This is a genomic window from uncultured Polaribacter sp. (genome assembly GCF_947497125.1).
Lineage (GTDB): Bacteria > Bacteroidota > Bacteroidia > Flavobacteriales > Flavobacteriaceae > Polaribacter.
This window is the reverse complement of the sequence record NZ_CANMFI010000003.1, coordinates 115,344-173,014: the sequence shown is the minus strand read 5'-3', so window position 1 is coordinate 173,014 and position 57,671 is coordinate 115,344. Positions and strand designations below refer to the sequence as shown.

Annotated in this window: 54 protein-coding genes, 1 tRNA gene and 1 other RNA gene (2 of these 56 cut by a window edge); 19 read left to right on the top strand and 37 right to left on the bottom strand. The window is 30.3% G+C overall.

Going from position 1 to position 57,671, the window contains the following annotated elements; all coding sequences use genetic code 11:
* On the top strand, positions 1-326 hold the 3' portion of the coding sequence (locus tag Q0678_RS06115; RefSeq protein WP_299055375.1) for a hypothetical protein. 232 nt of this gene lie to the left of the window's left edge; 326 of the gene's 558 nt are visible here — the last part of the coding sequence; its start codon lies off the left edge, out of view; it ends in the stop codon at positions 324-326.
* 8 nt (positions 327-334) lie between these two features.
* On the opposite strand, the gene Q0678_RS06110 is transcribed toward Q0678_RS06115, so the two are convergent.
* Positions 335-556, bottom strand: coding sequence for a DUF3820 family protein (locus Q0678_RS06110; RefSeq protein ID WP_299055373.1), 222 nt, complete (start codon positions 554-556; stop codon positions 335-337).
* Complete coding sequence (locus Q0678_RS06105; protein WP_299055370.1) at positions 556-1,761, bottom strand: NAD(P)-dependent oxidoreductase; 1,206 nt, start codon at positions 1,759-1,761, stop codon at positions 556-558. The genes Q0678_RS06110 and Q0678_RS06105 overlap by 1 nt, the downstream gene beginning before the upstream one ends.
* Before the next feature lie 183 nt (positions 1,762-1,944).
* On the opposite strand from Q0678_RS06105, the gene ssrA reads away from it, so the two are divergent.
* Positions 1,945-2,338, top strand: a transfer-messenger RNA (tmRNA) gene (gene ssrA / locus Q0678_RS06100).
* 116 nt (positions 2,339-2,454) lie between these two features.
* On the opposite strand, the gene Q0678_RS06095 is transcribed toward ssrA, so the two are convergent.
* From Q0678_RS06095 to Q0678_RS06080, 4 genes are all read right to left on the bottom strand, one after another.
* Complete coding sequence (locus tag Q0678_RS06095) at positions 2,455-3,033, bottom strand: hypothetical protein (protein ID WP_299055367.1); 579 nt, start codon at positions 3,031-3,033, stop codon at positions 2,455-2,457.
* A gap of 70 nt (positions 3,034-3,103) precedes the next feature.
* On the bottom strand, positions 3,104-3,808 hold the full coding sequence (locus tag Q0678_RS06090) for an ion transporter (protein WP_299055364.1): 705 nt from the start codon (positions 3,806-3,808) through the stop codon (positions 3,104-3,106).
* A gap of 56 nt (positions 3,809-3,864) precedes the next feature.
* A complete protein-coding gene (locus Q0678_RS06085) occupies positions 3,865-4,968 on the bottom strand; it encodes a trypsin-like peptidase domain-containing protein (protein ID WP_299055361.1) in 1,104 nt (367 codons plus the stop codon).
* A gap of 334 nt (positions 4,969-5,302) precedes the next feature.
* On the bottom strand, positions 5,303-5,554 hold the full coding sequence (locus tag Q0678_RS06080) for a hypothetical protein (RefSeq protein ID WP_299055358.1): 252 nt from the start codon (positions 5,552-5,554) through the stop codon (positions 5,303-5,305).
* Positions 5,555-5,929: 375 nt separating this feature from the next.
* Between Q0678_RS06080 and Q0678_RS06075 the strand changes: the two genes are divergently transcribed.
* A complete protein-coding gene (locus tag Q0678_RS06075; RefSeq protein ID WP_299055355.1) occupies positions 5,930-6,625 on the top strand; it encodes a DUF4468 domain-containing protein in 696 nt (231 codons plus the stop codon).
* Between the two features lie 56 nt (positions 6,626-6,681).
* Here the strand turns inward: Q0678_RS06075 and Q0678_RS06070 are convergent, their stop codons facing one another.
* The 6 genes from Q0678_RS06070 to Q0678_RS06045 all read right to left on the bottom strand — a co-directional run bounded on the left by Q0678_RS06070 (position 6,682) and on the right by Q0678_RS06045 (position 11,459).
* Positions 6,682-7,026 carry a Lin1244/Lin1753 domain-containing protein gene (locus Q0678_RS06070; RefSeq protein WP_299055353.1) on the bottom strand — a complete coding sequence of 115 codons (345 nt, stop codon included), beginning with the start codon at positions 7,024-7,026 and terminating at the stop codon, positions 6,682-6,684.
* Positions 7,019-7,285 (bottom strand): hypothetical protein, encoded by a 267-nt coding sequence (locus tag Q0678_RS06065; protein ID WP_299055350.1) that lies wholly within the window; start codon positions 7,283-7,285, stop codon positions 7,019-7,021. The genes Q0678_RS06070 and Q0678_RS06065 overlap by 8 nt, the downstream gene beginning before the upstream one ends.
* Positions 7,286-7,287: 2 nt before the next feature.
* The gene (locus tag Q0678_RS06060) at positions 7,288-7,572 is read right to left on the bottom strand and encodes a helix-turn-helix domain-containing protein (RefSeq protein WP_299055347.1); all 285 of its coding nucleotides are present in this window, start codon (positions 7,570-7,572) and stop codon (positions 7,288-7,290) included.
* A gap of 404 nt (positions 7,573-7,976) precedes the next feature.
* Positions 7,977-9,311, bottom strand: coding sequence for a phage integrase SAM-like domain-containing protein (locus tag Q0678_RS06055; protein WP_299055346.1), 1,335 nt, complete (start codon positions 9,309-9,311; stop codon positions 7,977-7,979).
* Between the two features lie 619 nt (positions 9,312-9,930).
* Positions 9,931-11,190 (bottom strand): type II toxin-antitoxin system HipA family toxin, encoded by a 1,260-nt coding sequence (locus Q0678_RS06050; protein ID WP_299055344.1) that lies wholly within the window; start codon positions 11,188-11,190, stop codon positions 9,931-9,933.
* A 5-nt stretch (positions 11,191-11,195) separates the two neighbouring features.
* Complete coding sequence (locus Q0678_RS06045) at positions 11,196-11,459, bottom strand: helix-turn-helix transcriptional regulator (RefSeq protein WP_299055342.1); 264 nt, start codon at positions 11,457-11,459, stop codon at positions 11,196-11,198.
* Between the two features lie 497 nt (positions 11,460-11,956).
* Between Q0678_RS06045 and Q0678_RS06040 the strand changes: the two genes are divergently transcribed.
* Positions 11,957-13,234 carry a hypothetical protein gene (locus tag Q0678_RS06040; RefSeq protein WP_299055340.1) on the top strand — a complete coding sequence of 426 codons (1,278 nt, stop codon included), beginning with the start codon at positions 11,957-11,959 and terminating at the stop codon, positions 13,232-13,234.
* A gap of 104 nt (positions 13,235-13,338) precedes the next feature.
* Here Q0678_RS06040 and Q0678_RS06035 read toward each other — a convergent pair whose 3' ends face one another.
* Genes Q0678_RS06035 through Q0678_RS06020 form a run of 4 tightly spaced genes read right to left on the bottom strand, consistent with a single transcriptional unit; the run spans position 13,339 to position 16,708 of the window.
* Complete coding sequence (locus Q0678_RS06035) at positions 13,339-14,157, bottom strand: 2OG-Fe(II) oxygenase (RefSeq protein WP_299055338.1); 819 nt, start codon at positions 14,155-14,157, stop codon at positions 13,339-13,341.
* The gene (locus tag Q0678_RS06030) at positions 14,150-14,872 is read right to left on the bottom strand and encodes a glycosyltransferase (RefSeq protein ID WP_299055808.1); all 723 of its coding nucleotides are present in this window, start codon (positions 14,870-14,872) and stop codon (positions 14,150-14,152) included. The genes Q0678_RS06035 and Q0678_RS06030 overlap by 8 nt, the downstream gene beginning before the upstream one ends.
* A 30-nt stretch (positions 14,873-14,902) precedes the next feature.
* On the bottom strand, positions 14,903-16,003 hold the full coding sequence (locus Q0678_RS06025) for a glycosyltransferase (protein WP_299055336.1): 1,101 nt from the start codon (positions 16,001-16,003) through the stop codon (positions 14,903-14,905).
* An 18-nt stretch (positions 16,004-16,021) separates the two neighbouring features.
* Positions 16,022-16,708, bottom strand: coding sequence for a cell division ATP-binding protein FtsE (locus Q0678_RS06020; RefSeq protein ID WP_299055334.1), 687 nt, complete (start codon positions 16,706-16,708; stop codon positions 16,022-16,024).
* A 159-nt stretch (positions 16,709-16,867) separates the two neighbouring features.
* Here Q0678_RS06020 and Q0678_RS06015 point away from each other — a divergent pair, with 159 nt between their 5' ends.
* The 4 genes from Q0678_RS06015 (at position 16,868) to Q0678_RS06000 (ending at position 23,767) form a co-directional block, all read left to right on the top strand.
* Entirely contained in the window at positions 16,868-19,936 is a 3,069-nt protein-coding gene (locus Q0678_RS06015) for a tetratricopeptide repeat protein (protein WP_299055332.1), read from the top strand.
* Positions 19,929-21,695 (top strand): hypothetical protein, encoded by a 1,767-nt coding sequence (locus tag Q0678_RS06010; RefSeq protein ID WP_299055329.1) that lies wholly within the window; start codon positions 19,929-19,931, stop codon positions 21,693-21,695. The genes Q0678_RS06015 and Q0678_RS06010 overlap by 8 nt, the downstream gene beginning before the upstream one ends.
* 64 nt (positions 21,696-21,759) lie before the next feature.
* Positions 21,760-23,193, top strand: coding sequence for a M20/M25/M40 family metallo-hydrolase (locus Q0678_RS06005; protein ID WP_299055327.1), 1,434 nt, complete (start codon positions 21,760-21,762; stop codon positions 23,191-23,193).
* A gap of 124 nt (positions 23,194-23,317) precedes the next feature.
* Positions 23,318-23,767, top strand: coding sequence for an FKBP-type peptidyl-prolyl cis-trans isomerase (locus Q0678_RS06000; protein WP_299055324.1), 450 nt, complete (start codon positions 23,318-23,320; stop codon positions 23,765-23,767).
* Positions 23,768-23,828: 61 nt separating this feature from the next.
* Here Q0678_RS06000 and trpA read toward each other — a convergent pair whose 3' ends face one another.
* The 15 genes from trpA to Q0678_RS05925 all read right to left on the bottom strand — a co-directional run bounded on the left by trpA (position 23,829) and on the right by Q0678_RS05925 (position 37,838).
* Positions 23,829-24,596: a tryptophan synthase subunit alpha gene (gene trpA, locus Q0678_RS05995; protein WP_299055322.1), complete on the bottom strand. Its 768-nt coding sequence runs from the start codon at positions 24,594-24,596 to the stop codon at positions 23,829-23,831.
* Between the two features lie 3 nt (positions 24,597-24,599).
* The gene (locus Q0678_RS05990; protein WP_367181496.1) at positions 24,600-25,391 is read right to left on the bottom strand and encodes a DUF3050 domain-containing protein; all 792 of its coding nucleotides are present in this window, start codon (positions 25,389-25,391) and stop codon (positions 24,600-24,602) included.
* Positions 25,372-26,571, bottom strand: coding sequence for a tryptophan synthase subunit beta (trpB, locus tag Q0678_RS05985; RefSeq protein WP_299055319.1), 1,200 nt, complete (start codon positions 26,569-26,571; stop codon positions 25,372-25,374). The genes Q0678_RS05990 and trpB overlap by 20 nt, the downstream gene beginning before the upstream one ends.
* Positions 26,572-26,648: 77 nt before the next feature.
* Complete coding sequence (locus tag Q0678_RS05980) at positions 26,649-27,344, bottom strand: phosphoribosylanthranilate isomerase (RefSeq protein WP_299055317.1); 696 nt, start codon at positions 27,342-27,344, stop codon at positions 26,649-26,651.
* A gap of 91 nt (positions 27,345-27,435) precedes the next feature.
* Entirely contained in the window at positions 27,436-28,224 is a 789-nt protein-coding gene (gene trpC / locus Q0678_RS05975; protein WP_299055315.1) for an indole-3-glycerol phosphate synthase TrpC, read from the bottom strand.
* Positions 28,225-28,253: 29 nt separating this feature from the next.
* Positions 28,254-28,613: a four helix bundle protein gene (locus Q0678_RS05970; RefSeq protein WP_299055313.1), complete on the bottom strand. Its 360-nt coding sequence runs from the start codon at positions 28,611-28,613 to the stop codon at positions 28,254-28,256.
* Between the two features lie 26 nt (positions 28,614-28,639).
* A complete protein-coding gene (locus tag Q0678_RS05965; protein WP_299055310.1) occupies positions 28,640-28,810 on the bottom strand; it encodes a hypothetical protein in 171 nt (56 codons plus the stop codon).
* A 52-nt stretch (positions 28,811-28,862) separates the two neighbouring features.
* Positions 28,863-29,855, bottom strand: coding sequence for an anthranilate phosphoribosyltransferase (gene trpD / locus Q0678_RS05960; protein ID WP_299055307.1), 993 nt, complete (start codon positions 29,853-29,855; stop codon positions 28,863-28,865).
* A gap of 80 nt (positions 29,856-29,935) precedes the next feature.
* On the bottom strand, positions 29,936-30,514 hold the full coding sequence (locus Q0678_RS05955; RefSeq protein ID WP_299055304.1) for an aminodeoxychorismate/anthranilate synthase component II: 579 nt from the start codon (positions 30,512-30,514) through the stop codon (positions 29,936-29,938).
* A gap of 72 nt (positions 30,515-30,586) precedes the next feature.
* The gene (locus Q0678_RS05950) at positions 30,587-31,978 is read right to left on the bottom strand and encodes an anthranilate synthase component I family protein (protein WP_299055301.1); all 1,392 of its coding nucleotides are present in this window, start codon (positions 31,976-31,978) and stop codon (positions 30,587-30,589) included.
* Between the two features lie 211 nt (positions 31,979-32,189).
* Positions 32,190-32,495, bottom strand: a complete 306-nt coding sequence (locus tag Q0678_RS05945; protein WP_299055297.1) for a type II toxin-antitoxin system RelE/ParE family toxin — start codon at positions 32,493-32,495, stop codon at positions 32,190-32,192.
* A gap of 1 nt (position 32,496) precedes the next feature.
* Positions 32,497-32,748 carry a hypothetical protein gene (locus Q0678_RS05940; RefSeq protein WP_299055294.1) on the bottom strand — a complete coding sequence of 84 codons (252 nt, stop codon included), beginning with the start codon at positions 32,746-32,748 and terminating at the stop codon, positions 32,497-32,499.
* Between the two features lie 27 nt (positions 32,749-32,775).
* Positions 32,776-36,117, bottom strand: a complete 3,342-nt coding sequence (gatB/aspS, locus tag Q0678_RS05935) for a bifunctional amidotransferase subunit GatB/aspartate--tRNA ligase AspS (protein ID WP_299055291.1) — start codon at positions 36,115-36,117, stop codon at positions 32,776-32,778.
* Positions 36,117-37,514, bottom strand: a complete 1,398-nt coding sequence (locus Q0678_RS05930) for an amidase family protein (RefSeq protein ID WP_299055288.1) — start codon at positions 37,512-37,514, stop codon at positions 36,117-36,119. Before Q0678_RS05930 ends, gatB/aspS begins: the two co-directional genes overlap by 1 nt.
* Before the next feature lie 57 nt (positions 37,515-37,571).
* A complete protein-coding gene (locus Q0678_RS05925) occupies positions 37,572-37,838 on the bottom strand; it encodes a hypothetical protein (RefSeq protein WP_299055285.1) in 267 nt (88 codons plus the stop codon).
* 619 nt (positions 37,839-38,457) lie between these two features.
* Between Q0678_RS05925 and gyrB the strand changes: the two genes are divergently transcribed.
* The 5 genes from gyrB to obgE all read left to right on the top strand — a co-directional run bounded on the left by gyrB (position 38,458) and on the right by obgE (position 47,251).
* A complete protein-coding gene (gene gyrB / locus Q0678_RS05920) occupies positions 38,458-40,395 on the top strand; it encodes a DNA topoisomerase (ATP-hydrolyzing) subunit B (RefSeq protein WP_299055282.1) in 1,938 nt (645 codons plus the stop codon).
* A gap of 228 nt (positions 40,396-40,623) precedes the next feature.
* On the top strand, positions 40,624-41,550 hold the full coding sequence (mdh, locus tag Q0678_RS05915; protein ID WP_299055280.1) for a malate dehydrogenase: 927 nt from the start codon (positions 40,624-40,626) through the stop codon (positions 41,548-41,550).
* A 244-nt stretch (positions 41,551-41,794) separates the two neighbouring features.
* Positions 41,795-44,770, top strand: coding sequence for a protein translocase subunit SecDF (gene secDF / locus Q0678_RS05910; RefSeq protein ID WP_299055277.1), 2,976 nt, complete (start codon positions 41,795-41,797; stop codon positions 44,768-44,770).
* Between the two features lie 285 nt (positions 44,771-45,055).
* Positions 45,056-46,174, top strand: a complete 1,119-nt coding sequence (locus Q0678_RS05905; RefSeq protein ID WP_299055274.1) for an adenylate kinase — start codon at positions 45,056-45,058, stop codon at positions 46,172-46,174.
* A gap of 87 nt (positions 46,175-46,261) precedes the next feature.
* Complete coding sequence (obgE, locus tag Q0678_RS05900) at positions 46,262-47,251, top strand: GTPase ObgE (protein ID WP_299055271.1); 990 nt, start codon at positions 46,262-46,264, stop codon at positions 47,249-47,251.
* 119 nt (positions 47,252-47,370) lie between these two features.
* Here obgE and Q0678_RS05895 read toward each other — a convergent pair whose 3' ends face one another.
* The 3 genes from Q0678_RS05895 to Q0678_RS05885 form a co-directional block, all read right to left on the bottom strand.
* Entirely contained in the window at positions 47,371-47,742 is a 372-nt protein-coding gene (locus tag Q0678_RS05895) for a hypothetical protein (RefSeq protein WP_299055268.1), read from the bottom strand.
* Between the two features lie 257 nt (positions 47,743-47,999).
* The gene (locus tag Q0678_RS05890) at positions 48,000-49,565 is read right to left on the bottom strand and encodes a M56 family metallopeptidase (protein WP_299055267.1); all 1,566 of its coding nucleotides are present in this window, start codon (positions 49,563-49,565) and stop codon (positions 48,000-48,002) included.
* Between the two features lie 132 nt (positions 49,566-49,697).
* Complete coding sequence (locus Q0678_RS05885) at positions 49,698-50,060, bottom strand: BlaI/MecI/CopY family transcriptional regulator (RefSeq protein ID WP_299055264.1); 363 nt, start codon at positions 50,058-50,060, stop codon at positions 49,698-49,700.
* Positions 50,061-50,195: 135 nt separating this feature from the next.
* Between Q0678_RS05885 and Q0678_RS05880 the strand changes: the two genes are divergently transcribed.
* Positions 50,196-50,696: a DUF456 domain-containing protein gene (locus Q0678_RS05880; protein WP_299055261.1), complete on the top strand. Its 501-nt coding sequence runs from the start codon at positions 50,196-50,198 to the stop codon at positions 50,694-50,696.
* A gap of 63 nt (positions 50,697-50,759) precedes the next feature.
* Here the strand turns inward: Q0678_RS05880 and rpsT are convergent, their stop codons facing one another.
* The 3 genes from rpsT to proS form a co-directional block, all read right to left on the bottom strand.
* Positions 50,760-51,011, bottom strand: a complete 252-nt coding sequence (gene rpsT / locus Q0678_RS05875; protein WP_036826727.1) for a 30S ribosomal protein S20 — start codon at positions 51,009-51,011, stop codon at positions 50,760-50,762.
* A 36-nt stretch (positions 51,012-51,047) separates the two neighbouring features.
* Positions 51,048-51,119, bottom strand: a tRNA-Glu gene (locus tag Q0678_RS05870).
* A 95-nt stretch (positions 51,120-51,214) separates the two neighbouring features.
* Entirely contained in the window at positions 51,215-52,693 is a 1,479-nt protein-coding gene (proS, locus tag Q0678_RS05865) for a proline--tRNA ligase (RefSeq protein WP_299055253.1), read from the bottom strand.
* Between the two features lie 155 nt (positions 52,694-52,848).
* Between proS and Q0678_RS05860 the strand changes: the two genes are divergently transcribed.
* The 5 genes from Q0678_RS05860 to Q0678_RS05840 all read left to right on the top strand — a co-directional run.
* Positions 52,849-54,039: a hypothetical protein gene (locus Q0678_RS05860; protein ID WP_299055252.1), complete on the top strand. Its 1,191-nt coding sequence runs from the start codon at positions 52,849-52,851 to the stop codon at positions 54,037-54,039.
* Between the two features lie 25 nt (positions 54,040-54,064).
* Positions 54,065-55,444, top strand: a complete 1,380-nt coding sequence (locus Q0678_RS05855; protein WP_299055249.1) for a hemin receptor — start codon at positions 54,065-54,067, stop codon at positions 55,442-55,444.
* Between the two features lie 131 nt (positions 55,445-55,575).
* A complete protein-coding gene (locus Q0678_RS05850) occupies positions 55,576-56,481 on the top strand; it encodes a NifU family protein (RefSeq protein ID WP_299055246.1) in 906 nt (301 codons plus the stop codon).
* Positions 56,482-56,518: 37 nt separating this feature from the next.
* Positions 56,519-57,247 carry a bifunctional demethylmenaquinone methyltransferase/2-methoxy-6-polyprenyl-1,4-benzoquinol methylase UbiE gene (ubiE, locus tag Q0678_RS05845; RefSeq protein WP_299055245.1) on the top strand — a complete coding sequence of 243 codons (729 nt, stop codon included), beginning with the start codon at positions 56,519-56,521 and terminating at the stop codon, positions 57,245-57,247.
* Positions 57,247-57,671, top strand: the 5' portion of a protein-coding gene (locus Q0678_RS05840) for a porin family protein (RefSeq protein WP_299055243.1). 280 nt of this gene lie beyond the right edge of the window; 425 of the gene's 705 nt are visible here — the first part of the coding sequence; its start codon is at positions 57,247-57,249; its stop codon lies beyond the right edge, outside the window. Before ubiE ends, Q0678_RS05840 begins: the two co-directional genes overlap by 1 nt.

Sequence of the window (57,671 nt, the reverse complement as noted above, 5' to 3'; positions counted from 1 at the left end):
CCGCCAAAAAAATAAATCTAAAACTTTGGAACCCTGACACAAAAAAAGCAGTCCTTAAATATAGTACTACTTTTATTTTTGGTTTTGTCGTCTTAATTTCGCTAACAAAAATGGGATTTATAAAATATATAACTCCTGCTTTTTTAATTTTCTACAGTATTTTGACACTTCTTTTTACAGGTAAAAAAGAAACAAACAAACTTCTATTAATGGCTTTAGGATTGTTTTTGGCGCTAATTTGTTTTTTAATTCCGTCTTACTGGTCTGCAGCAATCTCTATCTTAGCAATAGCTCATATTACCTATGGAGTTGTAACTAGAAAATAAAATTATACTTAAAACTTTTTTCTAATTTCTCTTACAATATCTTCTAAACCATTTAACTGAAGTTCATAAACCAGTTGCATTTGCTTGCCTAACTTACCCGTTGGAAAGCCTTTGTTTTTATACCAAACAATATAATGTTCTGGTAAATCTATTAAAAAAGAACCTTTGTATTTACCAAAAGGCATTTTCATCTTAGCTACATCGATTAAAAATTGTCTATCGTTTATCATTATTCTAAACCGTCTACAAAATCTTGTAAATAAGAAAAACGCGGAGTAAGTTGTCCGTTTTCTGTCATTTTAGCTCTTTCTAAAACGCCATCTTTATCATTATTAAAAAAAGCAGGAATTACATGTTGTAAAAACAATTCTCCAAAACCTTCACTCGCATCTTTAGGCAATTCGCATGGTAAATTATCTACAGACATTACAACAATGGCTTTGTTTTCTTTAAAATGCACCTCTTTTTCTGTTATTGGGTTGTACCCATAAATAGGATCTGCAATGGTAGATGCTTTTATCGTTGAAGCCACAGGGCCATCTACATCACAAGAAATATCGGCTACAAATTGTATATTAAAGTTTTTTGATTTTGCATCTTGTCTCGTAAATAAATAAGGTGCTCCGTTACCATAAAAATGACCAGCTATAAAAAAATCTGTAACCTTTGCAAAACGCATAAAATTAGAGTCATATTTCTCTGGGTGATTATAAAAATCAAAATTATCTATCACTTTACCATCAATGCGTTTATTATAATCTAAAACGTCTGCCAAACAATAAACAGGCTCTGTAAAAGATTGGGTTAAATATTGATCAATATCAACTTGTTTAATTTGCATTGCATCTAACATTTCTTTGGCGCCATAAGCTACTTTACCGTTACCTGTTAGTAATATTTTTATGTTTGATAGCGTAATGTTTTTTAATTCTTTAATTAATTGCTGTTGATTTTCTAATGTTTCTGCTTTGGGCAAGGCAAAGGTTTCTGTTTTTAAACCAATTGCTCTAAAACCATTGTAAGCACCTACAATACCTGCATAACGACCAAAACCAATTAAACGTTCTCCGTTTTCTTTTACAATTGTTTCATGATCATATAATTCTATGTTTTTAGCCAAAATGGCTTGTAATAACTTACGGTTATAAGGCTGTTTTTTTATAGTATGACTAAAGAAAAAATATTTTTTATTCGGAATTAAAGCATCAATTGGCACTTCTTTTACTCCTATTAAAACATCAGAATCAGAAATATTAGAAACTACTTGCAAACCACTTTCTTTATATGAATTATCATTAAAAACTCTAATGTTAGAACTTTCTACTTTAATGTCTGCTTGTGGAAATTGAGTTTTAAATTCTACTAATTTTTCTGGAGAAAAAACAACTCTTCTGTCTGGCGGATTTTTACGTTCTTTTATAATGGCAAATTTCATAATTGTTGGTGCTTAATTATTTGTTCGAAGATATTAGAATTTATAATGATAAGCAACTGTATTTTTTATACTTTTGCGCTGCGTTAAGGATTGCAACGACATCCTTTTTAACTTTTTTGTTAAAAAGATATAGTGAAAATCCTGACCATCTTTTTTGATTGGTAACGCCCAAATTGTTAAAATGGGGACGACTGGTTTTGACAGCAAGGACAGTGAATTTGTAAGCATACCGAGTTATGAAATAACACTCGTTAAACCTAATTTCAACTTTTTAAACGGCGAAGATAACTACGCTTTAGCTGCTTAATCCGAATTATAGTAGGATTGGCCTAGTCACGCAAGGCGTGAAAGCTTTATGTCCACGAAAAGCCTTGATTTACGGCGTTTCACTTTTGGGCATCGTAAAAGTAAATATAGAAAACCTGCTACTTCGACGGGTTTTTGAAACTTAAGAAGTTAAGCTAAAAACAGATTGTTCTTAATCAGTTTTTTGTCGAAAATTAAGAAAGAACTAAGTATGTAGAAAGCCTATTGGCTGCTTGTTTGGACCCGAGTTCGATTCTCGGCGTCTCCACTTTAAAAAACCTCAACTAACTTATTGACAGGTAGTTGGGGTTTTATTTAGTCAACTATTAGTCAACGAATCTTTAAAAGTTTAATTAGTTAATTTCTTTTTAACCATTTTTACTTAAGTTAATCTTGTGCATTTTTATAAGCTTCAGTCCACTTATGCAAGTTATCTTTAACTACCTTGTAAACATCCCAAAGCTTTTTTTTCTTGCCACTAAAAAGTCCTGTTGGTCTCTCAGGCAAAACAAAACCCTCATCTAATTCAATAAAAAACTCAAATATACTATCATCTAGCTCATCAACTTTTTTTGCTAAATCTTCTTTCCCTAATTGCTTTAACGCATCTATTATCTTAAATAATTGTTTTCTAGCATCTATAAAAGATTTCATTAATTCTAAAGTCTCGTTTACGTCTACTACATTATCAGACTGAGCTTCATCCACTAAGTCAAAAAAAGCCTTGTAAATATTCTGAGCAACATTAAAGGTCGCAGTAGGCCCTTTAATCTCCCAAGTTTTACATATTTTTTCTAACTTATTTTTATAATTTCTTCCTCCTGTTCCAGCTCCCAAACCTCCTACAACTCTTATAGGTGTTGAGTGTGAATTACCCATTAATCCATTCGAAATTGATTTACCATAGTTTCTACCAACTTCTCTTACTATCGACCTTACAAATACGTTTCCTAAATTATTACTCATATTTTTTCCTATTTTTTGCTTTTGTATATTTAGAATTATAATCTAATTTAAGTTTTTTAAATAAAAAAAATTAATCCTCTAATTCTCTTGCTTTAGATAGTGCTGTGCCAACTAGTCCAGCTGGAACAGCTACAATACCTATTCCAATAATAAGTACAAAAAAAGTAAATATTTTACCCCCTAAAGTAATTGGATAAACATCTCCATAACCTACAGTTGTTAAAGTAACAATAGACCACCAAGCACTATGAAAAATAGATTTAAAAACCTCTGGCTGAGCTTCATTTTCGAAAGAATAAATACCTGCTGACACTATAAAAAGCATAATTAATATTACAATAAAAAACAACACCAATTCCTCTTTAACTATTTTAAAAGCTACATTGAATCTATTAAGAGCTTTACTGTATCTAATTAATTTAAGTGCTCTAAATATTCTAAAAATTCTAAAAGCTCTTAAAAAACGCAAGTCTAAGAATCTATTTAAATAAAAAGGAAGGATTGCTAGAATATCTATAATTCCATAAAAGCTAAAGATGTAGCTTACTGGCTTTTTTGTGACTAAAACTCTTAATAGGTATTCAATCGAAAAAATTACAATACTTATAAATTCAAACTTCTCTAAGACTAACCTAAACTCCTCAGATATGTTTGGCAATGTCTCTAATGAAAAAGAAATTAAAGATAAAATTATTATAAGTTGAATGAAATAATCAAAATACTTTCCTTTTTTAGTAGTATTATCTTCTACTATTGCTCTAAGTTTCTTCTTCATTTTTTGATTTCAATTAACTCAATTACAAGAATATCTAAGTATTAGATTTACGTTGATTACTTAACTTTAACTAAAACAACATATTTAGATATTTCTTTAATCTGTTCTGTAAGAGGTAAAGATTTAAGTTTTGTGCCAGAGGGCAAATCAATGCGTTTTGGAAGAACATCTAATAGATTTGAAACGTAACTTGTTTTAATAGAATAAGCAACATTATCAGCTATATCTTTCCTTATTCCAGAGGAGTTAATCCCTATTAAATTAGCTTGTTCGTCAAATAATGGACCTCCACTATTTCCTCCTTGAATTGGAGCTGTAATTTGATATGTAGTAATGTTCCCATCAAATCCAGATTTAGAACTAATCATCCCATCAGTTACTTTAATTTCTTTACCCATAATTGATAAAGCCATTGGATAACCAAAAGCATACACTTTTGTTCCTACATCACTACCTCTGAATTTAAAATTATAAGGAGGTTGACTTACCCCATCAAAATTCATATCAAAAATCTTAAGAACCGCTAAATCATTTGCCTTATCTACTTGAACAACTTCAGCATTAAATTTATGCAATTCATCGTCTAACATAAATTCAACCTCAATTTTTTCTGCATCTTTAATCACGTGATGATTGGTAATTATGTGTCCAGATTTTGATATAATTACACCAGAACCATTTCCAGCCCATTCATTCCCATTAAGTTTCTTTTTTGGAATCTTTTTCTTTTTAAAATTTGGATTATATTTATAATTGTATGAGGTTAAACCAGAAATAGATTTCTTTATTGCTGAAGATAATAAACCACAACTTTTACCGTTACGGACTAATTTCACTCTCCCATCATAATCTAATAAATTTGCTGTTATGAAATAACACATATTATTTTCTTCCTCTGCAACTAGATATAAGGCAAGATTAGGGTTATCAATTAAATCTTGAGGGAAAGAATCATAATTTTTTAATGGTTTTTTTGTATTAACTACAGTATAACCAGCCTTTTTTAGATTTTTAACAAAAAAACGCCTCATTTCTCCAGAATGTTTTCCAATAATCTCATCTACAACAATGTATTTGTAAGAATCTATTTCTATATTTCGCACAGACTGTCCCCAAGAAAAAAAAGGAATAATTAATAGAACAAGTAGTAAATTTTTCATTTTTAATAGCTAGTTTTTAAACACAAATATAATTATTAAATTCAATTAAGATACCTATCCAATAGTGAAATAAACCCACTTAACCTCAATGAATTAAAAAAATATTAGTGATAATTTAATTTTTAACTTCTCTAAAACTTTTTAAGAATAAGCTCGGTAATTGGACTACGTTGTTTGGAAGTAAAAACATCAAAATGTTTATAATTACATAGTTGAAGTTTTTCTGATATGTTACTAAGCTGATAATCGGTATAATAGGAAATTATCTTATTATTAGTTTTCTTTTGAAATCTAAAGAATCAATAAATAAATCATTTTAACAATTGTTTTACGATTATTTGACATCTATTAAATCCTTGGCCTTTTCATAGTATGTTCCGATAGCTATATTAGCAATAGCGACACCTCCAACTCCTTGTGAACTCAATAAACCACCCAATAACTGTATCATTGTGTCATTCTGTTGAAGTTCGAGTAGTTTAAAATTTTCAGAATTTACGGCATTTACAACACCTCCCTTTTCTTTTATAAATTTTTCTGCTTCTTTTCTTTTAATTTCCTCTGGTGAGTCTGAAAAAAATCCCATAGTTATTTGTTTTTAAATTATTAATTGTTAAAAATAACAAACATTTACCAAAACTAATAGTAAATAATTGGGATTTTATAAAACTAAAATCATTATCCAAATTACAATACCAACTATAGAGAACCAAAAAAAGTATTGAGCAATCTTTATAGAACTTCTCTTTTTTTTCTTATTTCTTTTTATTTATTTTTATTTCATATTCTTTTATCTGTTCTTATCTCTTTTTATTTGTTTTTATTTCATATTCTTTTCTTTATTATTATTTCTTTTTATTTGTTATTATTTATTCTTATTTGTTCTAATCTTATAGCATTGCGAACGTAATGCGAATGCACTTAAAAAAAATATTATTTATATTTGAATAAAGAAAACACTATGAAAAAATTTCTAATTCTATCTATCTTCTTTTTATCTATCCAGCAAGTTTCAAGTCAAAACTTTTTAGATGAGTTGAATAAAATTAAAGATTCTATTTTAAATTTAGACATTAAAGAAAGGTCGATGACGGCAACAGTAGACGCAATTGGTAAAAGTAAATCTGAAATATTTTCAATAATCAATAAATGGGTTTCAATAAATTACAACTCTGCAAATGATGTAATTCAGATGAATGATAAGGAATCTGGAATAATGATAGTTAAGGGATTAAGTACTGTAAGTTTTATTAACCCAACAAGAGCAATTTACCCAAAAACTAAAGCAATACCAATAGAAAGTAAAATGTTGTTAAATCATCTTCTTGAAATAAAAGTAAAAGACAATAAATATCGATTAATTTACACTATTTCTAGTATAGCAGACAACACTCCTAAAAACACAATGTATACAAATCCAAACACTTTTAGTTGTATTAATTTCAAAGGTGTAACAGAGGAATCAATAGGCAAATTCAATTATTATTGGAAAGAGTATTTTAAAAAGTCAATGATGAGTAAAAAGAGACAAGTGAAATACCTTGCACTCAGCAAACCAACTTTCGATGAAATTAATATTAAAATAGCATTATCATTTGTTTCTAATTTCAATTCAATAACAAAAATGGTAAATGAAAGTTCTAACGATGATTGGTAAATTAAAAAAAGGAGTAACAACTAAGCTACTCCTTTCAAAACCTATTAGATTAAATCCTAATTACCATAACGTCTATTTGCACTTGCTCTAGCTTTCTCAGACTTCTCAGTTATCTCTTTAATAGACTCTAGAACTCTTTTATTAGACAATACCTCATCTTGTATAGTAAACAAATCAAAGTCGTTTAAAACCGAATTAATCACATCCTTGTCATAACTAATAGCAAAAGAAATAAAGTCTAAATCATATTCTAATTTACCATTATTTTGATAAAGTAATTCAATTACTTTAAAAAATATACCATAGCCTACAACTGGATGTTTAAAATCTAACTTCTGCATCTTGTGGTCATTACAAGTATAAAAATCGTGCTTAAACCAATGCTTCATAACCTTATTCATCAAAACTAAATTTTAATTGGTTTTTCATTGGGTTTAAATTAGGATTAGTAGACAGATACCAAGCTTTAAAACCAGTTTCTTTGCATTTTTGATGACATACCTCATACAAGTAACCGTTATTTTCTAGCTCTCTTTTATGTCTAGTAATACATTTCTGTTTAATATTCAAAGTTTGCTCTAACATACTTGCTGTTGCAATGTTTGTTAAAAGGTATTCATACATTCTTTGAATCTGAGATTTATCTTTTAATCTGCTCATATTTAATTAGATTTAAGTTTAACAATTGCATTCTCTACTTCATTCATTTTGAAGTAGACCCTATTTCCAATTTGATGAGGTTTTAATATTCCTCTTTTGCTCCAGTTATGAACTGAGCTGAGGTCTATTTTAAGCATCTCTGAGACTTCTTTTCTTGTAAGATACTCGTTTGGTTGTTTTGGCTGTAAATGTTTCTTAACAGCTTCTAATTCGGTTTTTAAAACTTGTCCGAACAAGGTTTTTAAGTCGTCTATTGTAAGACCAACTAAATTAAAGTTATTGCCCATCGATTAGTAATTTTGATGGTTAATATTACAAGCTAAAAATAAAGTTTATCTAAAATATTTTAAAGAAAGCTAATTGTCATTTTTCTATTAGGAATAATTTAATTAGTTTTGTTTAGCGGATTTAAACTTACAGGTAAAAAATCCTTTTCAAAATATATTAGAGCTACTTTATTGTAGCTTTTTTTTTGCGTAATACAATTTATTGCTATTGTATTAGTGCCATATCCAAAGATTGCAAAAAAAGGGATGAATTAAAAACTCTACTTATTCACAAAACCTAGTAATTTATTCACAAAAACTATATTTTAAATTACTGATTATCAATTAGTTAATTTTTAAAGAGCTGATTATCAGACACTTGAAGAGGGGTGTAAAATGATTAAATAAAGTCAATTAGCGGTAAATTAATTAGCTTTCTTTATGATTTTGAAGTCTGTCTTTTGTTGATTGGAATTCTTTTTCTTTTTACCTAGCTTTTGCCATATTTTAGCAAGTTTAACACTATAATCAATCGGTTCTTTACCTATGTAAGTTAGAAACATTTGCTCTGTCTTATGAGCTGTAATATTCATTAAAATTGGAGTTGGGTAAAGTTCTGTTGCATAATGGTTGGAGGCAAAAGAACGTCTGCAGATATGAGATGATACCAGTTCGTGTTTTGGGTACTCTCCAGCTAAATACCTTTTCTTAACCTCATCAAACTTATTACCTTTTACTATTGTATCTATTTTGGCTAGTTTACAAAGTTGTTTAAGGTATCTATTAAATAATGCTTTACTACTTTCTAAGTTGTTAGTAAAGACTGGAGGAAATTCTCCATCTCTTTTGTCTAAAATAGTCTTTACTTCAAAATGAATAGGTATCTGAACAAGTTGTTTTGTTTTTTGTTGTGTAAGTACTATAAAGTCAAAATCTTGAATATGCTGAATAAACCCTCTATTCATTCTTAATAAGTCAGAAACTCTTTGCCCAGTAAAACACCCAATGATTAACCAATCTCTTGCTATCTTGTGATTTTCATTTACAAACTCTGTATTTTTAATTTGCTCAAGCTCATTAAGAGATAAAATTACTTTTGGAGCTTCAATTGAAAAACCTAAAAATGATTTAAGTTGGCTATTTACTTTGTGACCATTCTTTTCAGCATCCAAACAAATACTTTTAACAAACTTAAGATAACGACCAATTGTATTATCACTTAATTTATCAACTTCTTTTAAATAGTTAATTAAATCGATTCTAAAGCTGAGGTTTACATCTGTTATTTTTGTCTTTTGTTTTTTGTAATTATCGAAAGCAATCAACTTATTTACTATTGTTTGATATTTTTTTTTAGTAGCATCAGTAACACCTATTTTCTTAGTTTTACTATTAGATTTATACTCAAGATTATCTAAAAACTTTTTACCATAATCTACCAAGTAATCAAGTTCTTCAATTTCTGATTTATTAAAATGTAAGTTTATTATTGACTTTAGCCAATTACCATCAATATTCTCTCCATTTGTTTCGGAAATATTTACTTGGTCAAGTACAAAAGAATTTAATCCTCTCAATTGAGACGCTAAGTTTTTATTCTCTGCTGTTGTTTGTTTTGGATAACCTTTGTCACTCCAATTAATAGGTTTAATACTTAATGAAGTTTTTCTTTTAAACACTTTACCTCTACCTAATGAAAGTCTTAAATAGATAGGGGCATTATTTGACTTACTTTGTAAAATGTATTTTATAGTTGCCATAGATAGTTATTGAATAAATCAAATTTAATCAAATAAAAGAATCTAGTCAACATTTAGTCAACATTTAGTTAACTTATTTAAAACTGATTCAATTCAGTTCAACAAACAAAAACCTTATAATATAATGGTATTTATTGAATTAATTAAAGTTATTGATGTTTTAAAGGGAATAGTAAAAATACAAAATAGAAGTGTTATACTCTCGGCGTCTCCACTAATAAACCCTTATAAACCTAGTGTTTGTAAGGGTTTTTTATTTGTGTTGATAATTACACTCCACTTTTAGTTTCCAACAATTACCTGCTAAAACCATTTGTGAAGTAAGAAAAGTAAAACGGCTGATTTTACTAAGAAAATGAAAACTTTAGTGGCTAACTATAATGATAGAAGTGTAAATGATATTTCATAAAGTGAAGTTTATCAAGACATATTTACTGAAGCTATGAGTTATAAAAAATATTGGAAATAAATATAACTACCTATAAAAAATAAATTAATTGGCTGCTTTTTTCAGAAAGCATTTTACCAACCTTACCTGCTTCAGCTATGCAAAATTCTCACTAAGTCGTTATACTTCTTTATCTCAAATCTTTGCTTGTTTCATTTCGTTAAGTTGGTTTTACAAAAGTTTAATCTCTTTTTCAATTGAAGTAATTATATGCGTTTGTATATTTAGCTCTTTTGCAATCTTCATCCATCTAGGAATAAGTGCTTGCACCTCTCCTATTACACCTTTAGGGTTTTTGATAGAAAATGTATCAGCAATTACTAATAAGTCTTTTAGTTTAATTCCTGATCGCTTACCGTTAATAGAGAGTGCTCTTGCTATTGTTTTAAAAGTTAACAAAGGATTTAAAGCAAAAGTTACATCGTACGCAGGACATAAATTCCAACTATTACTTTCTTTGTGATATATAAAACTATGATTTTTTAAATGATCATCTACATTTCTAAAAATTAGATTAAACACCATACGTTTAAATAATTGTTGTAAATCTTTATGCGGAACACCTAAACTTAAAGCTACTTTAAACACATTCTCATAAGAAGACTTTTCTGGCTGACTTTTAAAATCCCAACCTGTTAAACCAGTTACTGTAAGTACGTGTTGTTTTTCTCCATTTTGCCTATCATATCTTAATGTTGCAAAATGTTTATCATCTATTAATTTAGAAGGCATCATATCTATACCTGCTTCTTTAGCTAGCAAGTAATATACGTATTCTACTTTTTCCTTATTATAACCGTCAGTATCATCAATATGTAATTTTACCAAATAATGATTATAGTGCTCACTAATCTCTCTATCTCCAGCAATTATTTCTCCTGTTTCTTTATGCTCAGAAACTAAAATTTTAGGTCTTGCTCCACCTGCAGATGTTCCAATTTTGAAAACGTTTAATAATGCTAATTCGCTTAAATTTTCTCCTTTAGTATCTTTTTTAAGCTTTAGTACTTTTTCTAAAATAGTAATCACTTCATCTATATTAACTTTAGATGTATTGGGTAATTCTTTTATGGGTTTATATTCTAACGCACCCATTCCACGATCTGCAACATAAGCTAATTGCTCTAGTGGAGTTACTTTTGTTATACCTCTTGCAGTTAACCATTCTTGAAATATAATATTACCAAACGTATCTGGTAAAGAATCTGCTATCATTGGTGGTAATCCTTGAAAAGTATCAATTTGAAATTCTGAAAATACCTGTGCTGGTTTTATTCTTTTAAAAACAAAAGGGAATAAATTTGAAAATTGATTGGAATCTAAAAAATCAGGATTGTATTGAAAAAAAGATTTTCCTTGATCTAAATCAACTCCTAATTTACCGATCTCTACACCAAATGCAACGATATCTATTATCTTTTCTCTAGCCATAGTTATTAGTATAATGAAATATTATTTTCGTCTTCAATTGTTTTATCAATTCCTTTTTTTAAGGACTTTAATAAGTCAAAGTGATTCGCTATTTTTAAAACAGTATCTAGTGTTGCGTTCTTACCATTTTCAAACTTTTGAATAGTATACCTAGACAAACCAATAGCTTCACTAAGATCTTCTTGAGACATATTATAACCTTGTCTTTTACTTTTACAAAGCACTCCTAATTTTAACTTCACCTCCTTAATTGTAACAAAATCAATCATAAGTTGTTTATTATAATACACAAATATAATAAAAATTATATAAATGTTTATTATAGTAAACAAAATTGATTGAAATTGATAAGTAAAAATAAGTATGAGAAAAGAATTAAAAAATGCGTAAGACTTATTTACAACCTTACCTCCTTCAACTACGCAAAATTATCACTAAGTCGTTACACTTTGGCATCTCAAAACTTTACTTGTTTCATTTTGTTATATCTTACTATATAAAAACTTATTTGCAAGACATAAAAAAATCCACCAAACCCTAATAAAATAGTACTTGTGAGGGTTTATTATTTGCGTTGATAGACAAAACGGTAATTTTTATTTTGAATTAGGAATAAGCTATAAATTGCATTCTATATTTTACCAATACTTTAGGTTTCTAGATAAGATTACTTGTATTTTAACTAAAAAGGCTTAATTTAGAAGAACATTATTTTTTGATATTAAAATAGGTATGTTACTTTAAAACTCCCTTCAAAAACATTCAAATGCTAAATGAAAACTCGCAACTTTTAATTGATCTTCAAAAAAAATCTAAAATAACTATTAATAAAGTAAGTGATCTTAAATATTTAAAAGAAGAAATAGCAGCTGCTACCAATAAAGATATTTCATTTAATACATTAAGGAGGCTTTTTGGTTTTTTACCAAACACTAAACCTTCTCAAAAAACACTCAACACCCTTTCTAACTATTTAAATTTCAACAATTATTCTAGTTATTTAAACAACAAAGAGGTATTTGATGAATGGTATATTTACATGAAAGTATTACGCTTACAACTAAATGACCATGTTTTAAATTTAGAAGACATGCATTTTATAAATACAGCTTTAAAAAACAACAATAATATTATTGCCGTCTCTAACTATGTATATTATTTAATTGATGAAAAGAAAATAACTTCATTACACATTTTCTTTCAAAACTTTAATTACAAGAAAATAAAGGTTGGAAATTTATTAAAATTTGCAATCATATGTTCTTATGGGTTTTATAAATTGTCTGAAAAAAATATTTTAGAGATATATAAAGAGTTAATTATTTATGATAGCTTTAGAATAACGATTCCTTTTTACTTTATTGATTATAGAAATCTAAATGGCTACTATATTCAAGTAATAAAATTGATAAAAAAAGTAACTAAAAGTAACTCTGATATTTTATTTTGTGAGTTGATGGAGTTTTATCAAAAATATTACTCTAATAAAGAATACAAACATATTGAAATAAAACTTCCTAAAGTTAACCATGAATTACACCCCGTTCTTAGAGGTAGATTTTATGGATATAAAATACTATTTACTGACAAACTTGATGATTCTTTAAAAAATGAAATTTTAGAAGCTGTTAAAAAGACCAAACCAGCCATTTTGTTAATTGAAATATTTCCATCTTTAGTAGTCAAAGAAGAATTCGAGTTTTTAAATGAATTATTAGAAAATTTTTACGAAGAAATATTTGATACCGATCGTTGGAGCTCTAAAAGCACAGATGCAAATTTTTTAATAGGTATGGCAAATGTTCATATTTACAAAGGGAATTTAAAGGCCGCAAAAAGCAGTTTAGAATTAGTAGAATTAGACAAAATAGAACTGGCTTACACAGATTACATTGCCCTTTTCTATTACCTAACAAAAGTAAGACTCTGTTTTTCTAAAAATGATAAAGACAAATTACAAGAAAGCTATTCTTGTTTGTTAGAATTAGAAAAAAACATGGGCTTTAAAAAATTTAGTGCTGTCTCTAAAAAGTACCTGAAATAAAATTTTATCCTCTATTTAAAAACTTACACAAAACAATAATTAAAAAAGATTTCATTTATTAAAATAAATGCATTCACCTTTTGTTTCAAATTAGCTCTCAATAGCTATTTTTTATATTGGTGAGGGTTTTCTCTAACTCCCTTTTTAAAAAACTTTCGCAAACCAGATCTTACTGTATTATCTACTTGCAACATAAAATCTTTTATCTTTTCTTCTGGCCTACCTCTAAAAGTGGTAACATGAAAAGTATCTGAAGCCAACAAAGGAGTATCAGAAAAATAATAGTTAGAAATACAACAACGAACATCCTCCTTTAAAACTTTACTAACAGAATGCCAAGATTTTTGATGCGTTGTCATTACAACCAATCTGTTAAATTTACTAATTATTGATATGGGATTATTTTTTAAACCTTTAGGCCAAATCTCTAAATTACCACCATGCGTATTTTGCCAATTAGGGGTAACATAATACAGTAAATTTAAAACACGCCATCTATTACGGTCTTTATCATGTGAATTATCTAAATGTGGATTCAGAAAATTATTCTTACCCATTAAAGAAAGTCCTCCTGCATATAAATTTTCATCAGCAAAAACAGCTTCTAGATTACAAATTTCAGCAACTAAATCAATAACTTTTTTATCTTGAAAAGCATAAATAACCTCCTCTAATAAAGCATTATAATGGTTCATTTGAAATGCGGTAAACTTATATTCTCTTAAACTTTTTCTTTTAATGGTATTGCCTATGGATGGAAATGTTTTATAAATTTCTAAAACAAATTCATCTGGCAACAGATTGTCAATAACAAAAAAACCAACTTCATTTTTAGTTTCAGAAAATTGCTTTTTAAGGTCCTCTTTTCGGGACAATAACTTTTCTACTATTAATGTTGCAATTTCTTTTCTTGATTTAACCATTCAAAATTTTTCTTAAAGAAAATTTAATAAAAACTAAAATATAAAAAAAAGGATACATAACCGTATTGGTCAATGCTGTTTTTAAGACAACTTCTTCTTTGTAAGTAGCTAAATCTCCTTTTTTAGAAATACCATCAGAATTACATTTTGCTATTAAGAAATCAATTATTAAACATTTATAGTCATTTTTAAACAACAAAAGATGAAACCAATAATCTGAAAAAATTGGATATTTAAGACTGTATTTTGTATTGGTAAAAAGTTCCTTTTTGTAAAAAGTACCCTGGTGATGAAGTCCGTTTCGTAACCAAATAGAAAAATTCCAGATAGGTTTTTTAACCACTTTAGTTTTGTTATAAATAAAAGGACTTGTCTCTCCTTGATAAATTACTTTACCAGAAATTAAAGAACTTTTTGTGGTAGCTACTTTCGAAAAAACACTCTCTAAAACATACGGATTTTCTAAAAGATCTCCACTTCCTAAAAAATACAACCATTCACCTTGAGATTTTAAGATACCTTTATTCATTGCATCATAAATACCTTTATCTTTTTCTGAAATAAAATAAAATGGCGCTACTAATGATTTTAAATACGTTTGTGTTTCTAAATTAGACCCGCCATCTATTACCCAAACTTCAAAATTAGTAAAAATTTGATTTTGAATACTTTGTATTGTTTCTTTTAACCCGTTAAGGTTATTAAAAACAGGAATAATGATGGTTAGTTTAGTATTGATAATTTTTTATTTAAAATATGTATCTAATTTATTTGCCTCTTTTTCCCAACATAAAACATCTTTTGCTATTTTTTGATGTTCTTTGATTTCTTTTGTGAGAATTTTATTTTCTAAAACTTCATTAATTTTTTCTGCAATTTTTTCTGGTGAATAATTCTCTATTGTTACACCAACTTTATACTGGTTTATTATTGATGTAATTTCGGGTAAATTACCTGCTATTATTGGAATTTCAGCATGTATAAAATCGAACAACTTATTGGGCAATGAATACGTAAAACTAAGACCTAATGGCTCTTCTAGAACCATTCCTAAAGTTGCTTTTTTAGTGTAATTAACCAAAAGATCTCTATCTATTCTTCCTAAAAAATGAACTCTTTCACTCATTTTTTCTTTAATTACAAATTCTTTTAATTCATTTTCTACCTTACCATAACCAATGATCACTAAATCTAAATTACCAATAAAATTCAATGCTTTAATCATCGGTTTAATTCCTCTACCAGGATTTAAAACGCCTTGATATAAAATAGTTCTATTTTTTGTAGGAAAGCGAACCTCTTTAAATTGAAAAGGGACGTTTTTTAATGGTACATTTCTAATGACGGCCATTTTGTTTTGATACTTTTTATCATAGAAATCTGCTATTGATTTGCTAACGGTAAAAGACTTACTTATTTTGGGAAGAAAAAAACTTTCTGCTTTACGCCAAAAGTTTTGCACAAATTTTCTTCCTTGTAATTCAGGTCCTTCAGAAAAAAGCTCATGACTATCATACACCAAGTCTATATTTTTAATTTTACTTGCAAAAAAACAAGCTGGCAAAGTATCTAAATCGTTAGATAAGATGTAGCTATACTTTTTAAATAAAATGAAAAAAAATAAACGAATGTTATACTCTGCGTAGAATAAAAAATTATGATTAAAAAAATGTTTTTTTAAAATAATGCTATAGGGTCTTTTTACAGATATTGTATTTGGTAAAACTCTACCGTAAACGATAACAAGAAAACCTTTTTCAATAAGGTAACTACAAACTTTGTGCACCCTATAATCTGTAGACACATCATTTGTTACAGCTACAAAAATTTTCTTTTTTCGTTTCAATAATAATTCATTTAAAAACTAAGAGGTCGCTTTCTGTGTTACTTCAAAAAGTGCACCACCCTCGCATTTTAAGGTTCTTTGTTTAAACTTAACAATTAACTGATAATCATGTGTGGCCATCAATATGGTTTTACCACTTTTATGAATTTCGTTTAAAAGCTCCATCACTTCTAAAGATGTCTTCGGATCTAAATTTCCGGTAGGTTCATCTGCCAAAATTAGCTCTGGATCGTTTAGTAAAGCACGTGCAATTGCTATTCTTTGTTGCTCGCCACCAGAAAGTTCATAGGTTTTTTTAAAGTATTTAGACTTCATTCCTACTTTGTCTAAAACCTCATTAATTTTTTCTTTCATCTTGGCTTTGTCTTTCCAACCAGTTGCCTTTAAAACAAATTCTAAATTTTCAGAAACGGTTCTATCACTCAACAACTTAAAATCTTGAAAAACAATCCCTATTTTTCTTCTTAAAAAAGGAATTTCTTTTTCTTTCAATTTTTTTAAATCAAAAGAAACAATGCTTCCGTTTCCTTTTTGCAGTTTTAAATCGCCATAAAGCGTTTTCATTAAGCTACTTTTACCACTACCTGTTTTTCCTATTAAATAGTAAAACTCTCCTTTTTCTATTGATAAATTAACATCTGATAATACTAAACTATCTCTTTGATAAATAGCTGCTTTGTCCAAATGTAAAACCATATTACTCATACAAAAACTTATTTTTACAAACTTAAAAATTTCTTACGCTTTTTATACTATGAATTGTAAACAATTGTTACTTTTGATAAAAAACGGTCTTATTTTTAGTTCCCCTTCAAACAAATTAAAAAAATATTCGTTATTTATTAAAATAACCAACTCACTTGTATGAAGTTTAATTTTTTAAAAAAATATTTAACTGCTTTTATACTTATAATAAGTACCTCGTTTTGTATTGCTCAGCAAACGACTTCTAGCTTAACTAATCATTTTAGCGAAGCTTTAAACTTGTACAATAACAAGGCATATTCTGCAGCACAGAAAATTTTTACTGCTCTAGAAAAAAGCTCAAATAGCAATACCCAACTTCAAGAAAACATCTCCTATTATAATGCCTTGTGCGCTATTCATACAAAAGATATTAATGCTGATAAAATAGTAGTAAACTTTATTCAAAATAACCCGAATAGCTCAAAAAACAACAGACTTATTTATACGATAGCTAACTATTATTTTGGTAATAAAAAGCCAGCATATGCATTAAAATGGTATTTAAAAATTGATAAAGAAACAATAGAAAAAGAATTTATAAAAGAAATAAACTTTAAGATGGGCTATGCATATTTAGCTACTAAAAATTATGTTTTAGCAAAGAATCATTTTCTTGTTTTAATAAATGATCCTAAATACGGAAATGATGCTCGATATTACTACGGATTTATTGCCTACAAACTAGAAGATTATGGCATTGCCGCTTCTACGCTAAAAGAAATTGAAGATAGTGAAACGTATAAAGCAGAAATTTCTTATTATCTGTTAGATATTAGTTTTAAAGCAGGCAAATTTAAACACTGCATCACTGTTGGTAAAGAATTAATTAAAACCGTTCAAGAAAAAGATAAATCTGAAATTTATAAAATTATTGGCGAAAGCTATTTCAATTTAGAAAAATATGGTGACGCAATACCGTATCTAAAGAAGTATACTGGTAAAAATGAGAAATGGAATAATGTAGATTTTTATCAATTAGGATATGCTTATTACAAACAAAATGATTTTAAAAACGCTATAAATTACTTTAATAAAATTATAGATGAACAAAATTTTGTTGCTCAAAACGCCTACTATCATTTAGGGGAATGCTATCTTAAATTAGAGCAAAAATCTGCTGCATTAAATGCTTTTAAAACAGCCTCTGAAATGAGTTTTAGGCCTCAAATTAAAGAAGATGCTGCTCTTAACTACGCAAAACTTAGCTATGAAATTGGCAATCCTTTTAAAAGCGTACCGGTGGTTCTTAAAGACTATTTAAAAACCTATCCAAAATCTACAGCTTATGATGAGATAAATAAACTGATAATTGCCTCATACATTCATCAACAGAAATACCAAGAAGCAATTGATTTTTTATCAAAAAAACCAAAACAAAATAAAGAAGCTATTTTAGAAATTTCTTTATACAAAGCCTTTGATTTATTTAATGCTAAAAAACTAATTGAAGCCAACAATTTATTTGCAAAAAGTAAATTAGCAATTAATGATACTATTGCATTACAGGCATCTTACTGGGAAGCTGAAACCTATTATAGATTAAATGACTATAAAGAATCATTAAATAAATACATTTCTTTAAGTAAATTAATACCAAAAAATGCTGCAACTAATTATAATAACATCCAATATGCAATTGGTTATAATTACTTTCAATTAAAACAATATAAAAACTCCATAGAGGCCTTTAATCTATTTTTAAAAGCACCAAATACTGAAATAAACTTACAAGAAGATGCTAAAATAAGAATAGGAGATAGTTATTTTGCTACTAGAGAATACAACAATGCTTTAAAGCTATATAAAGAGATTGTAGATAAAGGAGATTTAAATGTTGATTATGCCCAATTTCAAGTAGCTATGAGTTATGGTTTTTTAAATGAAAATGATTTAAAAATAAAAACGCTAACAAACTTAATAACTCAAAACAAAAACTCAAATTTATTAGATGACGCACTGTATAACTTAGCGATAACTTATACAAAAACCAAACAACAAGATAAAGCCCACAAAGCATATAATCAACTAATAGAAGAGCATTCTAAAAGTGTTTTTATACCTAAAGCACTAGTTAGACAAGGTCTTTTATATTATAATGATAATAAAAATGAAGAGGCTTTACAAAGGTTTAAAACAATTACTAGTAAATTTCCTAATGCGCCAGAAGCTTTTGAAGCTGTTGCCAATGCAAGAAATATTTATATTGAAAAGGGAGACTTAAACGAATATATTAGTTGGACATCTAATTTGAAATTTATTAACATTACCAATACCGATATAGACAATACTAGTTTTAAAATTGCTGAAAAAAAATATGTAAAAGCTAATAATAACAAAGAGGCTACCAACAGTATTTTAAAATATTTAATAGACTTTCCGAAAGGAATTCATAAAATAAAAGCAAATTATTATTTGGCGGATTTATATTACAAACAAGGTGAAATAGATAAATCAATTCAATTTTATGAAATTATTTTAGAGCAAGAACAAAACGAATATAGCGAAGAATCTCTTAGTAAAATTTCTGAAATATATTTAGGCAAAAATGATTACAACAATGCAATTCATTACTTAGACCGACTTGAACAAGAAGCCTATGAAATAGAAAATATTTTATTCGCGCAAAGCAATTTGATGAATGGGTATTTTAAAACAGAGGCTTTTGAATTAGCAATTGAATACGCAAAAAAGATACTTCTAAAAGATAAAATAAGTCAGAAATTAGAAAACGATGCAAAAATTATAATTGCAAAAGCTGCTATTGAAATAAAAGATGATGATACAGCTAAAAAATATTATAGCGAACTAGAAAAAAGTGCTACTGGAGTATTAAAGGCAGAAGCACTCTATTATAGCGCTTACTTTAAAAATAAAAATAGCAACTATGAAGAATCTAATAAAATAATCCAACAATTAATTGCCGACTACTCTTCTTATAAAAATTGGGCTATTAAAAGTTATATTATAATGGGTAAAAATTACAATGGCTTAAAAGACCCTTATCAAGCAACTTTTATTTTTGAAAACATTATTAAGAATTTTAAAGAATTTGAAGAAATAATTAAAGAAGCAGAAAACGAATTGGCAAAAATTAAAAAAGAAGAAGCAAAAAGAAATAACTCTGTAATGCCAACATCAGAAGAAAACATAAATAAAGACAACCTTAAAAACGATAAAAATGATTAAAAAGAAAGGTCTATTTATAGTATTGTTTTTTATTTTAAAGAATTTAAGTGCTCAAAAACAAGAACCAATAAAAGATACTGTAAAAACAGAAGTTGTAACAGTAATAACTAAGTACAATCCTAAAATTGCTGATGTAAAAAAAATTACCAAAGCACCTAAATTAGAAGTACTAGAAAGTACTAAAAGAAAAAAATTAAAATACACCATTTTTTCTGCTCCAGTGGCTTCTACTTTTATACCTAAAAGTGGTACTTTAAAAGGAATTAATGTGGGTATTAAAGAGCGTATTTACAAAAATTACTTGGCACTTGGTTATGGCAATTACAATAGCCCTTATTTAGAAACTTACCTGTCTAATAGTAACCGTTTTAAAAATGAATTTGGCGTAAACATAAAATATACAGCCTCTTATGATAACATAAAAAATTCTGAATTAAATAGTGATTTCTCTAATCTTAAAACCACTGTATTCTACAAACAACATGAACGCTATTTTGATTGGATAACTAGTATAAATTTTGATAAAAACAATTACAACTGGCATGGTTTACAAAACAATAACTATTCTAAAGAAATAATAAATAATATTACTGAAAACCAATATTACAATGCTATTAATTTATTTGGGCAACTAAAATTTAAAGACTCTTATATTGATTATACAAACATAAGTGCTACACATTTTTCTGATCGGTACAACAGTGCAGAATATCATATAAAATTTGATTCTAAAATAGATTTCCCTTTAGATTTTATTAGCAATAGTTTAAACAATTTATCAGTAAAAAATAGTGTAGAATATTTGAATGGAAACTTTAAAAACAATTATTTAAATTTAAATTCGATAGATTACGCAACCTTTACATTAAGCATAAACCCAAGCTATTTATTAGAACTTAAAAATTTAAAAATTAAAACTGGCTTTAAAGTTTTAGTGGCTATGGATGATGAAAAAAATGCAACAACAACCTATTTGGTGCCAGACGTTACTTTTAAAACAAATTTAATCGACAAATACGTCTCTATTTACGGAAGTATTTATGGGAATTTACATACAAACAAGTACCATCATTTTTCTTTAGACAACCCTTTTATTTCACCAACTCTTTTAATTACCCAAACATTCGAAAAGATAAATACAAACCTAGGGCTACAAGGAAAAATAAACGATAAAATTGATTTTAATTTTAAAGCAACTTATAAGATAGAAGAAGACAAACCACTTTTTATAAAAAACATATCAAAAGACATGGGTAACAATCAAGATTTTATGGGTAATTCTTTAAGAGGATACGAATACGGAAACTCTTTTAAAGTGGTTTACGACAATGTAAATACAACCTCTTTTCTGTTTGAATTAGAATACAATTACTCTAAAAGCTTATCATTTCAATCAAAAGCAAACTATGCAATTTACAAGTTAGAAAATGAAGTAGAAGCATGGAATTTACCTACCTTAGAAACCAATACATCGATAAGGTATAAAAATAAAAAATGGTTTTTAGACACGAATATCATGTTCGTTAGTAATCGAAAAGATCTAAATTACAACAATCCATTTCCTTCAAACACAAAAACAATTAAAACTATAGATGCTTTTTTAAACGCTAGCATTAATGGCGGTTATCATTTTAATGATAAATTTTCTTCGTTTATAAAATTAAATAATTTATTAAATAGTAATTATCAGCAATTTGCTAACTTTAATACTCAAGGTTTTCAAGCTTTAGCGGGTATCACGTATAAATTTGATTTTTAAAAATTAAGCAACTAAAATAAATACTCGTTTTAAATTTATAACTTTACAAAAAACATCAGCATTTATGTACAAGCAACTCATATTACTTTCTCTTATAATTGTAGGATACTCTTGTAATTTAAAACAAGAAAAAGCGATAAATAAAACAACACAACCCTTAGAAGAAAAAATTGATTCTGCTAATATTAAAACTTTCTTTAACACAGCACTAACAACTGGCAAATCTTACGAATGGCTTAGAGATTTAACTCAAAATATTGGCGGTAGATTATCTGGCTCTCCAGAAGCTGCAAAGGCAGTTGTTTGGGGAAAAAATTTAATGAACGAAGTTGGTCTAGATTCAGTTTGGTTGCAACCAGTGATGGTTCCCCATTGGGTTAGAGGTCAAAAAGAAATTGCAAATTACACGATAAATGGTGTCAAAAAAAATGTACCAATTTGTGCACTAGGATTTTCTGTTGCAACGCCAAACACCGGTATAACTGCTCCTGTAATTGAAGTAAAAAGTATCGAAGAAGCAAAAGCTTTAGGAACTAAATTAAAAGGTAAAATTGTATTTTTCAACAGACCTTTTGATGATGCTTTAATAAATACTTTTAAAGCCTATGGTGGCTGTGTAGACCAAAGAGTACAAGGCGCAGCTGTTTGTGCTCCTTTTGGCGCAAAAGGTGTAATTGTACGCTCTATGACAAATTCTATAGACGATTACCCTCATACCGGAACAATGTCTTACGGAAACCTTCCTTTGGAACAACAAATTCCTGGTGCTGCAATTAGTAGCAGAGCTGCAAATATTTTAAGCAACGATTTGAAAGAAAACCCTAATTTAAAATTCTTTTTCAAACAGAACTGCAAAACATTGCCAGACGCACCCTCTTATAATGTAGTTGGCGAAATTAAAGGTACAGAAACACCTGAAAATATTTTTGTTGTTGGTGGTCATTTAGATTCTTGGGATTTGGGTGAAGGCGCACATGATGATGGTGCCGGAATTGTACAATCTTTAGAAGTGGCGTATTTATTTAAGAAGAATAACATCAAACCAAAAAACACAATTAGAATTGTCTTTTTTATGAATGAAGAAAACGGAACAAGAGGTGCAAAAAAATATGCTGAATTAGCAAAAATAAACAACGAAAATCATATTGGTGGCTTAGAGTCAGATGCTGGCGGGCATACACCCAGAGGCTTCTCTATTGATGCAAATACAGCAAACACAAAACTTTTAAAGAGTTGGAAAAAACTATTAGCTCCTTATGGTTTACACGATATAGATAAAGGTGGATCTGGTGCAGATATAAGCCCTTTAAAAGCAGAACAAGTAACTTTAGTTGGTTACAGGCCAGACTCTCAACGCTATTTTGATTATCACCACACAAGTATAGATACTTTTGATAAAGTAAATAAAAGAGAACTAGAATTAGGAAGTGCTTCTATGGCAAGTATTGTCTATTTAATGGACAAATATTTATACACCAATACTGTAATTAAGCCATAACTAAAATACTTTATTCAAACTACTTCTATACTATATAATAGAACATAAAAGGAGTTATTTTTTATATAAACCTGCAAAATAGAAGCTATTTATTTTATATTCGCTGAAAATAAAAAACCCAACAATGAAACCATATTTCTATTTACTTTTATCTATTTTATTATTTTCTTCTTGTGTTAAAAGTGATGCAAACTTTGAGCCTCAAACAGATGTAGACATCTTAAACTATATTGAAGAAAATAACTTAGACGCTACAAAAACTAGTTCTGGCCTATACTACGTAATTAACCAACAAGGCACAGGTGAAAGACCTACAAGTACCTCTAATGTAACTGTGGCCTATAAAGGGTACTTTTTAGATGGCAATACTTTTGACCAAAGTAACGCAAACGGTATCTCTTTTGGATTAAACCAAGTGATTGCTGGCTGGACAGAGGGTATCACGTATTTTAAAAAGGGTGGCGAAGGTATTTTACTAATCCCATACCAGTTAGGCTACGGGATAAATGGTAGAGGATCTATACCTGGTGGAGCTGCATTAATCTTTGATATCAAACTAATTGATGTAAACTAATTGATGTAAACTAATAAAAAAGGCAAAACCTATAAAGTTTTGCCTTTTTTATTGAAGAGCTTTAAGAGCGTATTGGCTTTATAAATTCAGCTATTTTGGCGATGCCATTTTTCCCTATATCTTTTATAAAAGCAGATCCAATGATTGCTCCATTTGCATAAGTACATGCAGTATTAAAAGTCTCTTTATCAGAAATACCGAACCCAATTATTAATTTACTTTTTAGATTCATATTTTTTATTCGCTCAAAATAGGCCAATTGTGCAGATGATATTTCACCTTTTGCTCCAGTAATAGAAGAAGAAGCAACTACATAAATAAAAGATTCTGTATATAAATCTATCTTTCTAATTCGTTCTTCTTCTGTGTTTGGTGTAATTAAAAACACATTGGTAAGACCATATTTATCAAATAATTGTTTGTAATGATTTTCGAACTCTACCATAGGTAAATCTGGCAAAATAAGTGTATCAATACCACATTCAACTACTTTTTTACAAAATTTATCTTCACCATATTTTAGCATTTGATTTAAATACCCCATTAAAACCAAAGGTGTTTTATTGGTTTCTTTAATGGTCATTAATTGATCGAAAACAATGTCTAAGTTAATACCGTTTTCTAATGCTTTCTGGCTACTTTCTTGAATTGTGGGACCGTCTGCTAATGGATCTGAATACGGCAAGCCGACTTCTATAAAATCTACCCCATTATTTTCTAATGCAGAAATAACTTTCGTAGTATCATCTAATTTAGGATATCCACACGTAAAATATATAGATAATAATTGCTGTTCTTTCTTCTTAAATAATTCTAAAACTGAATTCATAGATTATGCTTCTTGTAATTGATGTACTACTATTTGTTGTTCAATAGCGTTCCATAATTGAATTCTAACTTCTAATGCTTTTTTTGCAACGGTTAAGACATCTACCCATTTACTAGAATCATCTTTACACAATTCGGCAATCATTTCTAATGATAATGGTCCGTGTTCGTCTCCATCTAATTCAATATGCCTATTTAAATAATAAATAAAATTATCAAATTTTTTGTTTGTATTGTTTGATGTTTCATCAACAATTTTGATAAACATATCTGGTATTACGTCTTCTCTTCCAAAAGTAAAAGCCGCAGCTATTTTATGCGCTTCGTTAGTAGCAATTATATCAAAGGTAAAACGTAAAAAATCTTTTACCTCTTCTGAGATAGACAACAACTCTAACTCGGTTTCTAATGCACTTCCATTTGCAATATTTTTAATGAAATTTTCTATCATTAAAGTATCACAATTCATTTCTAACATTGCGCTTAAGTACATTTCAAAATGGCTTTTTACATCGCCATTGTTATCAATATCACTTTCTTCTGCTACAGTAATTTCATTTATAAAACGAGCTAACTTTGCATTTTTTACAGGTACCCAGGGCAAAGAAACACAAGTTAAATTTACTTGTAATGCTTTTAGTAAAGACATAAAATCCCACACAGCATACACATGCAATTCCATAAATAACTTTATATCATTTGTAGATGTTAATTTTTGATATAAAGCATGATTTTTTAGTTGTTCTCTTAAAGGCAATAACTCTTCTATAATTTCTTTAATCTCTTTTCTCATCATCTTCTAAATGTGTAATATACGTTTCTAAATCCTTATCTCCTCTACCCGACAAATTTACAACAACTACTTGATTTTCTCTAAATTTTATCTTAGATAAAACAGCCAAAGCATGTGCCGTTTCTAAAGCCGGAATAATCCCTTCTATTTTAGTCAACTCATAAGCTGCGTCTAATGCTTCTTTATCTGTTGCATTCATAAACGTTGCTCGTCCACTTTCATATAAAAAAGCATGTAAAGGTCCAACTCCTGGGTAATCTAAACCTGCAGAAATGGAATAAGGTTCAACAATTTGACCGTATTCATCTTGCATTAAAATGGTTTTAGAACCATGAATAATACCCACTTCTCCTAGTTGAGACGTTGCTGCGCTTTCTCCTGAATTAACCCCTAAACCAGCTGCTTCAACAGCAATTAATTCTACGGATTCGTCTTCTAAATAATGATAAAAGGCACCTGCAGCATTAGAACCACCGCCAACACAAGCAATAATTGTATCCGGATTTTCTTTCCCAGTTTTTTCTTTCAGCTGCCATTTCATCTCTTCAGAAATAATGGCTTGTAGCCTTGCTACCATATCTGGATGTGGAGCTGGCCCAACCACAGAACCAATTAAATAAAAAGTGTCTGGGTGCTGAATCCAATATCGTATCGCTTCATTAGTAGCATCTTTTAAGGTTTTAGAACCAGAAGTTGCTGCCACTATTTTTGCGCCTAACATTTTCATTCTGGCAACATTTGGTGCTTGACGCACAATGTCTTTTTCGCCCATAAAAACAGTACACTCTATACCCATTAATGCACAAACGGTAGCTGTTGCAACACCATGTTGACCTGCACCCGTTTCTGCTATAATTTTTGTTTTCCCTAGTTTTTTAGCGATTAAAATCTGACCGATGGTATTATTAACTTTATGTGCACCTGTATGACACAAATCTTCTCTTTTTAAATAAATATGTGCCCCATATTTTTCTGATAAACTTTTAGCTAAATACAAAGGTGTTGGCCGACCAACATAATCTTTTAATAAGGATTTATATTCTGTTTGAAATTCTTCAGATTCTATAATTTGAATATAGTTATCTGCCAATTCTTTAACATTCGGATACAGTAATTCGGGTATAAAAGCACCACCAAATTGTCCGAAATAACCATTTTTGTCTGGGTGAAATTTTGATTTCATATTTTTTTGTTGTGTCGTTGTTCTATCGTTTCATCATGAAATTGTTGGTTGTTATTTACAGCTCAACAGTTGCACAATTACAGAAAAATTTCATTTTTAAAGCGCTCTAACTCTGCTACTTTTTTAATTCCTGGTTCACTTTCAAATTTACTATTTACATCTATACCATAAATTGGCAAATGAGTCTTTAGTACTATTTTTAATTGTTCTAAATCAGCCAATCCAATTCCGCCACTTAAAAAGAACGGTTTTTCATACGGATATTGTTCTAAAACAGACCAATCAAACTTAGTTCCGTTCCCTCCTCTTCCTTTTCCTTTGGTATCAAAAAGAAAAAAATCTACCACTTCTAAATACGGTTTTAAAACATCAAAATTAAAAACATCTTTAATACCAAAAACTTTAATGATCTCAATATTATTTTTAGCAATGTAATGCTGATTTTTCTTCTTTTTAATCGTCTTGTTTTCCGCTATACACAAAGCTCTATTTTCTGCCAATTGCTTTTTTAAAGCAACTATATATTCTACAGATTCATCTCCGTGTAGTTGAAGTGCTTCTAACCTATATTCTTCAACTAAAGAAATAACAATCTCTGGATGTTCGTTTACAAAAACACCAGTCTTTTTAATCGATGCTGGTAAATCGGGAATAATTCCTTCAAAATTTCTTTTTGATTTTTCATAAAAAATAAAGCCCAAATAATCAGGTGCTAAACCCGCAACTTGCTCAATATTTTCAACGTTTTTCATTCCGCAAACTTTCAGCTTCATACTAGAAATGGTTTAATCGTTTATTTGTTTAACTTTTTAACTGTTTCACTGACTTTTACACAATTCAACAATCACACTGTTACACTTTTTTTTATCTTATTTGATGAATAAAATCGATACAAGCTTGACCTGGATTTTCTGTTTTCATAAAGTTTTCTCCGATTAAAAACCCTTGAAATCCAAATTCTTTTAATCCTGTAATTATTTTTGGATCAGAAATACCACTTTCAGAAACCTTAACACAAGTATCAGGTATCTGATTTGCTAGTTTAATAGAGTGCTCAAGATCTACTTCAAACGTCTTTAAATTTCGATTGTTAATACCGATAATTTTATTGTCTAAGTCGTTAATCTTATCCAACTCTTCTTGAGTATGTACTTCATATAAAACCTCTAACCCTAAATCTGTTGCTAAGTTTCCGTAGTTTTTTAATTCGGTAGCAGTTAAGCAAGAAGCAATTAATAAAATGGCGTCTGCACCAATAGCCTTTGCTTCTACAATTTGAAATCCGTCTACAATAAAATCTTTTCTCAAGATTGGTTTTTGCTGATTGATGACTCTCGCCTCCATTAAATCTGCCATAGTACCACCAAAAAAAGAAGTGTCTGTTAATATAGATTGCGCAGCAACATTGGCATCTAAATAACCATTGGTTACCTCTGCAATTGTTGCAGTATCATTAATGACCCCTTTGGATGGAGATTGGCGTTTGAATTCGGCAATAATCCCTGTAGAACCGACTTCTAATAAGGATTTTTTCAATGAAAAAGTTGCACGTCCAAAACTAGGACTTTTTACTAAATTCTGAACAGGAACTTCTGCTTTTATCTTTGCGATTTCCTTCTTTTTAAATGCGATTATTTTATCTAAAATTGTCATATAATTAATTATAAATTCTTAATTAAGAATTACGAATTGGTGTTTCTGATTGTTTTTTGAATACTTCCAATAATTTTTAAAATTTCTTCAATATCTGTCAATAATGATCTTGATTCTTCTTCAGTCAAAAAATCAGTATCTTTTAATAAGCGAATCCAATAATGAGATTCTCTTGCTTCTTTATAGGAAATTGTCAATTTCGCATAAAAATCTTTTCTACTTTGACCGCCAATTGCTTCTTCAATATTTGCGCCAACAGATGTTCCTGAACGCAATAATTGTTTACTTAACACAAACTCTTTCTTTTCTTGCGATAAGTGTTTGTATAGTTTAACTACTCGAACTGCAAAATTATAGCTTTTGATCTGAATTATATTATCCTTTTTCATAAGTCATAATTTACAATTCGTAATTCTTAATTATTTATCTTTTTATTTCTATACTTTAAGAAAAAGTAAACTACAACTCCAACAATCAAACCAATAACAGCTTGCTTAATTGGTGTTTTTGTTTCAATTCCTATCGCTATTCCCATTAACAGAAAAGCAGGTATTATAAGTATGATATTCTTTTTCTTTTTTGTCATTATTATCCATAATTAAGACCTCACAGGTTTTAAAAACCTGTGAGGTCTGTGTTTATAAATTCACCAATTTCTCCAACGCTTGTTTTGCTTTTAGTCCAAAAAGCGAATCTTTTGCTTCTAAAAAAGCAGTATCAAAACTTTTATCTTCATCTACAATTGTTAGCGCAAAAGCAGCATTGGTTAATACCACATTGTTTTGTGCATCTGTTCCGTTTCCTTCTAAAATAGATTTAAAAATTTTAGCAGCATCTGCAACAGAACTTCCTCCAAAAATTGCTGACTGTGCTATTCTCTTCTGCCCTAAATCTTCTGGCTTAATAAGTTGTTCTCCATTTTTAGTGAAAAACTTAAATTCACTTGTCAACGAAATCTCGTCATACCCATCTAAAGCGTGAATAATTCCGTAATTGATATTCTCTTCTTCTTGTAAAATATAATTGTACAAACGAGCTACTTCTAAATTAAAAGTTCCTAGCATATGATTTTTAGGAGAACTCGGATTTACCAAAGGCCCCAACATATTAAAAAATGTTTTTAGTGCCAAGGCTTTTCTGGTTGACCCAACGGCTTTCATAGCTGGATGAAATTTAGGCGCATGTAAAAAACAAATGTTTGCTTGCTCTAAATGTGTGCGTAAAATAGTTTCATCATTGGTAAACTCATACCCAAAACTTGCCAACATATCAGAAGAACCAGATTGAGACGAGACTGAATAATTGCCATGTTTTGCCACTTTCTGACCTGTTCCTGCAACAATAAAAGAGGTTAAGGTTGAAATGTTAAAAGTATCTTTTCCATCGCCTCCGGTACCAACAATATCAATAGTATTATAATCAGACAAGTCTACTTTTATTGCCAATTCATTTAAGGCATTTCTAAAACCAGCAAGTTCGTCTGCAGTAATTGGGCGCATCATAAATACGGTCATAAAAGACGCTAAATGGGCATCGTTATATTTTTCTGCAGCAATATCTTTTAAGATTTTAGTTGCTTCAGACGTAGACAATCTTTCGTGGTTATATAGTTTATTTAAAATGTCTTTCATTTAAATTGAGATCTAAAAGTTTGAAAGTAATAAAGTTGAAAAGTATTTCTCACTCAGAACTTTATAAACTTTTAACTTGATTACTTTTTAACACTATTTATAAAATTTGTTACCAACTGCTCGCCTACCTCTGTTAAAATAGATTCTGGATGAAACTGAACTGCAGAAATTGGGAACACTTTATGCTCAATTGCCTGTATCAAACCGTCTTCATCTCTTGCGGTTACTTGTAATACTTCTGGAAAACCTACATCTGTTGCTGCCCAAGAATGATAACGTGCCGCTAAAAATGTTGCGGGTACTTCTTTAAAAATAGTTGCAGTTGCATCTGTTACTTTCATTTCTGTTGCAACACCATGAAAAACTGCGTCTAAATTAATAATTGTTCCACCAAAAACTTCTGTAATTGCTTGCAATCCTAAACAAACACCAAATATTGGTTTTACACCAGCATATGTTTTAATTACTTCCTTTAAAATACCTGCTTCATCAGGAATTCCGGGTCCTGGAGACAACATTATTATATCGTAATTGCCAACATCTTGAATGCTTATTTCATCGTTTCTAAAAACTGCAGGAAAGTTTCCTGTAATTTTTTCTACCATATGAACTAAGTTATAGGTAAACGAATCGTAATTATCTAATATTAATATTTTCATATTTATCGAAAAATTGAATGATTAAATAATTTAAAAATTTTTGAATTTTTAAATCTTCAATCTTTTAATAATTTATATATTTTCTGCTAAAACAAGCGCCTTTTTTAGGGCTGCTAACTTATTATTTACTTCTTGTAACTCCTTCTTTTCATCACTATGTATTACAATTCCTGCGCCTGCTTGCGAGTACAAAACATTGTTTTTACTAACAAAAGAACGAATGGCAATGGCCAAATTAACCGAGCCGTCTAAACCAATAATACCCACGGCACCACCGTAAAAACCACGAGTTTGATTCTCATAGGTATCTATCAACTCCATTGCCTTGTATTTTGGCGCGCCACTTAAAGTACCAGCCGGAAAAGTATCACCTACAATTTCTATAGGATTTCCTTTTATTTGACCTCTTACTGTAGACACTAAATGAATAACATGACTAAAATACTGCACTTCTTTAAAAACATCTACCGAAACATTATTGGCATGTTTGCTTAAATCGTTTCTAGCCAAATCTACCAACATTACATGCTCTGCAGTTTCTTTTTTATCTTCGGATAATTTTTTACCCAACTTTATATCTTCGGCCATATCGCCAGTTCTTCTAAACGTACCTGCAATTGGATTGATGGTTGCTTTTCCTTCAGAAATTTTTATCTGTGCCTCTGGCGATGATCCCATTAATTTAAAACCACCATAATCAAAATAAAACAAGTAAGGTGACGGATTTATAGAACGCAATGCACGATAGACATTAAACTCGTCTCCTTTAAATTTTTGTTGAAACTGACGAGACAATACCAACTGAAAAACATCGCCTCTTTTGCAATGTGATTTTGCTTTTTTTACATACTCTATAAACTCATCTCCGGTAACATTAGAAGTTTCTTCGCCTACAAGCTCAAATTTTTGAGTATTAAAAGATTGTGCTTCTATAATTGTTTGTACTTCTTGAATGCGAGATTCAGAGCCTTCCTCTACATTCTCTATCAAAGTCATTTCGTCATTAAAATGATTGATGGCAATGATAAACCTGTAAAAACTATATTGCATTTCTGGTATCGCAGAAGGTGCTTTTTTATTTTTAAATTGAATGTTTTCGAAATACTGAACAGAATCATAAGTTGTATAGCCATACAACCCATTAAAAGATTTTAATTCTGCAGGACAATCAATTTCTATTGCATTCGAAAAAGCATCAAAAAGACTGTAAAAGTTTTTAGCGATGGGTTGGCTATCTATTTCTGCACCTTTATGTGAAACAGAAAATTGATAATTATCTACCTTCATAGAAACAACTGGTTCAATGGCAATAAAAGAAAAACTTTCTTCTTTACTATGATAGTCTGAACTTTCTAACAACAAGGTATTTGCGAACTTATCTCTAAAACGCAAATACAACCCAACAGGTGTTATAGTGTCGGCTATTTTTGTTTTATGGATGGTTTTGAATTTTATTTTCTTCATTTTTTATGCTGAACTTCTTTCAGTATTTTTTTTTAAAATAAAAAGGCTTATCGTGAGATAAGCCTTTTTTAATATATTATATACATACAGGTTTTATGCTCACTTATTTGTTAAGAGAGTTCCACCACCAAAATGTATTTTGTGTATTTTTCATTGTGATACAAAAATAAGGTAGATTTTTAAATTGAGCAACCTTTAAAATGATTTTATTTTATCTTCTAATTTCAGTTGGATTTCTAAAAGAATCAAATACTTGTAAAATTATTATTGACGATTTATTTTCAACAAAATACACCAACCTAAAATGCCTAACTACAATTCTTCTAAATGGTTTCCCTAAATATTCATCAACTTGATATTGAGAGACAAACTCTATATTTTTACTTGCGTTTAAAATATCATTTTTAACATTTCTAGCGTTGGTCTTCGATTTAGTTTTATCTAGAATTCTGTCAAAAATATATTTTAAATCTGCTGTTGCTTCAAGAGACCAAACAACATTTATTGATTTTGACATTTTACCAGCTTTCCGATTCTCTTTCTAAATCTTCAACCGCCAAAGCTTTTCCTTCTTTTACAGATTTTAGTGTATTTTCTACCTTTTTAACATACATTTCTTCAGTTAAAGGATCTCCTTGAACTGTAAACGCAACTATTTTCTTATTTGACAATTGTATTTCTAGAAAATCCTCAAAACGACTAACCAAATCGATATCTTTTATTTGATCAAAACGCTCCTTAAATATATTTTTTCTTGTTGCTAAATCCATATTAATAAGGTTTTTAACAAATATAAACTATTTTCTCATAATTTTTACATTCATCTCTTCTACTTTTTTATCTGAAAAAATAGACGGTGCATGAAACAATAAATCTTCTGAAGATCCTGTTTTCGGAAACGCCATTACTTCTCTAATAGACGCTTTCTTTTCTAAAATCATCATCAATCGATCTATACCCCAAGCAATACCTCCGTGTGGTGGTGCACCATACTGAAAAGCCTTATACATAGTTCCCACGCTCTTTAGCATTTCTTCTTTTGTATATCCCATATTTTTGTAAGTAGCTTCTAAAATCTCTGATTTGTGTGCACGTACAGAACCTCCACCAATTTCATAACCGTTTAAAATTAAATCGTATTGTTGGGCAATAATGGTTCCTATTTCTTCTCCTTCACCATTCATGTGCTTTTCTAAGTCATAAATTGCAGGCATCGAAAAAGGATTGTGTGTAAACGTCCAACGACCTTCTTCTGTTTTTTCAAACATCGGAAAATCTACTACCCAAGCAGGTCTTAATTCCTTTGGATGAATCAACTTTAAAATACGTCCCATTTCTTGACGAACCGCATCTAAGGCTTTGTTTGCCGTTGCATAATCTGCTGCAGAGAAAAATACAATATCACCTACTTTAGCCTGCGTTACATTTATAATATTTGCCGCAATTTCTTCGCCTAAAAATTTAATAATTGGCGATTGCAAATCGTTTTCATTAACAATAATATAAGCCAAACCACCCAAACCATTTTGCTGAGCAATTGCTGTTAAGTTTTCAATTTGCCCTTTAGACATTCTTGAGTTCCCTTGTTCTGCTGCAGAAACTTTAATACATTTAACAATTCCGCCTTCCTCAATTGGTTTGCTAAACACTTGAAATGTAGTTTCTTTCACAATCTCGGTAATGTCTTGCATTTTCAATCCATAACGCAAATCTGGTCTATCACAACCATAAGAATCCATTGCTTCTTTATAGGTAATTACTTTAAACGGATGTAAAATCCATTTTTTACCATAAATTTTCTGCACTACTTCATTAAACATCTTTGTGTTTAAATCTATAATCTGCTGCATACTTGCGTATGCCATTTCAATATCTAATTGTGTAAATTCTGGCTGTCTGTCTCCTCTAGAATCTTCGTCTCTAAAACAACGCGCAATCTGAAAATACTTCTCAAAACCACCCACCATTAACATTTGCTTAAACTGTTGTGGCGCTTGCGGTAAGGTATAAAAAGAACCTGCTTGTTTACGTGTTGGCACTATAAACTCTCTTGCTCCTTCATCTGTACCTGCGGTTAAAATTGGGGTTTCTATTTCTAAAAACTCTTCTTCATCTAAAATATCTCTAAGCAGCTTTATTACCTTATGACGATTTACAATTGCCTTGCGAACCGCATCGTTTCTGTGGTCTAAAAACTTATACTGAAAACGAGTTGTTTCATTCGTTTTCATGGCTCTTTTTATTTCAAAAGGCAAGGTTTTAGACAAGTTTAAAATTTCTAGTTCGGCAGTTTCCAACTCTAATGTACCTGTTTTTAAACCTGCATTATAATCGTCTTCATTTCTTTTTACTACTGTTCCGCTTACCATAATTACCGACTCTGGCTTTAACTTTACCAAATCTTCTATATTAGGAAACGTTTCTCTACTTAAACGTACTTGAAATATTTGATAACTAGAATCTCTTAGGTCGATAAAAATTAATTCACCATGATCTCTAACACTAGAAACCCAACCCGATAAGGTTACCACCTCATTAATTGAATCTTCGGAGATTTGAGAAATCTTATGAGTTCTGTATTCTTCTTTTATAATAATAGGAACTTTTGGTAATTCTTCTTCTATTTGGTTGTTGGTTTTTTGTTTTTGGTTGTTAGTTGTTACGCTACTTTCTTCATTATTACTTGAAGTTTCCTCAACAACTTTATTACTTAAAGCATCTAAGATGCCTTCACGAATTACTTTACCCGAAGCGCCTTTGCCAATAATTGCAATTACCTTACCTACTAAAATACCAGCTTTCCCTTGGTTACCAGCCTTAATATCGTTGGCAATCGCTTCGTTTTCTGAAACTACTTTTAAAATTGCAGCTTCTATTTGAGTTGCAGAAATTGTATTTTCTTTAAAGTAAGTAGTGTAATCAAACGCTGAATCTTCTAGTAAAAATTGAATTGCATTTTGTGCTAAAACAGCGGTTATTGCATCCTCTTTTAACAAAGAAAAAACAGTACTTAAACCGTCTATATTTTCAATTTTAGAATAGTCTTCTGGTGTTATAGTATTGGTTAATGTTTTTGCTACAAAAGAAGCGTCATGTACCTTATTGTTAATTGTTACAAAAGTTTTAGAACGCAAAGAATCTGCTGTAAAAAACTTAGCATCTTGTGGTAAAACGCCACCTTCAATTAAAATAGCTTCTACAGCAAATGGTAACGAACTAACATCTACATCAATACTATCTTCAACGTCTTTTATATTCACAAATGGCAAATCTGGCTCAGAAATAAAGCGGTAATCTGCTTCAAATTCTTTTTTACGCATTGTCTTGGTTTGCTTTAAATCTGCATCCCAAAGAACTGTTGTTTGGTCTGGTCTAAAAGCATTATTTTCTACAAAATAATTTAATTGCTTTTCAACCTCTTCCTTTAAAGCATCAATCATAAACTTAAAAGAATTTAAGTTTTTAATTTCTGTTCTCGGATTTAAAATCGTCGTTCCTTTTTTACGAAGTGACACCGAAACATCTGACTTAAATTCACCTTTTTCAAGATTTGCTTCTGATATTTTTAAGTTCTGAACAATACGTTGAATATATTGCGCATAGGTTGATGCATCTTCGATATTACGCACACAAGGCTCGGTAACAATTTCTATCAATGGCACACCTGCTTTGTTAAAATCTACCAAAGAAACCATTTTTTCGTGCATTAATTTAGCCGCATCTTCTTCAATATGTACCTGCGTTAATGCCACTGTAAACTGACTTCCATCGTTTCTAAAACAAGAAACTTGACCATCTGGAATTACAGGGTTAAAAAACTGAGTAATTTGTATATTTTTTGGGTTGTCTGGATACTCGTAATGTTTACGATCCCAAGAAATAACCTCGTTTGAAAATGTAGATGCTACCGCTTTTCCAAAATAAATAGCTTTGGTAATCGCTTCTTTATTTACAGACGGCAAAACACCCATTTGACCTGTACAAACTGCACATATATTGGTATTTGGCTGCTCTGTTTCTTGATTCGCACAAGAGCAAAACAACTTTGTTTTTGTGTTTAAACGAACGTGGGTTTCTAAACCGATTACCAACTCTAAATCGTGTTTTTCTATCAGTTTATCTAAGTGTTCTAATTCCATTATATCGTATCTTTTAAGAAGTTAGCAAACTTCAAAACAAGTTCGTCATTATTTTTTGCTGCGGTTATTTGCAAGCCAGTTTCTGTACCTTGTGGCACTGTTAATGTTGGCAATTGCCCCAAACTAAAACCAACAGTGTAAGCATCCGACAAATACATTGCCAACGGATCTTTTAAACTATCGCCAATTTTTGGAGGTGCTTGTGGTGTTACTGGTGATAGAATCACATCTACTTGTTCGAAATCTTTTTCGAAATTTTTAGAAATCTGATCTCTCAGCTGCAATCCTTTTAAGTAAATTTCATCAGAAAAACCTTGAGATAAAACTTGGTTACCCCCAACAATTCTTCGCTTAGTTTCTTCAGAAAAATTTTCTGATCTTGTAATTGAATAAGTGTCTTTTAAATTATCACCTTCTATCCTATTCCCGTAATTTGTACCATCTAATCTGGATAAATTAGAGGCAGTTTCTGCCATTGCCAATGTGTAGTATGTAGAAACTAAGGTATCCGATTCAAAGAAATCTAATTCTTTAACAGCAATCCCTTTCGCTTTTATTTTTTCTATGGATGCTAAAAAAGCTGCTTTTACACTTGCATCTATAGCTTCATTGGTAATAAAGTTTTTAAAATACCCAACGGTTTTTACGCCTTCTGTATTTAAAATATTTGCTACAGTAATTTCTTCTGATGCATACGTTGTTTGGTCTTTTACATCCTTACCGCTCATTGCGTTTAAAACAATTCTAATGTCTTCTGTAGAAGTTGCAATTGGCCCCACACAGTCTGTAGAAGATGCGTAAGCCATTAATCCGAATCTAGAAATTCTACCATAAGTTGGCTTTAATCCGAACACCTGATTGTAACCTGCTGGCTGACGCACAGAACCTCCAGTATCTCCACCAATAGAAAAAACCGTATACTCTTTGGCAACATTTACTGCAGAACCACCACTAGAACCACCAGACACCAGTGTTGGATTTACAGCATTTTTTACCGCGCCAAAAATGGTGTTTTCTGAAGATGAACCATGCCCAAAACTATCTCCATTTTCTTTTACTAACGGAATAGCGCCTGCATCTAATAATTTCTGAATGGCAGTTGCGGTGTATGGCGACTTGTATTTTTTTAACAAATTTGAGCTTGCTGTTGTATAGGTTCCTTGCACCATAAATACATCTTTAACACCAAAAGGAATCCCTTCTAACAAACCAATTTGTTCTCCTTTAGCAATTTTAGCATCTACTTTTGCAGCAGCTTCTAAAGCAAATGTTTCTAATAGTGAGTTTACGGTGTTGTGTGTATTCAATTTTAATACATCTAACTTACTTTTTATCAACTCTAAACAAGAAATCTCTTGGTTTATTAGTTGATTATGAATTTCTCTGATTTTACTCATATATATTATTTTTTAGTTTTGTTGCTATCACTAACAACTAAAAAACTAATCACTATTTTATTCTTCTATCACTTTAGCAACCACTAAAAACCCGTTTTTTTCTTTTGGAAAATTTTCGATGATAATCTGCTTTTCTAATGCAGAACTAGCAACCACAACATCTTCTCTTAAATCGTTTAATGAAACAGCTTGTTTCTGATTATTAAAAGACGAACTATTTGTTGTGTTGGCATTTTTAATTACCTCAAACAATTTGCTAACAGCCTCTGAATGCTGTGCTCCTTTAATACTCGACAAAACGTCGACTGTCATCATTTTACTCATTTCTTTTAATTTTAAATTAAAAAAGCCTTCCGAATTCGGAAGGCTTTATCTATTATTAAACAACAACCTTCAGTCCTATATATTAGGATTATTGAAATTACGATTGTTGTTATTTTGTGTCATAAATAGTATTCTATTAAAGCAAATATATATAGAATTAATGGTACAAATGTCTCTTTTCTATCTTTTTATATTCAGTTTACATATTTGGTAAAATAACGGTTTTATATTATCATTTTGATAAGTTTTCTATCAGAAATCAAAAAATCACATCAAAACCAACTGTAAAGAATGCATTGTAGTTTTATCAAAATAAAAATGTAAAAGTGATAAACTGCCTTTTTTAACTCCTGTTCAAAAAAACAAAAGAACCAAATAAAAAGATTTAAGCTACTTTATGTAAAACGATTTTTACAATCTTAAAAAAATGCATAATAATTAAATTTAAAGTGCTTTTTAAGCGATTTAAGACACTTTTAAGAAATCAACAAATGTTGATAATTATTAACCAAAAACGTTAAAAAGCTTTTAAAAACATGATTAAAAGTGTAATTTTGGGTTTGGATTTTTGTTTTAGAACGAAATTCATCAACCTAAAAATAAATAATTCACTTTTATAATGAGCGAAGAAATAAAAAAAGAATATGACGCCTCCAGTATTCAGGCATTAGAAGGAATGGAGCATGTTAGAATGCGACCTTCGATGTACATTGGAGATGTTGGCGTTAGAGGTTTACATCATTTAGTTTACGAAGTTGTTGACAACTCGATTGACGAAGCAATGGGCGGTTACTGTGACACCATTGAAGTTACTATTAACGAAGACAATTCTATAACCACTAAAGACAACGGTCGTGGTATTCCGGTAGGTATTCACCAAAAAGAAGGTGTTTCTGCATTACAAGTAGTAATGACAAAAATTGGTGCCGGTGGTAAATTTGACAAAGATTCTTATAAAGTATCTGGTGGTTTGCACGGTGTTGGGGTAAGTTGTGTTAACGCATTATCTGACCACTTAACAGCTACCGTTCATAAAGAAGGTAAAGTTTGGCAGCAAGAATACGAAAAAGGGAAAGCGTTGTACCCAGTAAAAACAATTGGAGAAACCGATTTTACAGGTACAATTGTTACGTTTTTACCAGACAAGTCTATCTTTAAGCAGTCTACAGAATACAACTACGAAACGCTGGCAACACGTATGCGCGAATTGTCTTTCTTAAACAAAGGAATTACAATTACACTTACAGACAAAAGAAATACAGACGATGAAGGCAACTTTATTTCAGAAGTTTTTCATTCTGATGAAGGTTTGCCAGAATTTATTAAATATTTAGATTCTACAAGAGAGCAGCTTACTGCAAATGTAATTTCTATGGAAGGCGAAAAAAACGGCATTCCGGTGGAAGTTGCTATGGTTTACAACACTTCTTATGCAGAAAACCTACATTCTTACGTAAACAATATTAACACACATGAAGGTGGTACACACCTTTCTGGTTTTAGACGTGGTTTAACTGGTACCTTAAAAAAGTATGCAGACGAATCTGGATTGCTTAAAAACGTAAAGTTTGATATTGCCGGAGACGATTTTAGAGAAGGTCTTACCGCAATTGTTTCTGTAAAAGTTGCAGAACCTCAATTTGAAGGACAAACGAAAACAAAATTAGGTAACAGAGAGGTAACTTCTGCAGTTTCTCAGGCAGTTTCAGAAATGCTAACAGATTACCTAGAAGAAAACCCTAACGATGCTAAAACAATTGTACAAAAAGTAATTTTAGCAGCAACCGCAAGACATGCAGCTCGTAAAGCCAGAGAAATGGTACAACGTAAAACAGTAATGTCTATTGGTGGTTTGCCTGGTAAATTATCTGACTGTTCTGAAACAGACCCAGCACAATGTGAAATTTTCTTAGTTGAGGGAGATTCTGCAGGTGGTACAGCAAAGCAAGGTAGAGACAGAAACTTTCAAGCAATTTTACCACTCCGTGGAAAGATATTGAATGTAGAAAAAGCAATGCAACATAAAGTCTTCGAAAACGAAGAAATAAAAAATATGTTTACTGCTTTAGGTGTTTCAATTGGTACAGAAGAAGATCCAAGAGCTTTAAACCTATCTAAAATTCGTTATCACAAAGTAGTTATTATGTGTGATGCCGATGTAGATGGATCGCATATTGCTACTTTAATATTAACTTTTTTCTTTAGATATATGAAAGAAATGGTAGAGCAAGGTTACATTTACATTGCAACACCGCCTTTATACCTTGTTAAAAAAGGACAAAAAAGAGAATATGCTTGGGATGACAATCAGCGAGACCTAATTGTACAACAAATGGGTGGCTCTGCAACCATACAAAGATATAAAGGTCTTGGAGAGATGAATGCAGAACAATTGTGGGACACTACAATGAATCCTGAATTTAGAACACTTAGAAAAGTAGTTATCGATAGCCCAGCAGAAGCAGACAGAGTTTTCTCTATGCTGATGGGAGATGAAGTACCACCAAGAAGAGACTTTATTGAGCGAAATGCAAAATATGCAAATATAGACGCTTAAAAAAGCATCTAAAAATACAAAGACCTTACCAAAACATATGGTAAGGTCTTTTTTTGTTACAAAAAGTTATTATTCATAAAAAAGTAACATTTAACATTCGTTAAAAATGAGACCTATTTTTAAGAAAAATATATTATTAAGCCTATTATTTTCACATCCTTTTAACTAAAGTACCTGGTATAATTTGTATTTTAGCTGAAAATTAAGAACAATCAAAAAATAAAAAATATGAAAGTTACAGTAGTTGGTGCAGGTGCAGTAGGCGCAAGTTGTGCAGAGTATATTGCAATTAAAGATTTTGCTTCTGAAGTAGTTATTTTAGATATTAAAGAAGGTTTTGCTGAAGGTAAAGCAATGGATTTAATGCAAACAGCCTCTTTAAATAGTTTTGACACTAAAATTACAGGAAGCACAAACGATTATTCTAAAACGGCAAACTCAGATGTATGTGTAATTACCTCTGGTATTCCTAGAAAACCAGGTATGACTCGTGAAGAGTTAATTGGTATTAATGCTGGAATTGTAAAAATGGTTTCGGCTAGTTTAATAGAACATTCTCCAAACACCATTATTATTGTAGTTTCTAACCCAATGGATACCATGACTTACTTGGTACACAAAACTACAGGTTTACCTAAAAACAGAATTATTGGTATGGGTGGTGCTTTAGATTCTGCACGTTTTAAATACAGATTAGCAGAGGCATTAGGTGCGCCTATTTCTGATGTTGATGGTATGGTAATTGGCGGTCATTCAGACAAAGGAATGGTACCTTTAACTCGTTTAGCTACTCGTAATTCAGTGCCAGTTTCAGAATTTATTTCTGAAGAAAGATTAGAACAAGTGTTACAAGACACCAAAGTTGGTGGAGCAACACTTACAGGCTTGTTAGGTACTTCTGCTTGGTATGCTCCTGGGGCTGCTGTTTCTGGTATGGTACAAGCAATTGCATGTGATACTAAAAAAATATTCCCATGTTCTACGTTGTTAGAAGGTGAATTTGGTCTAAACGACTTATGTATTGGTGTACCTGTTGTTTTAGGTAAAAACGGAATTGAAAGTATTGTAGAAATTAACTTAAGTGACGCTGAAAAGAATCACTTAAAAGAATCTGCAGAAGGCGTTTCTAAAACAAATGGCTTATTAGAATTGTAAAACATTTCTTTTAATATAAGATAGAAAAACCAGCTTTATAGCTGGTTTTTTTTATTCTGAGATACAATTGCAATGCAAACTTGAAAAAAAGCACTAAAAAGGAGCTATTTTTAAAGAGCATCAAAATAAACAACACATTACAAAACAGTTACACAAATATTATAAAATAATTGCTTGGCCTACTTTGAAATACTATATTTGCACGTTTTAAAAAAAAGAAGTCGTCAATAAATTAAGAAATAACATGCAAAACAAAGGACTTATTAAATTATTCGCAATCCTTTTTGGATTAGTGAGTTTGTATCAATTATCATTTACATTTTTAGCTAACAAAGTTGAAGACAATGCTGTAGAATATGCTAATAGTAAAGGTGCTGATAAAAACGCAAGACAAAGAGCTACTTTAGAAAGAAAGTACTTAGATAGTCTTGCCAATAAAGAAATTATAGATTTAGGTATTACAAAATACAGCTATAATGATGTAAAAGACAAAGAAATGAATCTTGGTCTTGATCTTAAAGGTGGTATTAACGCTATTTTACAAGTTTCTGTAAAAGAAGTTTTAAAAAGCTTAGCTAACGACTCTAAAAACATCGCTTTTAATCAAGCTTTAGAAGCAGCAGATGAAGCTCAAAAAAATGATAATGCTAATTATTTAGACTTATTTTTTGAAGAATTCGAAAAAATTGCTGGAGACACAAAATTAAGTGATCCTTCTATATTTGGAACAAAAGCATTAAGTGAAAAAATTTCTTTTAACGAAGAAAACGCCACTGTTAAAGTAACTTTACAAGAAGAAATTAACAGCTCTATAGGTACTGCCTTTGAAGTTTTAAGAAGTAGAATAGACAAATTTGGTGTTACACAACCTAACATTCAAAGAATTGGTAACTCTGGTAGAATTCAAATAGAACTACCTGGTGCTAAAGATATCGAGCGTGTTACAAAGTTAATTACTAGTAAAGCAGAATTACAATTCTGGGAAGTATATACAAATGCTGAAGTACAAAATTTCTTTTTTGAAGCAAACGGTAAAATTGCTGAAATATTAAAAGATGATACTGTTTTAGAAAAAGCAATTGACACTATTAAAAAAGATGATATTGACGATTTATTAGGTGAATCTGCAGATTCGACTAATGTTGCTCAGAAAAACTTATTTACGTACTTTTTTCCTAACGTAGCACAATCTCAACAACAAATGAGTTCTTTGGTAGGGCAAGCAAGAGTTTTAGATACTGCTACTGTAAACGACCTATTGAACAAAAAAGAAGTTAGAGCATTATTGCCTAACGAATTAAAATACGTTCAGTTTTTATGGGATTATAAATCGAATAAAGGTGCAGACGGATCAGAATTAATTGGCTTATATGCTATCAAAGGAAATAGATCTGGTAAAGCAACTATTGAAGGTGATGTAATTTTAGATGCTGCTCAAGTATTTGACCAGTTAAACAAGCCAGAAGTTAGCATGACTATGAATAGTTCTGGTACGAAGCAATGGGCTAAAATGACTACCGACAATCAAGGGAAGTTTGTTGCCGTTGTTTTAGACAACTATGTATACACTGCTCCTTCGGTAAACACACCTATTACAGGTGGTAGAACCTCTATTTCTGGTGGAAGCATGACTATTGCAGAAGCAGAAGATATTTCTACAGTATTAAAGGCTGGTAAATTACCAGCTGCAGCAAGAATTATTCAAGCAGAAGTTGTTGGGCCATCATTAGGTCAAGAAGCAATAGACGCAAGTTTCCTTTCTTTCGGATTAGCAATTTTACTAGTTTTACTTTGGATGGTTTTATACTATGGTAAAGCGGGTATTTATGCAGATGTTGCCTTAGTAGTAAACATCTTATTTATCTTCGGAATTTTAGCTTCATTCAACGCTGTGTTAACACTACCTGGTATTGCAGGTATTATCTTAACAATTGGTATGTCTGTAGATGCTAACGTTATTATCTTCGAAAGAATTAAAGAAGGTTTAGGTCTTAAAAAAGGATTAAAACAATCTGTAGAAGAAGGTTTCTCTATAAAAGGAGCATTATCTGCAATTATAGATGCAAACATTACAACTCTTTTAACAGGTATAATATTATATGTTTTTGGTACAGGACCAATTAAAGGTTTTGCATTAACATTAATGATCGGTATTGCTACTTCATTATTTACAGCAGTATTTATTACGCGTATTTTAATTGACAAAGCAGTTAATAAAGGTGGTAACTTAACATTTAATACTTCAGTATCTAAAGGATGGTTTCAGAATATTAATGTATCATTTTTAAAGAAACGTAAAATTGCTTACGTAATTTCTGGTGCGATTATAGTTGCAGGACTTGTATCTATTTTTTCTATCGGATTAAAGCAAGGAGTAGACTTTAAAGGAGGGCGTTCTTATGTAGTTCGTTTCGACCAAACAATGAGTGCTACAGAAGTTGCAGGTTCTTTAAAAGAAGTATTTGGTACTGCACCAGAGGTTAAAACTTATGGTTCTGACAGACAACTAAAAATTACTACTGTATATAAAATTGAAGAAGAAGGACAAGAAGTAGATGAAACAGTACAAACTGCATTATTTACTGGATTAAAATCGTATTTAGGAACTACGTCTTATGAAAACTTTAAGCCAGGTTTCGAAAAACAAGGAGCTGGTGTAATGAGCTATATGAAAGTAGAACCTACCATTGCCGATGATATTAAAACATCTGCATTGTATGCCGTTTTAGGATCTTTATTAGTGGTTTTCTTATACATCTTATTACGTTTTAGAAAAGTATCTTTCTCTATCGGAGCTGTAGTTGCAGTTTTTCATGATGTTTTAATTGTATTAGGTGTATTCTCTATAACGTATAGTTTTATGCCTTTTGATATGGAAATAGGACAATCATTTATAGCAGCAATTCTAACCGTAGTTGGTTACTCATTAAATGATACTGTGGTAATTTTTGATAGAATTAGAGAATTTGCAAGTAGCCATTCTAACTGGAAATATAGCGAAGTAGTAGACAAAGCATTAAGCTCTACTTTAGGAAGAACCATAAATACATCTTTAACTACATTATTAGTAATGATTGTAATCTTCTTATTTGGTGGAGATTCTATTAAAGGGTTTATGTTTGCTCTTATAGTAGGAGTTGCAGTTGGTACGTACTCTTCATTATTTGTGGCAACACCAATTATGTTTGATACTTCTAAAAAAGAAGAAAAGAAAAAATAAATTTTTCTATCAATTATAAAAGTCCGTTTTCTTGTGCCGAAGCTACTTCGGTAACGCACAAGAAAACGGGTTTTTCATTTCATAAATACCTAGTATATTTGTAAAAATTCTTACTATGGAATTTAAAATTATACAGAGAAATAGAAAGATAGATAGTTTTCCAGAAGATTTCATATTTCAATTGAATGAAAATGAAATCGAAAAATTGCAAAGGTGTTTACAGTAATGCGTTATTTGTTAGACCCAAAAACAGAAAAAAGAACCCAAAAGAATCGGTTATAAATAATGAGCATTATTAAACTTCAAGATTTACACTTTAAACCTTACGTAAACCAAGCAGAAATTGCTAAAGCGGTAAAACATTTAGCAACACAAGTAAAAGCAGATTTACCCAAAAATGAAGTTCCTATTTTTGTAGGTATATTAAATGGTTGCTTTTTATTTGCAGCAGATTTTATAAGAGAGTTTAATGGAGATTGTGAAGTTTCTTTTGTAAAATTAGCTTCGTACAGCGGCACATCATCTACAGAAAATGTAAAAGAATTAGTTGGTATAAATGAAGATTTAACCGGCAGAACGGTTGTTATTTTAGAAGATATTATAGACACCGGAAACACACTTCAAGAAATTTACAATATCTTTAGAAACAAAAACGTAAAAGAATTAAAAGTTGTAACCTTATTTTTTAAACCAACGGTCTTTAAAAAAGAATTACCAATCAACTATATCGGAAAAAGTATTGAAGATAAATTTATTGTTGGCTACGGATTAGATTACAATGGCTTGGGTAGAAATTACTCAGAGATATATCAACTAACAACACAACCTAAAATGAAAAACATCGTATTATTTGGCCCTCCAGGAGCGGGGAAAGGAACACAAGCAGAATTTTTAAAAGAAATGTATCAATTAGTTCACATTTCTACAGGTGATGTTTTCCGTTTTAATATCAAAAATAAAACAGAATTAGGGTTATTGGCAAAAAAATATATGGATGAAGGAAATCTTGTACCAGACCAAGTAACTATTAATATGTTAAAAGCAGAAGTAGAAAAAAATACAGATGCGAATGGATTTATTTTTGATGGTTTTCCAAGAACAGAATCTCAAGCAGAAGCTTTAGATACATTTTTAGCGGAAAAAGGCGAACAAATAAATGCAATGATTGCTTTAGAAGTACCTGAAGATTTATTGGTAGAAAGGTTACTAGAAAGAGGCAAAACAAGCGGAAGAGCAGACGATACTGATGAAGCTAAAATTAGAAATCGTTTTAACGAATATAATACAAAAACAGCTGTTTTAAAAGACTATTTTAACGCACAAGAAAAATACTATGGGGTAAATGGTGTAGGATCTATAGAAGATATTACACAACGTCTTGCAACAGTATTTGATAAATTATAAAAAAGTGTAACTATTTAAGCGTTTAATTGTTTAAGCTAAAAACAAACAATTACACACAAATAAGAATTACACAATTACACAATAAAAATGACTGAAGGAAACTTTGTAGACTATATAAAAATATACGCTTCTTCTGGTAAAGGAGGACAAGGATCTATGCATTTACATAGAGAAAAATTTATTACCAAAGGAGGTCCTGATGGTGGTGATGGCGGTAGAGGCGGTCATATAATTTTACGTGGCGATAAAAATATGTGGACCCTGTTTCACCTTAAATTTAAACGTCATTTTAGAGCAGAAAGTGGTGGTTCTGGAAGCGCAAGTAGAAGTTCTGGTGCAGATGCTAAAGATATTTTTATTGATGTACCCTTGGGGACTATTATTAAAGACGCAGATACAGACGAAGTAATTGTAGAAATTACAGAACACCAAAAAGAAGTAGTTTTACTACGTGGTGGTAAAGGCGGTTTGGGTAACTGGAATTTTAAATCATCTACTAACCAAACACCAAGATATGCACAACCAGGTATGGATGGCTTTGATGGTTGGTTTAGAATGGAATTAAAACTATTAGCAGACGTAGGTTTGGTTGGTTTTCCAAACGCCGGTAAATCTACCTTATTATCTGTTTTAACCGCTGCAAAACCCAAAATTGCAGACTATGCTTTTACTACACTTAAACCAAATTTAGGTATTGTTGAACATAGAAATCATCAAACATTTGTAATTGCAGACATACCCGGTATTATAGAAGGCGCTGCCGAAGGTAAAGGTTTAGGACATCGTTTTTTACGTCATATAGAGCGTAACTCTGCCCTATTATTCTTAATTCCTGCTGATAGTGATGATATTAATAAAGAATACGAAATTCTATTAAATGAGCTTAAAAAACACAATCCAGAGTTGTTAGACAAAGAGCGTTTATTGGCCATTTCTAAAACAGACATGTTAGACGCTGAACTTCAGGAAGAAATTAAAGCAGAATTACCAAAAGAGGTTAAAACAATCTTTATTTCTTCGGTTGCAGAAATTGGTTTACAAGAATTGAAAGACAAACTTTGGGAAATGTTAAACTAAATACAAAAGTGTCTTTTTGAAGAAATTAAAAATCTCATAAAAAATCAGTATTTTGATTTTCTATGAGATTCTTTATTTAAAAGGCGAAACTTGTAAAATAAACTTGATACCTTAAAAAATTACTCTTTTAACTGTATTCTTATTGGTAAACTGTATTTAGTAGTTACTGGAATTCCTCTTTTAATTGCCGGATATATAGTTGGCAAGTTCTGTATACTAACTTTTAAAATACTATCTAATGTAGAAAAAGTGGTTGTTATGTTTTCTGAGGATTGGATGTCGTCTAAAATAATTTTTCCTTTAGAATTGATTATTACATTTACAGTAATTGTTTCTGAAATAGTGTCTTTAACTAAAAATGAAAACTGACTTAACTCTGCTCCTATTTTTTGATGAATGGTAGTTCTAAAACAATCCGTTTTGTTTGTTTTATCTATAATAGAATAGCATTCTTTAAAGGACGGATAGGTATCTACAGAGGTAAAATTCACTATGGTATCTAATGACTGATTATATAACTTACTTTTATTTAAAGAAAATTTATTACATGAAGTGCATAAAAAAATCAGCAGTAAAAAGCTGTAAATCCGTAAATACATATTTTAATTTAAAACGTGAAATTACAAAACTTTAGCGACTTTACACACTTACATTTAATACATTAAAAGATAAAAGTCGAAATACAAATCTCGACTTTTATCCTTTCAAATAATCATAGCACTAAAATTTTCTTTTTCATAACAAATCTTTATTCTATAATAATAGTAAACGGGATCGAATACTTAACAATCATCTTTTCTCCTTTGTGCTCGCCTGGTGTCATTTTAGGTAAAGTATTCATAACTCTAAGTACTTCTTCTTTTAATTTTATATGGGGTGCTCTTGCTTTAACATCTACCACACTTCCATTTTTATCAATTTTAAAACGTATAAAAATTCTTTTCTTCCCAGATTCTAACCCTAGTTTATTGGGTAAATTAGAATCAAAATTTCTAGAAAAATGTTTTTGAACCATTTTAGAGAAACATTTTTTATCACCAGAATCACAGCCAGGAAAAGTAGGAGCTTTATCGATTACTACAAAAGAAACTTCTTCTACTTCTGTTTCTATGATATCATCATTTTTAGGAATAACATTTTTCATTTTTTCAATATCAAAAACCATAGCAGACGCATTTCTACCATTAGGCATTTTATAGAATTTAAAACTAATAAGGTTAGTATATGATGAATTATTTAAAATTTCTTTACGTTTAATATCAAATAATTCAAATTCATTTCTTTCTAAACTAGATAAATCTTTATATTCAATTTCAGTTGCATTTACCGGAGTTGTAATACCAATATAAGAATCTAAATAAGTTTCCTTTGTTCCTTTATTACCGACTAGATTACCGTCTTTAACCCTAAACATTGTTTGAATTTCTTTTTTTGAAACAACATCAACACTAGACACATCGTCTGAGCATGCTGTATAGAAAAGCATCGCAAATAGCACAGGGATTAATAATAAATACTTTAATTGATTCATTTTTTTTGATTGTTTTTTCTTCATCATAATAATTCTTTTTTTAATTAAACTTTGTTTGTAAAACTGATTTATAAAAGCAATGTTTTCTACCTGAAAAAAATTGGTGAGCAAATTATTTATATAGATGTCTTTACTACTAGACTTCATAGCAACTTCATCAGAAATATATTCGTGTATTAGTGTAATTCTTTTCTGATACAAATAAATCATTGGGTTAAACCACATAACAATTTTTAAAAGCTCGAAGAACACTAAATCTAAAGAGTGTTTTTGTTGGCTGTGTACCAATTCATGTGCTATAATTTGTTGTTTTTGAGACTCTAAAATTTCTTGTCCTAAAAAAATATAATTGAAAAAAGAAAATGCTTTCGCATTATTAGGCAATAAAACCAATGTATAACTGTCATTTTTTATAAGTTGATACTTTTTTAGTAATTGAAAAATTTTAAATAGTTTTATCAGAAATAAAAACGTAAATAAAACAACTCCAACAATAAATAATAGATGTAAATAATTTACCTCATCCATAACTTTATACATACTTGTCTTTTGAATTACTTTTTGTGGTGATAAAAATATTTCTGGTAAGTAAACAACAAATTCTTGTGGTACCGCTTTTTTAAAAGTCGGTATTTTAACAACTGGTAATAAAAAAGACAAAACAGAGGTACTCATTAAATACCATCTATTTTTATAGAAAAAGGTTTCTTTGCTTAAAAATAAATCATAGATAGCCAAGAATAAAATTTGAAATAAAACGATTTGTAGAATATAATTAATCATAACTTTTTATTTTTATTTTAGATTTGTCATTTCGACCTTGTAGAGAAATCTCAATTTAGAAAATTTCTCAATTTCACTTCGTTTCATTAAAAATGACAAGGTTTGGCGCAAATTACAACTGCAAACTGCTTACTAATTTTTCTTATTCACTTCCTTTAAAATAGCTTCTAATTCTTTAACATCCATGTTGTTTTCTTTTACAAAAAAAGAAACCATACTTTTAAAAGAACCATCGAAATAGCCGTTCATTAATTTATGTAAACTTTGGTTGCTATAAGTTTCTTTATCTATTAACGGATAATATAGAAACCCTCTACCCAAAGGCTTGTGCGCAACAAACTCTTTGTTCTCTAAAATTCTAATAATTGTAGAAACCGTATTATAAGCTGGTTTTGGTTTGGGTAATTGATCGATAACCTCTTTTACAGAAGCTTCTTTTAAAACCCATAAAACCTGCATTATCTGCTCTTCTGCTTTTGTTAATTGTTTTGTCATTTTTACAACTAAGTTTTTAGTTTGATAATACAAATATAACTAAATATTTAGTTTAAACTAATTTTTTAGTTAAAAAATAAAGTAACAAAGGTTTAGTATATTCGTCATAACAATAAACATATTATTAAAAAAACAATGGATTTATTATTATTAGGATTAGGTTTAATTTTGGTTTGCTTGGGTATTATTGGCGCTTTTTTACCGGTTTTACCAGGGCCAATAACTAGTTGGTTTGGGTTACTTGCATTACATGCAACCAAAGTTGTACCCATGAACTGGACTTTTTTAGGAATTACATTAGCAGTTGCTATCCTTATTTGGGTGTTAGATTATTTTATACCTGCTATTGGTACAAAAAGCTTTGGTGGCACAAAGTATGGTGTTTATGGCACCACAATTGGTTTAGTTGTTGGATTGCTATCTCCAATACCCTTTGGCATGTTGATTGGTGCCTTTTTAGGAGCTTTTATTGGAGAGTTAATTTATGACAGTAAAGACACAAATCGTGCGCTAAAAGCATCATTTGGTGCGTTTTTAGGCTTCATTACCTCGGCTACAATAAAATTTACAATAGCAGCCATTTACTTTGTATTCTTTGTTGTTCAATTCTGGGAATACAAATCAGAATTCTTTTAAAATATAGCACAAAAAAAAGCTCTGAAATAATTCAGAGCTTTTAAAGTTTGTGACTTTAAAATCTTACATTGCAGCAACGTGCTTTGTTAACTTAGATTTTAAGTTTGCAGCTTTATTCTTGTGAATAATGTTATTCTTAGCTAATTTATCTAACATAGAGATTACCTTACCTAATTTACCTTCTGCATCTTTTTTATCTTCTGCAGAACGCAAATCTCTAACAGCATTACGAGTTGTTTTATGCTGATACTTGTTACGTAACCTTTTAGCTTCGTTACTTCTAATTCTTTTTAAAGCTGACTTATGATTTGCCATAATTCTTAATTTATTAGTTTTTTTATTAAAACTTTGTAGTCCGTACGGGAATCGAACCCGTGTTACATGGATGAAAACCATGCGTCCTAACCCCTAGACGAACGGACCATAACAACTAGTATGTGCTAATTGCGGGTGCAAATATACAACGTTTTTTAAATTCTGCAAGAAAATTTAAAAAAAAATCGCATTTTTTTTTAAAATTAATATGCCTTTGCAAAAAGCACTCTTTTATGAGACGGCTTACCTGTTAAAACACAGACACCTAACTCTTCTTTAGCATCATTTGGGATACATCTTATTGTAGCCTTTGTTAATTCTTTTATTTTGTTTTCGGTTTCTGCTGTACCATCCCAATGCGCAGAAACAAAGCCTCCTTTGGTTTTTATAGCGTCCTTAAACTCATCAAAGGTAGTTACCGCTGTGGTATGCTCTTTTCTATAATTAATTGCTTTCGCAAATAAATTTTCTTGAATTTCTTCTAAAAGATTCTCTATATAAGAAACTGCATCCACTTGATTAATGGTTTGCTTTTCTAAAGTATCTCTTCTGGCAACTTCTAAAGTACCACTTTCTAAATCTCTATTCCCTATTGCAATTCTAACAGGCACTCCTTTTAACTCATATTCGGCAAACTTTGCACCGGGTCTATAAGTATCTCTTGTATCAAACTTTACAGTAATATCTTTTGCTCTTAAATCTTTTACAATTAGATTCATTTTTTCTGATATGGCAGCCAACTGATCATCATTTTTATAAATAGGCACAATAACCACTTGTATAGGTGCTAATTTAGGAGGCAATACCAACCCTAAATCATCAGAATGTGTCATAATTAAACCACCTATTAAGCGGGTAGAAACACCCCAAGAAGTTGCCCAAACATGTTCTTGTTTTCCTTCTTTTGATGTAAACTTCACATCGAAAGCTTTGGCAAAATTTTGACCTAAAAAATGACTTGTTCCGGCTTGTAATGCTTTACCATCTTGCATCAATGCTTCTATTGTGTAGGTATCTTCTGCACCTGCAAATCGTTCGCTATCAGACTTTACTCCTTTTACAACAGGCATGGCCATAAACTCTTCTGCAAAAGTGGCGTATACATTTTGCATTTGTTTAGATTCTGATACAGCTTCTGCTTTGGTAGCATGTGCAGTATGCCCTTCTTGCCATAAAAACTCTGCCGTTCTTAAAAACAAACGAGTTCTCATTTCCCATCGTACAACATTTGCCCATTGATTTATTAATAAAGGTAAATCTCTGTAAGACTGAATCCAACCTTTATAAGTATTCCAAATAATAGCTTCAGACGTTGGTCTTACCACCAATTCTTCTTCTAATTTAGCCTCTGGATCTACCCTTAACTTTCCTGGATTATCAGGGTCGTTTTGCAAACGATAATGCGTAACAACAGCACATTCTTTGGCAAAACCTTCCGCATTTTTTTCTTCTGCTTCAAAAAGACTTTTTGGCACAAATAATGGAAAGTATGCATTTTCATGCCCTGTTTCTTTAAACATTTTATCTAACGCTGCTTGCATTTTTTCCCAAATAGCATATCCGTAAGGTTTAATAACCATACAACCTCTTACAGCAGAGTTTTCTGCTAAATCGGCTTTTACTACTAATTCGTTATACCATTTAGAATAATCGTCTGCTCTTTTTGTTAAATGTTTACTCATAATTAAAAGTTTGGCACAAATATTGTTACCTTTAAAGTGAAAGTTTTGTTAAAAATAGTATCTAGTTTACAAAAACGATACAAAACTACTATATTTTAGAGAGTTTTTAGCAAAATTTAAAGAATAAAACACGGAACCTTTTAAATAGAATCATCATGAAACTAAAAAACATAAAAACAGCACTATTTTTACTAATTACAAATCTTGTATTGGTTTCTTGTGGCACATACCAAAGTGTTTATAATAATGATGGTATTTATGGCGATCAACCAATTCAAAATGAAAAAAGAAATACAATTGTTATTGATGACGATAACATTGATAATGAAGAAAATAATTATTTTTTAAACAAATTAAACAGTTTAGAAGATATTGACAATGGTGATATTTTTACAGATATTGATACTTATGACACTGTAGACACTATTTATGTTGATGAACAACCAACTAGTAGCAACTTAAACTACAATCAAAATGCTCCTTGGGGTGCAAATGGCAACAACACTGTAGTTGTTCATCTAGATAATTGGAACAACCAACCGCTATGGAATGATTTTGGATGGGGTTTTAATAATTGGAACGGAGGCTTTAACAATTGGGGATTTAATAATTGGGGATGGAATAATGGTTTTGCATGGAATAATAATTGGAGATTTAGAAATCGTTTTTGGGGAGTAAATCCGTATTGGCATCCATACCATAATAACATTGGATGGAATGGTTTTTACAATCCTTTTTTTAATACAAACTACTATAATTGGAATCGTTTTAACAATCGGAACTATAGAAACACAAACTATGGTAGAAGATCTTCAAACAACGCAACTTATAGAAGAAACTCGACAGTAAACAGAAATTCTACTACTAGAAATAATAACAATTCTAGAAGAGATTCTAACTACAGAAGAAGCAATAACAGTAGCAACAGAAATGCAAGAAGCAACAATACGATACAAAGAAGAACTAACAATAGTACAATAAGAAGAAGTACAAGCCCGTCTAGAAGTTCTAGAGGTAGCTCTACAAGAAGTAGTTCTGGTAGCAGAAGAAATAATGCAAGTGTTAACAACAATACAAGCTCATCAAACAATAGACGTGTAGTTGTTGTTCGTAACAATAGAAACACAAACAATACAAATACAAGAAGCAATAGAACAACAACAAGTAATACAAGAAACTCTGTAGCAAGCAATACAAATTCAAGAAACAGTAGCTCTACACCAAGCTACAGCTCTAGTAGCAGAAATAACTCTTCATCTAGAGCCACTTCTTCTAGAAGCTCATCTAGTAATAGAAGCAGCAGAAGTTCAAGTAGCTCTAGCAGCTCTAGAAGAAGAGGAAACTAATTATAAAACTGAAACAACCAATAACATGAAAAATATTTTAATAACAGCATTTCTATTCACTGTTACAATAAACAGCTTTTCCCAAGCATTAGGATATCAAGATTTGGGAGTATTATTCTCTCAAAATGACAGAAATGGTTCTGCTCGTTTTACAGCTATGAGTGGTGCTTTTGGTGCTTTAGGAGGCGATATTTCTAGTATTAGCATAAACCCAGCAGGTATTTCTGTGTTTAATAGCAGCGAATTTACAGGTTCTTTTAACTCTAGAAATACCGATATAAACACCAATTACTATGGTGATGAAATAAATACAGAGGCACAATTTTTTAACCTTTCTCATGCTGGTGCAGTTCTTGTTTTTGATACAAGCTATAACACTGAGTGGAGTAAGTTTGCTATTGGATTTAACTACACAATAACCAAAGATTTTAGCAATAATTTTTTAGCAAAAGGAAATAGTGGAATTGCAACGTTTAGAGATTTTCCTCTAGATAACAACACGCAACCGATTGACTATAATGTAGCCGAAGAACAACGTTTTTCTAACAATTATAACGGAGAAATCACAGAATTTAGCGTTGCTTTTTCATCGGTACACCAACAAAAATTACACGTAGGTATGGCGCTTAATTTTTACGATTTAAATTTTAGCCAACAATCTCAGTTAAGAGAATACAATAATGATGGTATCGGGAACGAATTAGATGCTAAAATATATCAAGAAAACCTTACAACTGGTTCTGGTTTTTCTGCAAACGCTGGTTTTATATACAAAGCTCATTCTAATTTTAGATTCGGATTTGCATACCAAACACCTACCTGGTTTAGGGAAGTTATAGAAAGCACAAACATTACAGACAATGACGGTTATTTTGGTGACACCACTATTTCTGTAGACACAGACAATACAAGCTACAGTAATACAGCTGGAGGTTATTACCTTAATCAAGAATTATTATATCGTTTAAAAACACCAAGTAAAATAACAGCAAGTGCGGCGTTTATATTTGGCAAACAAGGTTTATTAAGCATCGATTATAGCAATAAACGTTTTAAAAACATTAGCTTATCTAATGATGATTTTATAACCGAAAACCAGTTCTTTAAAAACGAACTAAGAAACACACATAATGTTCACATTGGTGCAGAATGGCGAATGGATCGATTTAGCGTTCGAGGCGGTTATCAACTAGAACAAGACCCTTACAGTTCTACATCAGAAAATAGTTTAAAAGGACACTCTTTAGGTGCGGGTTATAATTTTGGGAATTTTAAAATTGATTTTTCTTACCAAAACAACAATAGCAACAATCAATATAATTTTTATTCTGGGTTTAACGTAAATCCTGCAGAATTAACAACCAACAATAGGGTTATAACATCTTCGATAACATTTAATTTATAAACATAAATTTTCAATTAAAAAAAGCTACTTAATTCGATGAGAATCATCTTTAAGTAGCTTTTTTATTTATAGGGCTAAAACAATTCTATTTGCATTTTTTGCCTTAATTTTGCAACTTAATTTTTAGGACGATGAAAGACACAAAAATTACCATTCAAGAAACAACAAACAACACCATTATAAAATTTAATTCAAACAAAATTTTAATCAATGGTGGTAGTTATGAATATAACAATATAGACGAAGCAAAAAACTCGCCTCTAGCAAAAGAATTATTCTACCTGCCTTTTGTAAAGAAAGTTTTTATTACGGCAAACTTTATAGCAATTCAACGTTTTGATATTTTAGAATGGATTGATGTTCAAGAAGAAGTTAAAGAGCAAATTGAAGCTTACTTAAATACAGATGCTGTGGTTGTAAACGAAGAACCTACCTCTAAAAAAGAGGCTATTGAGGTTTATGCAGAAGCAACACCAAACCCTTCTGTAATGAAGTTTGGCACTAACAAATCTTTAACACAAACAGATGTAGAGTTTAAAAACATCGATGAAGCTAGCAGCTCATCACCTTTAGCGCAAGCTATTTTTACATTTCCGTTTGTAAAAGAAGTTTTTATTTCAGATAATTACGTTTCTGTTACCAAATACGATATGGTAGAATGGAAAGAAGTTTTTACAGAGGTTAGAACTTTTATTCGTGAATATTTAGTTGCTGGCAAAACAATTATTAAAGAGTTACCATCAAAAAAAGAAACAGAAGCTAGCAACGAGATTGCAACACCAACAGTAGAATTAGATGGAATTCCTGGTCAAATTGTTTCTATTTTAGATGAATATATTAAACCCGCAGTTGCAAGTGATGGTGGTAATATTGCTTTTAGATCTTATGATGCAGAACACAAAGTAGTAAGTGTTATTTTACAAGGTGCATGTAGCGGATGCCCGTCATCAACAGCAACTTTAAAAAACGGAATAGAAAACTTATTGAAAGAAATGTTGCCAAATCAAATCAATGAAGTAGTAGCAATTAACGGATAATCAAAAGGAAATTTACTTACTTTTTAAATTAAAATAAATGTCAAAAATTATCAAACCTTATAAAAATTCTGAACTCGGTAAAAAAGAGCAAGTCGCTAAAATGTTTGATGCTATATCAAATAATTACGATGGTTTAAACAGGGTAATTTCTTTAGGAATAGATGTAAAATGGCGAAAAAAAGTAGTAAAAATTGTTGGTAAAAACAATCCTAAAAAAATATTAGATATTGCTACCGGAACTGGCGATTTAGCACTGATGATGTCTGACTTAAATCCAGAAAAAATTGTTGGGCTTGATATTTCTGAAGGAATGCTTTCTGTTGGAAAACAAAAAATCAGCAAAGCAAACTTATCTGACAAAATAGAAATGATTGTCGGAGACTCTGAAGAAATGCCTTTTGCAGACGCAACTTTTGACGCCATTACGGTTTCTTTCGGAGTAAGAAATTTTGCAAATCTAGACAAAGGAATTAAAGAAATTGCAAGAGTGCTTAAACCTACAGGGGTTTTGGTTATTTTAGAAACCTCTAACCCAACTAAATTTCCTTTTAAACAAGGGTATAAACTATATACAAATATCTTCTTACCAATAATAGGAAAACTATTTTCTAAAGACAAAGTTGCCTATTCATATTTATCTGAATCTGCAAATTCTTTTCCTTTTGGCGAAGCTTTCAACAATATTTTACAAAAAAATGGGTTTAAACAGACAAAACACAACCCTGTAACTTTTGGAGTTGCAACAATCTATACTGCACATAAATAATGAAACGTAAACAAGTTGTTTTATTTTCTCTTTTCTGCCTAATGTCTATGGCCTTTTTTGGACAAAGAGAAAGAGTTGAATATTTACCAACTTTTGATGAAAGAAAAATTCATTACGGATTTTACTTAGGCCTTAATCAAAACGACTTTAAAATAGCATTAAACGACACCAACTTAACACCCGCTGCAAATATAACTGTAACTACAACTACTGGTTTTAATGTAGGTTTGATCACTGATTTACGTTTGCACAAAAACATAAATTTACGTTTTGAACCCGGTTTAATGACCAACACAAAAAACATTTTATTTAATCATCTAGAAACTCCTAGAGACAGTTTAAGAGAAGTAAGCTCTACCTTTTTACGAATCCCTTTGTTACTTAAATTTAGTACAGACAGATATCAAAATGTGAGACCCTATGT

Bases quoted from the DNA above. Each gene is read 5' to 3' on its own strand.
- Q0678_RS06110 (WP_299055373.1), bottom strand. From the start codon at position 556: ATGATAAACGATAGACAATTTTTAATCGATGTAGCTAAGATGAAAATG.
- Q0678_RS06105 (WP_299055370.1), bottom strand. From the start codon at position 1,761: ATGAAATTTGCCATTATAAAAGAACGTAAAAATCCGCCAGACAGAAGA.
- Q0678_RS06095 (WP_299055367.1), bottom strand. From the start codon at position 3,033: ATGAGTAATAATTTAGGAAACGTATTTGTAAGGTCGATAGTAAGAGAA.
- Q0678_RS06090 (WP_299055364.1), bottom strand. From the start codon at position 3,808: ATGAAGAAGAAACTTAGAGCAATAGTAGAAGATAATACTACTAAAAAA.
- Q0678_RS06085 (WP_299055361.1), bottom strand. From the start codon at position 4,968: ATGAAAAATTTACTACTTGTTCTATTAATTATTCCTTTTTTTTCTTGG.
- Q0678_RS06080 (WP_299055358.1), bottom strand. From the start codon at position 5,554: ATGGGATTTTTTTCAGACTCACCAGAGGAAATTAAAAGAAAAGAAGCA.
- Q0678_RS06075 (WP_299055355.1), top strand. From the start codon at position 5,930: ATGAAAAAATTTCTAATTCTATCTATCTTCTTTTTATCTATCCAGCAA.
- Q0678_RS06070 (WP_299055353.1), bottom strand. From the start codon at position 7,026: ATGAATAAGGTTATGAAGCATTGGTTTAAGCACGATTTTTATACTTGT.
- Q0678_RS06065 (WP_299055350.1), bottom strand. From the start codon at position 7,285: ATGAGCAGATTAAAAGATAAATCTCAGATTCAAAGAATGTATGAATAC.
- Q0678_RS06060 (WP_299055347.1), bottom strand. From the start codon at position 7,572: ATGGGCAATAACTTTAATTTAGTTGGTCTTACAATAGACGACTTAAAA.
- Q0678_RS06055 (WP_299055346.1), bottom strand. From the start codon at position 9,311: ATGGCAACTATAAAATACATTTTACAAAGTAAGTCAAATAATGCCCCT.
- Q0678_RS06050 (WP_299055344.1), bottom strand. From the start codon at position 11,190: ATGGCTAGAGAAAAGATAATAGATATCGTTGCATTTGGTGTAGAGATC.
- Q0678_RS06045 (WP_299055342.1), bottom strand. From the start codon at position 11,459: ATGATTGATTTTGTTACAATTAAGGAGGTGAAGTTAAAATTAGGAGTG.
- Q0678_RS06040 (WP_299055340.1), top strand. From the start codon at position 11,957: ATGCTAAATGAAAACTCGCAACTTTTAATTGATCTTCAAAAAAAATCT.
- Q0678_RS06035 (WP_299055338.1), bottom strand. From the start codon at position 14,157: ATGGTTAAATCAAGAAAAGAAATTGCAACATTAATAGTAGAAAAGTTA.
- Q0678_RS06020 (WP_299055334.1), bottom strand. From the start codon at position 16,708: ATGAGTAATATGGTTTTACATTTGGACAAAGCAGCTATTTATCAAAGA.
- Q0678_RS06015 (WP_299055332.1), top strand. From the start codon at position 16,868: ATGAAGTTTAATTTTTTAAAAAAATATTTAACTGCTTTTATACTTATA.
- Q0678_RS06010 (WP_299055329.1), top strand. From the start codon at position 19,929: ATGATTAAAAAGAAAGGTCTATTTATAGTATTGTTTTTTATTTTAAAG.
- Q0678_RS06005 (WP_299055327.1), top strand. From the start codon at position 21,760: ATGTACAAGCAACTCATATTACTTTCTCTTATAATTGTAGGATACTCT.
- Q0678_RS06000 (WP_299055324.1), top strand. From the start codon at position 23,318: ATGAAACCATATTTCTATTTACTTTTATCTATTTTATTATTTTCTTCT.
- trpA (WP_299055322.1), bottom strand. From the start codon at position 24,596: ATGAATTCAGTTTTAGAATTATTTAAGAAGAAAGAACAGCAATTATTA.
- Q0678_RS05990 (WP_367181496.1), bottom strand. From the start codon at position 25,391: ATGATGAGAAAAGAGATTAAAGAAATTATAGAAGAGTTATTGCCTTTA.
- trpB (WP_299055319.1), bottom strand. From the start codon at position 26,571: ATGAAATCAAAATTTCACCCAGACAAAAATGGTTATTTCGGACAATTT.
- Q0678_RS05980 (WP_299055317.1), bottom strand. From the start codon at position 27,344: ATGAAGCTGAAAGTTTGCGGAATGAAAAACGTTGAAAATATTGAGCAA.
- trpC (WP_299055315.1), bottom strand. From the start codon at position 28,224: ATGACAATTTTAGATAAAATAATCGCATTTAAAAAGAAGGAAATCGCA.
- Q0678_RS05970 (WP_299055313.1), bottom strand. From the start codon at position 28,613: ATGAAAAAGGATAATATAATTCAGATCAAAAGCTATAATTTTGCAGTT.
- Q0678_RS05965 (WP_299055310.1), bottom strand. From the start codon at position 28,810: ATGACAAAAAAGAAAAAGAATATCATACTTATAATACCTGCTTTTCTG.
- trpD (WP_299055307.1), bottom strand. From the start codon at position 29,855: ATGAAAGACATTTTAAATAAACTATATAACCACGAAAGATTGTCTACG.
- Q0678_RS05955 (WP_299055304.1), bottom strand. From the start codon at position 30,514: ATGAAAATATTAATATTAGATAATTACGATTCGTTTACCTATAACTTA.
- Q0678_RS05950 (WP_299055301.1), bottom strand. From the start codon at position 31,978: ATGAAGAAAATAAAATTCAAAACCATCCATAAAACAAAAATAGCCGAC.
- Q0678_RS05945 (WP_299055297.1), bottom strand. From the start codon at position 32,495: ATGTCAAAATCAATAAATGTTGTTTGGTCTCTTGAAGCAACAGCAGAT.
- Q0678_RS05940 (WP_299055294.1), bottom strand. From the start codon at position 32,748: ATGGATTTAGCAACAAGAAAAAATATATTTAAGGAGCGTTTTGATCAA.
- gatB/aspS (WP_299055291.1), bottom strand. From the start codon at position 36,117: ATGGAATTAGAACACTTAGATAAACTGATAGAAAAACACGATTTAGAG.
- Q0678_RS05930 (WP_299055288.1), bottom strand. From the start codon at position 37,514: ATGAGTAAAATCAGAGAAATTCATAATCAACTAATAAACCAAGAGATT.
- Q0678_RS05925 (WP_299055285.1), bottom strand. From the start codon at position 37,838: ATGAGTAAAATGATGACAGTCGACGTTTTGTCGAGTATTAAAGGAGCA.
- gyrB (WP_299055282.1), top strand. From the start codon at position 38,458: ATGAGCGAAGAAATAAAAAAAGAATATGACGCCTCCAGTATTCAGGCA.
- mdh (WP_299055280.1), top strand. From the start codon at position 40,624: ATGAAAGTTACAGTAGTTGGTGCAGGTGCAGTAGGCGCAAGTTGTGCA.
- secDF (WP_299055277.1), top strand. From the start codon at position 41,795: ATGCAAAACAAAGGACTTATTAAATTATTCGCAATCCTTTTTGGATTA.
- Q0678_RS05905 (WP_299055274.1), top strand. From the start codon at position 45,056: ATGAGCATTATTAAACTTCAAGATTTACACTTTAAACCTTACGTAAAC.
- obgE (WP_299055271.1), top strand. From the start codon at position 46,262: ATGACTGAAGGAAACTTTGTAGACTATATAAAAATATACGCTTCTTCT.
- Q0678_RS05890 (WP_299055267.1), bottom strand. From the start codon at position 49,565: ATGATTAATTATATTCTACAAATCGTTTTATTTCAAATTTTATTCTTG.
- Q0678_RS05885 (WP_299055264.1), bottom strand. From the start codon at position 50,060: ATGACAAAACAATTAACAAAAGCAGAAGAGCAGATAATGCAGGTTTTA.
- Q0678_RS05880 (WP_299055261.1), top strand. From the start codon at position 50,196: ATGGATTTATTATTATTAGGATTAGGTTTAATTTTGGTTTGCTTGGGT.
- rpsT (WP_036826727.1), bottom strand. From the start codon at position 51,011: ATGGCAAATCATAAGTCAGCTTTAAAAAGAATTAGAAGTAACGAAGCT.
- proS (WP_299055253.1), bottom strand. From the start codon at position 52,693: ATGAGTAAACATTTAACAAAAAGAGCAGACGATTATTCTAAATGGTAT.
- Q0678_RS05860 (WP_299055252.1), top strand. From the start codon at position 52,849: ATGAAACTAAAAAACATAAAAACAGCACTATTTTTACTAATTACAAAT.
- Q0678_RS05855 (WP_299055249.1), top strand. From the start codon at position 54,065: ATGAAAAATATTTTAATAACAGCATTTCTATTCACTGTTACAATAAAC.
- Q0678_RS05850 (WP_299055246.1), top strand. From the start codon at position 55,576: ATGAAAGACACAAAAATTACCATTCAAGAAACAACAAACAACACCATT.
- ubiE (WP_299055245.1), top strand. From the start codon at position 56,519: ATGTCAAAAATTATCAAACCTTATAAAAATTCTGAACTCGGTAAAAAA.